This is a genomic window from Flavobacterium undicola (assembly GCF_009909155.2).
Classification (GTDB): Bacteria; Bacteroidota; Bacteroidia; order Flavobacteriales; family Flavobacteriaceae; genus Flavobacterium; species Flavobacterium undicola.
The window spans coordinates 1-57,671 of record NZ_JAAAPM020000026.1 but is presented as its reverse complement, the minus strand read 5'-3'; the positions used below and the strand labels follow the sequence as shown (position 1 = coordinate 57,671).

35 protein-coding genes and 1 tRNA gene (1 of these 36 running past the window's edge) are annotated in these 57,671 nt (G+C 33.8%); 32 read left to right on the top strand and 4 right to left on the bottom strand.

Annotated features, from left to right (window positions below; genetic code table 11):
- The 17 genes from GTZ96_RS14260 to GTZ96_RS14180 all read left to right on the top strand — a co-directional run.
- Positions 1–2,234: the 3' portion of a GH92 family glycosyl hydrolase gene (locus GTZ96_RS14260; protein WP_161644587.1), read on the top strand. Its footprint begins 61 nt before the window's first position; only the last 2,234 of its 2,295 coding nucleotides appear in the window; its start codon lies beyond the left edge, outside the window; the stop codon is at positions 2,232–2,234.
- 4 nt (positions 2,235–2,238) lie between these two features.
- Positions 2,239–4,461, top strand: coding sequence for an alpha-N-acetylglucosaminidase (locus GTZ96_RS14255; protein ID WP_161644586.1), 2,223 nt, complete (start codon positions 2,239–2,241; stop codon positions 4,459–4,461).
- A 129-nt stretch (positions 4,462–4,590) separates the two neighbouring features.
- On the top strand, positions 4,591–5,751 hold the full coding sequence (locus GTZ96_RS14250) for a glycoside hydrolase family 27 protein (RefSeq protein WP_181033201.1): 1,161 nt from the start codon (positions 4,591–4,593) through the stop codon (positions 5,749–5,751).
- Between the two features lie 62 nt (positions 5,752–5,813).
- Positions 5,814–6,959 (top strand): acyltransferase family protein, encoded by a 1,146-nt coding sequence (locus tag GTZ96_RS14245; RefSeq protein ID WP_161644584.1) that lies wholly within the window; start codon positions 5,814–5,816, stop codon positions 6,957–6,959.
- 23 nt (positions 6,960–6,982) lie between these two features.
- Entirely contained in the window at positions 6,983–8,077 is a 1,095-nt protein-coding gene (locus GTZ96_RS14240) for a phosphatidylinositol-specific phospholipase C1-like protein (RefSeq protein ID WP_161644583.1), read from the top strand.
- Positions 8,064–11,027: a glycosyl hydrolase 115 family protein gene (locus tag GTZ96_RS14235; RefSeq protein WP_161644582.1), complete on the top strand. Its 2,964-nt coding sequence runs from the start codon at positions 8,064–8,066 to the stop codon at positions 11,025–11,027. The genes GTZ96_RS14240 and GTZ96_RS14235 overlap by 14 nt, the downstream gene beginning before the upstream one ends.
- An 8-nt stretch (positions 11,028–11,035) precedes the next feature.
- Positions 11,036–13,111 carry an alpha-L-fucosidase gene (locus GTZ96_RS14230; protein WP_161644581.1) on the top strand — a complete coding sequence of 692 codons (2,076 nt, stop codon included), beginning with the start codon at positions 11,036–11,038 and terminating at the stop codon, positions 13,109–13,111.
- 7 nt (positions 13,112–13,118) lie between these two features.
- Entirely contained in the window at positions 13,119–14,969 is a 1,851-nt protein-coding gene (locus GTZ96_RS14225; protein ID WP_161644580.1) for a metallophosphoesterase family protein, read from the top strand.
- A 24-nt stretch (positions 14,970–14,993) separates the two neighbouring features.
- A complete protein-coding gene (locus tag GTZ96_RS14220) occupies positions 14,994–19,025 on the top strand; it encodes a hybrid sensor histidine kinase/response regulator transcription factor (RefSeq protein ID WP_161644579.1) in 4,032 nt (1,343 codons plus the stop codon).
- Positions 19,026–19,475: 450 nt separating this feature from the next.
- Positions 19,476–21,011: an MFS transporter gene (locus tag GTZ96_RS14215; RefSeq protein ID WP_161644578.1), complete on the top strand. Its 1,536-nt coding sequence runs from the start codon at positions 19,476–19,478 to the stop codon at positions 21,009–21,011.
- 143 nt (positions 21,012–21,154) lie between these two features.
- Positions 21,155–21,994 carry a 5-dehydro-4-deoxy-D-glucuronate isomerase gene (gene kduI, locus GTZ96_RS14210; RefSeq protein ID WP_161644577.1) on the top strand — a complete coding sequence of 280 codons (840 nt, stop codon included), beginning with the start codon at positions 21,155–21,157 and terminating at the stop codon, positions 21,992–21,994.
- Positions 21,995–21,998: 4 nt separating this feature from the next.
- Complete coding sequence (locus GTZ96_RS14205) at positions 21,999–22,784, top strand: gluconate 5-dehydrogenase (protein WP_161644576.1); 786 nt, start codon at positions 21,999–22,001, stop codon at positions 22,782–22,784.
- Between the two features lie 18 nt (positions 22,785–22,802).
- Positions 22,803–24,215 (top strand): glucuronate isomerase, encoded by a 1,413-nt coding sequence (gene uxaC / locus GTZ96_RS14200; protein ID WP_161644575.1) that lies wholly within the window; start codon positions 22,803–22,805, stop codon positions 24,213–24,215.
- Between the two features lie 36 nt (positions 24,216–24,251).
- Positions 24,252–25,274 carry a sugar kinase gene (locus tag GTZ96_RS14195; RefSeq protein ID WP_161644574.1) on the top strand — a complete coding sequence of 341 codons (1,023 nt, stop codon included), beginning with the start codon at positions 24,252–24,254 and terminating at the stop codon, positions 25,272–25,274.
- 11 nt (positions 25,275–25,285) lie between these two features.
- Positions 25,286–25,957, top strand: a complete 672-nt coding sequence (locus tag GTZ96_RS14190; protein ID WP_161644573.1) for a bifunctional 4-hydroxy-2-oxoglutarate aldolase/2-dehydro-3-deoxy-phosphogluconate aldolase — start codon at positions 25,286–25,288, stop codon at positions 25,955–25,957.
- 30 nt (positions 25,958–25,987) lie between these two features.
- The gene (locus tag GTZ96_RS14185) at positions 25,988–27,430 is read left to right on the top strand and encodes a tagaturonate reductase (RefSeq protein WP_161644572.1); all 1,443 of its coding nucleotides are present in this window, start codon (positions 25,988–25,990) and stop codon (positions 27,428–27,430) included.
- Positions 27,431–27,452: 22 nt separating this feature from the next.
- Positions 27,453–29,069 carry a UxaA family hydrolase gene (locus GTZ96_RS14180; protein WP_161644571.1) on the top strand — a complete coding sequence of 539 codons (1,617 nt, stop codon included), beginning with the start codon at positions 27,453–27,455 and terminating at the stop codon, positions 29,067–29,069.
- 69 nt (positions 29,070–29,138) lie between these two features.
- Here the strand turns inward: GTZ96_RS14180 and GTZ96_RS14175 are convergent, their stop codons facing one another.
- Complete coding sequence (locus GTZ96_RS14175; protein WP_161644570.1) at positions 29,139–30,158, bottom strand: LacI family DNA-binding transcriptional regulator; 1,020 nt, start codon at positions 30,156–30,158, stop codon at positions 29,139–29,141.
- Positions 30,159–30,554: 396 nt separating this feature from the next.
- On the opposite strand from GTZ96_RS14175, the gene GTZ96_RS14170 reads away from it, so the two are divergent.
- From GTZ96_RS14170 to GTZ96_RS14140, 7 genes are all read left to right on the top strand, one after another.
- Complete coding sequence (locus tag GTZ96_RS14170) at positions 30,555–31,994, top strand: glycoside hydrolase family 28 protein (protein ID WP_161644569.1); 1,440 nt, start codon at positions 30,555–30,557, stop codon at positions 31,992–31,994.
- A 72-nt stretch (positions 31,995–32,066) separates the two neighbouring features.
- Entirely contained in the window at positions 32,067–33,299 is a 1,233-nt protein-coding gene (locus tag GTZ96_RS14165; protein ID WP_161644568.1) for a glycoside hydrolase family 88/105 protein, read from the top strand.
- 26 nt (positions 33,300–33,325) lie between these two features.
- Entirely contained in the window at positions 33,326–34,549 is a 1,224-nt protein-coding gene (locus tag GTZ96_RS14160) for a glycoside hydrolase family 88/105 protein (RefSeq protein ID WP_161644567.1), read from the top strand.
- A 45-nt stretch (positions 34,550–34,594) separates the two neighbouring features.
- Positions 34,595–36,220 (top strand): glycoside hydrolase family 43 protein, encoded by a 1,626-nt coding sequence (locus tag GTZ96_RS14155; protein ID WP_161644566.1) that lies wholly within the window; start codon positions 34,595–34,597, stop codon positions 36,218–36,220.
- A 7-nt stretch (positions 36,221–36,227) separates the two neighbouring features.
- Entirely contained in the window at positions 36,228–38,270 is a 2,043-nt protein-coding gene (gene pelA, locus GTZ96_RS14150; protein ID WP_161644565.1) for a pectate lyase, read from the top strand.
- Between the two features lie 2 nt (positions 38,271–38,272).
- Positions 38,273–39,004 (top strand): rhamnogalacturonan acetylesterase, encoded by a 732-nt coding sequence (locus GTZ96_RS14145; RefSeq protein ID WP_161644564.1) that lies wholly within the window; start codon positions 38,273–38,275, stop codon positions 39,002–39,004.
- 8 nt (positions 39,005–39,012) lie between these two features.
- Positions 39,013–40,371 carry a glycoside hydrolase family 28 protein gene (locus GTZ96_RS14140; RefSeq protein WP_161644563.1) on the top strand — a complete coding sequence of 453 codons (1,359 nt, stop codon included), beginning with the start codon at positions 39,013–39,015 and terminating at the stop codon, positions 40,369–40,371.
- 443 nt (positions 40,372–40,814) lie between these two features.
- Here the strand turns inward: GTZ96_RS14140 and GTZ96_RS14135 are convergent, their stop codons facing one another.
- Positions 40,815–41,354, bottom strand: coding sequence for an RNA polymerase sigma factor (locus GTZ96_RS14135; RefSeq protein WP_161644562.1), 540 nt, complete (start codon positions 41,352–41,354; stop codon positions 40,815–40,817).
- Positions 41,355–41,519: 165 nt separating this feature from the next.
- Here GTZ96_RS14135 and GTZ96_RS14130 point away from each other — a divergent pair, with 165 nt between their 5' ends.
- The 8 genes from GTZ96_RS14130 (at position 41,520) to GTZ96_RS14095 (ending at position 55,691) form a co-directional block, all read left to right on the top strand.
- On the top strand, positions 41,520–42,659 hold the full coding sequence (locus GTZ96_RS14130) for a FecR family protein (protein ID WP_161644561.1): 1,140 nt from the start codon (positions 41,520–41,522) through the stop codon (positions 42,657–42,659).
- Between the two features lie 166 nt (positions 42,660–42,825).
- Positions 42,826–46,428 carry a TonB-dependent receptor gene (locus GTZ96_RS14125; RefSeq protein WP_161644560.1) on the top strand — a complete coding sequence of 1,201 codons (3,603 nt, stop codon included), beginning with the start codon at positions 42,826–42,828 and terminating at the stop codon, positions 46,426–46,428.
- 112 nt (positions 46,429–46,540) lie between these two features.
- On the top strand, positions 46,541–48,355 hold the full coding sequence (locus GTZ96_RS14120) for a RagB/SusD family nutrient uptake outer membrane protein (protein WP_161644559.1): 1,815 nt from the start codon (positions 46,541–46,543) through the stop codon (positions 48,353–48,355).
- A gap of 21 nt (positions 48,356–48,376) precedes the next feature.
- A complete protein-coding gene (locus GTZ96_RS14115) occupies positions 48,377–50,029 on the top strand; it encodes a DUF5123 domain-containing protein (protein WP_161644558.1) in 1,653 nt (550 codons plus the stop codon).
- 226 nt (positions 50,030–50,255) lie between these two features.
- The gene (locus GTZ96_RS14110; RefSeq protein ID WP_161644557.1) at positions 50,256–51,722 is read left to right on the top strand and encodes a pectate lyase family protein; all 1,467 of its coding nucleotides are present in this window, start codon (positions 50,256–50,258) and stop codon (positions 51,720–51,722) included.
- A 67-nt stretch (positions 51,723–51,789) separates the two neighbouring features.
- Positions 51,790–53,358, top strand: a complete 1,569-nt coding sequence (gene pelA / locus GTZ96_RS14105; RefSeq protein ID WP_161644556.1) for a pectate lyase — start codon at positions 51,790–51,792, stop codon at positions 53,356–53,358.
- 244 nt (positions 53,359–53,602) lie between these two features.
- Positions 53,603–54,625 (top strand): pectinesterase family protein, encoded by a 1,023-nt coding sequence (locus GTZ96_RS14100; RefSeq protein ID WP_207720190.1) that lies wholly within the window; start codon positions 53,603–53,605, stop codon positions 54,623–54,625.
- A gap of 55 nt (positions 54,626–54,680) precedes the next feature.
- The gene (locus GTZ96_RS14095) at positions 54,681–55,691 is read left to right on the top strand and encodes an alpha/beta hydrolase (protein WP_161644555.1); all 1,011 of its coding nucleotides are present in this window, start codon (positions 54,681–54,683) and stop codon (positions 55,689–55,691) included.
- 411 nt (positions 55,692–56,102) lie between these two features.
- On the opposite strand, the gene GTZ96_RS14090 is transcribed toward GTZ96_RS14095, so the two are convergent.
- Positions 56,103–56,176, bottom strand: a tRNA-Trp gene (locus tag GTZ96_RS14090).
- A 303-nt stretch (positions 56,177–56,479) separates the two neighbouring features.
- On the bottom strand, positions 56,480–57,367 hold the full coding sequence (locus tag GTZ96_RS14085; protein WP_161644554.1) for an alpha/beta hydrolase family protein: 888 nt from the start codon (positions 57,365–57,367) through the stop codon (positions 56,480–56,482).
- Between the last annotated feature and the right edge of the window lie 304 nt (positions 57,368–57,671).

Genomic DNA, 57,671 nt, shown 5'->3' with positions numbered 1-57,671 from the left:
TGAGTGCGCAAAATCATCGTTATGTCAATCCTATGATTGGTTCAGAAGGATTGGGAAATGTTTTTGTAGGTCCTTCATGTCCTTACGGAATGATTAAACCAGGACCCGATAATGACTTAAACGCGAATAGTGGTTTCACGACAGATTTAAACAAACCTATTTATGGTTTTAGCCAGGTTCATGTAAGTGGTACCGGAGGTGGAGCTAAATATGGAAACGTTTCTATCATGCCAATTTCGGGAGATTTTGAAACTATAAAACAGGAATCGCTTCGTGAAAACGAAAAGGTAGCATTAGGATATTATGGCGCCTTATTGAAAAAGTGGAATATTCAAACAGAAATCACGACTTCTGACAGAGCTGCTTTTTACCGATTTATTTTCAATTCGAATACTAAAAATGCAATTAAAGTTGATTTAGGGAGATATTTGGACGAAACCATAATTCCTGACGGACGTGAAAATCAGCAATTTGTAGGCTCTCAAGTAGAAGTAATTTCGGAGACTGAAGTTCGTGGTTATACTAAAATTCGTGGTGGTTGGAATAATGGAAGTACTTATACGGTTTATTTTTCTGCTGTATTCGACCAGCCGTTTACTAATTTCTCTACTTGGAAAGGCGAGAAGTTTTTTCCAAATGAGAAAAATCAGGTAGATAACGGAAAGAAAACAGGAGCGATGTTATTTTTCGAAAGCTTAGCGAATAAGACCGTGAATATGAAAATCGGAATTTCTTTCATTAGTTCATTGAAAGCCAGAGAAAATATAGATAAAGAAATTCCACATTGGGATTTTAATAAAGAATTGGCCGAAACCCAACAAAAATGGGAAGATTTATTAAAAAGAGTGGAGGTTGAAAAAGAAGCTTCGGTAGAAAAGAAAACCATGTTTTACACAGGATTATATCATACTATGTTGATGCCTGTGGATCGTACGGGAGAAAATCCGTTATGGGAAAATGATTCCCCTTATTATGACGATTTTTATGCTATTTGGGATACTTATCGTTCTTCAAGTCCGCTAATTACGTTACTTAATCCTTCAAGAGAAGTGGATATCGTTAATGCGATGTTGCAAATCTACAAACGCGATGGTTATTTGCCGGAAGCCAGGAGCGGAAATACAAATGGACGTACCCAAGGAGGTTCGAATGCTGAGGTGGTTATTGCCGATGCTTTTGTAAAAGGATTGGAAGGCATTAATTACAAATTAGGATTGGATGCAATGATGAAAGACGCCATGTTTCCTCCAGGTGGAAACGAAGAAAAAGAAGGTCGTGGCGGATTAGTAGATTACAATAAATTAGGATATGTATCGACTGATTATGTGCGTTCAGGAAACCGAACTTTAGAATATTCGTATAATGATTATTGCCTGGCAATTGTAGCAAAAGGTACTAAACGCAAAGGAGAATATTGGCGTTTTATCAAACAATCAGACAATTGGCAAAACCTGTGGCGAGATATTGAAGACAATGGTTCTCGTGGTTTTATAATGCCTAAGGATTCGAATAAAAAATGGGTTGATAGCATTCAATGTGGTGCAAATAATGGAAAAGTAAGTTACGTTCCTTATTCGCCGTTAGCGCAGGATTGGCCTAATTGTGTTTGCTGGTGGTGCGGTGTTTTCTACGAAGCCAGTTCTTGGGAATATTCTTTGTCAGTGCCTCATGATGTGGCCATGTTAATCAAAAAAACAGGTGGAAATGAAGCTTTCAAGAAAAGACTGAACACACTTTTTGATAAAGAATTTTATAATGTGGCCAATGAACCTTCGTTTTTGAGTCCGAATTTATACCATTGGATAGGACGTCCTGATTTGAGTAACGATCGTATTCACCAAATTATCGATAAAAATTACAACAGTGGCCGAAATGGAATTCCAGGAAATGACGATTCTGGTGCGATGTCTTCCTGGTTGGCTTTTCACATGATGGGCTTGTATCCTAATGCGGGACAATCCTATTATTTGATTAATTCGCCATATTTCAAACAAACGGTGATTCATCAGGAAAATGGAAAGGATTTTACCATCAAAGCCAAGAATCTTTCGGATAAAAACAAATACATCAAATCGGTTTCATTAAACGGCAAAGTATTCGAAAATGCCTTTATCGAGCATCAGGATATTGTAAACGGTGGGGTATTAGAATTTGAAATGGCTGCAACGCCTTCTAAAACCTGGGGAACAAAACAAGTTCCACCTTCTAAATCAGACGAAATAATTGAAGAATAATAATATGAAAAACACATTTTATTTAATAACGGCATTTTTAATTTCTTTTGCGGGTCAATCAGCTCCAACGATAAACACGAGCAATACCCCAGAAATGGCTGTGATAGCACGCGTTGTGCCTAATCATGCTTCGCAATTTAGTGTCGAAATTGAATCTTCCGTAAGAGAAGATTGGTTCGAAATTGTTTCTAAAGGAGATAAAATTGTTTTAAGGGGAAACAATGGTGTTTCGATTGCATCGGCTTTGTATTATTATCTAAATAATTTTACAAACAGCCAAATAACTTGGAATGGAACCAATTTGAATTTGCCTAAAAAATTACCGGCAGTTCCCAAATTGATTCATAAAAAAACACCTTATGAATACCGTTATTATTTGAACTATTGTACGTTCAATTACAGCATGAGTTGGTGGGACTGGAAGCGTTGGGAAAAAGAAATCGACTGGATGGCTTTGCACGGAATCAACATGCCGCTTGCCATTACAGGCGAAGAATACATTTGGGATGAGGTCTATAAATCTTATGGTTTTAGCGATGAAGATTTGAATTCATTTTTCAGCGGTCCGGCTTATTTTTCCTGGTTTTGGATGGGAAATTTAGATGGTTGGGGCGGACCTTTATCGAAAAACTGGAAAGATACGCACCGAGATTTGCAATTGAAAATTTTAAAAAGAGAACGCGAACTGGGAATGAAAACGGTATTGCCGGCTTTCACCGGACACGTTCCGGCTTCTTTCAAAAAGTTTTTTCCAAATGCAAAATTAAAGCAAACCAACTGGGGGAATGATTTTGAGGATACTTATATTTTAGATTCTGATGATCCTTTGTTTGCCGAAATTGGTAAGAAATTTTTAGAGATGCAATCGAAAATTTACGGAACCGATCACTTGTATTCAGCAGATACTTTTAATGAAAATACGCCACCATCCAATGATCCTGCATATCTTTCTGAATTGAGTAAGAAGATTTTTGAAGGAATGAAATCAGCCGATAAGGATGCGGTTTGGGTAATGCAAGGCTGGCTTTTTTACAGTCACAGAGAATTTTGGGAAGCACCACAAATCAAAGGAATGCTGGATGCAGTTCCAGATGACCGCATGATTATTTTAGATTTGGCTACTGAGATAGAACCGGTTTGGAAACGAACAGAAGCTTTTTATGGTAAACAATGGATTTGGAACATGCTGCACAATTTTGGTGGAAATATTTCGATGTTTGGACGAATTGAAACCGTGGCTAATGAACCCGCTAAAGCATTGGCTGACCCTAAATCAGGGAAATTAAAAGGAATTGGATTGACGATGGAAGCCATCGAACAAAATCCAGTTTTATATGAGTTGATGACTGATAACACTTGGCGAGACACTCCAATAGAATTGAATTCCTGGCTTGCTAAATATACCTTAAATCGCTACGGAAAATCCAATAGTGATATTTCAAAAGCCTGGGATATTTTGGTAAAAACAGTCTATAACGGAAAAGTTATTCGAGACGGAGCGGAGTCTATTATTGTATCGCGTCCTACTTTTGAAGGCTATCGTCGTTGGGCGAGAACCAAATTAAATTACGCGCCAAAAGACTTACTTCCAGCCTGGGATCTTTTTGTAAAAGCCATTCCTGTAGGTCAAAAATCAGATGGTTTTCAATACGATTTGGTTGATGTTACGCGTCAGGTTTTGGCAAACTATGCCTTGCCTTTGCAACAAGAAATAACTAAAGCGTATCAAAATAATGACAAAGTAGCATTCGAAAAATACAGCTCAGAGTTTATTCAATTGATTGATGATATGGATTTGTTATTAGCTACTCGTCACGATTTTCTTTTAGGACCTTGGATTGCCGATGCCAGAAGTTGGGGTGTTGATGAGAAAGAAAAAGCATTATATGAGCAAAATGCTAGAGACCTGATTACGCTTTGGGGTGGCGCTGACAACAGATTGCATGAGTACAGCAACCGCCAATGGAGCGGATTGTTTACTGATTTTTACAAACCACGCTGGCAACAATTTTTTACAGATGTAAAAGCCAATTGGGGACATTTTAATCAGGATGATTTTGACAAAAAAATAAAACAATGGGAATGGAAATGGGTAACGGCAAGAAAGGATTTTCCAGTAAAAGCAAAAGGAAATCCAAATGTGATTGCCAAAGCATTACATAAAAAATACCGATCTCGCATTATTCCCGTAACGGAACGAATGACAACAATTAAGTATGATTATTAATATTCACACATTTTTATTTACATTTAAAATCAATAATTATTCAGTGACAAAATGAATAAATTTAATTCAATAGAATCATTAATTATGAAAAAAAATATTTTTATTTATTTGTCTGCAACGTTAATAACTATGAACCTTTATAGTCAAAAAAGAGAGAATATAGGAATATCTCCTGTACCTCCGATGGGTTGGAGTTCATGGAATACATTTAAAAAAAATCCAACAGAAGAGGTAATCAAAGAAACTGTGGACGCTATGGTGAATACAGGTTTAAAAGATGTTGGTTTTACATACATCAATATAGATGATTTCTGGAGTTCAGGAAGAGATGAAAATGGACAAATAATAATAGATAAAACAAAATTTCCTAATGGGATGAAGGCTGTAGCGGACTATATCCATAGTAAAGGACTTAAGGCTGGAATTTACACAAATATTGGTAATCAAGCTAATTACGCAACCCTTGCAAGTGGTGGCTATTATGAACAGGATATAAAAACTTTTGCAGAGTGGGGGTATGATTATGTTAAAGTAGATGTGAATTTTGCATCGGATCGTTCTGAAGCTGCTTATAAAAAAGAATTTACTGAGGTATATGAGACTATTAAAAAAACAGGGAGACCAATGTTTTTAAATATATGTAATCAGGGAGGTGGTAAATATGAAAATTGGGCACCTTCAATTGGTAATTCATGGAGAGTAGGAGCAGACATTGACCATATGCCAAAAGGTTCAAAAACCCAGTGGGAGGGCGTTTTATATGAGTTAGATCGTTCAGCAGCTTTCCCTGAAATTGCAGGACCTGGACATTGGAATGATGCAGATATGATGTTGATTGGTGTAGGAGATGATGGAGGTAGATTACTTGTTATGTCCCCAGAAGAACAAAAAAGCCATTTCTCTTTATGGTGTATAATTTCATCTCCACTAATTCTTGGAAATGACCTGCGAAATATTTCAAAAGAGACTTTAAAAATTTTAATGAATAAAGAAGCTATAGCAATCAATCAAGATGCTTTAGGTATTCAAGGTCGATTAATGTATGAGCAATCTCCAGGGGTACAAGTATGGGTGAAAAAATTAAAATCAGGAAACAAACAAAAATATGCTGTTGTGCTATTTAATAGAACGGATACTGAAACTGATATTGTTTTAGATTTTAGTAAAGTAGCTTTTAATAAAAAAGTAAAAATAAGAGATATTTGGGAACACAAAGATTTGGGAGAGTTTAAGTGGAGTTATTCTAAAAAAATTCCAAGACATGGTGTTCAAATGCTTGTTGTACAATAGTAGCCAAAATATTATTGTAATTATCATAGAAAAAAGAGTTCTATTAAATAAAACTACTAAAGATGAAAGATATTTCTAACCCAAATTCCAATCGTTTTCTCTCTCTTGATGTGTTCAGGGGATTAACGATTTGTTTAATGATTGTGGTCAATACGCCGGGAACGGGAGCCCATCTCTATGCCTATTTGACCCATGCTGAATGGTTCGGGTTTACCTTAGCCGATTTGGTATTTCCATCCTTCCTTTTTGCAATGGGAAATGCGATGAGCTTTTCGATGGGAAAAATGAAAGAAACTGCTGCTGATGTATTTTGGAAAAAAGTAATCAAACGCACAGTAATCATTTTTCTGTTGGGATTTTTAATGTATTGGTTTCCCTTTGTCCGTCAGGGAATTGATGGTGTTTGGGAATTAAAGCCTTTTGCCGAAACCCGTGTAATGGGAGTTTTGCAACGCATAGCCTTATGCTATTTTGCTACAGCTGTTATTTTTTATTATTTATCAGAGAAGGTTGCTATCATTTTATCAGTGATTTTTCTGTTGGGATATTGGGGGCTATTGTATTTATTCGGTCAATCAGGAGCCGAATTAGAAATGGCAACTAATGCAGGGATTCGTCTGGATTTGTTTGTTTTAGGAAACGGACATATTTATAAACGCGATATGGTGCCTTTTGACCCGGAAGGAATTTTAAGCACCTTGCCATCCATTGTCAATGTAATAGCCGGTTTTATAGCCGGAAAATTTATTCAAAAAATTGGAAAATCATTCGAAGGAATCGCAAAACTGTTGATTGTTGGTTTTCTGTTAATGGCTTTAGCACGTTGGTGGGATTTGGTTTTTCCAATTTGTAAAAAGCTTTGGACTGGCTCTTTTGTGCTTTACACTGTTGGAATTGATTTATCGATAATGGCCATCTTAATTTATTTCATCGAATTGAAGCAAAAGCATTTTGGTGTGGAATTCTGTACCATTTTTGGCAAAAATCCTCTGTTTATTTACCTGTTTTCCGAACTTTTCTTTACTTTTTTGCGCCGTCTTACTCATGTAAATAAGGAAATGGATGTTTTTGAATGGTTTAGCGAATGCATTATTCAAAAAGTATTTCCGGGAAGTTTTGGTTCGTTTGTTACAGCCATTTTATTTATGTTGCTTTGTTGGGCAGTTGGTTGGTGGTTGAACAAAAAACGCATTTATATTAGGATTTAATTTTCAAAACGAATGCTTCTGAGATGATTTCGAAAAATAAAATTTTAGGATTGCTGCTAGTCTCATTATTTTTATTGGTTTCTTTTAATGATGAAAAAGAAAAACCAATAAAATTGAATGAAATTCAGGTGATTGGCAGTCATAATTCATATAAAATTGCTATTGAACAGCCGCTTTGGAATTATCTGTTTCAACGGGATTCGGCAGTGGCAAAATCACTTCAATACGGTCATATTTCTATTGAAAAGCAATTGGATTTAGGACTTCGAAATTTAGAATATGATGTGCTGCATGATCCTAAAGGAGGCTATTATTCGAATCCAAAGGGTTTGGTAATTGTAAAATCATTAGGGAAAGTACCACTGGAATATGACGCAGCAAATAAGTTGGCTCAGCCCGGATTAAAAATGTTTCATGTTCAGGATATCGATTTTAGGAGTCATTATTTACTTTTTAAAGAAGGCCTTGTCGCTTTAAAAAAATGGTCAGATAAAAATCCGAAGCATACACCTATTTTTATTTTGATAAATGCCAAAGATGATAATAATAGAAAATTACGTGAGCCTTTGCCTTTTACAAAATCGGCTTTAGAGAGCATTGATGTCGAAATTCGTTCGGTTTTTGATGATTCGAAATTGATAACTCCTGATTTGGTTCGAGGAAAATTTAATACCTTAGAAGAGGCTATTTTGAAAAAAGGCTGGCCTGATTTGAATGCTGTTAAAGGAAGATTTCTTTTTGTATTGGATGAAAATGAAACTAAAATTAATCGTTATCTTGAGGGACATCCCAGTTTAAAAAATAGGGTGTTGTTTGTAAACAGTAAGGAAGGAAATCCTGAAGCGGCTTTTAGAGTGGTAAACGACCCGATTAAAAATTTTGATTATATCAAAAAATTAGTAGCCAAAGGATATATCGTTCGCACCCGAGCCGATGACGGCACAACCGAAGCCAGAACGAATGATTATGCTAAATTCGAAAAAGCAAAAGCCTCGGGAGCACAGGTCATTTCAACCGATTATTATATGCCGTCGACACTTTTTAAATCCTCTTACCAGGTGAGTTTTGACAATAACCGTTACGAAAGAATTAAAAAAAGAAACCATGTTCAAAAATAAGTTTACTACCATTTTTCTAGTTTTTATTGTTCTTTTTGCCAATACAATAAAGGCGCAAAATAGTGATTTTCCCATTGTTACTGGAAATCAAAAAGCGGGTATTTTAGTCGAAGACAAAGAGCCAAAAGTGGTTCATATTGCTGCTAAAATGTTGGCTGATGATGTGTTTTCTATTAGCAATCAACGATTGGCAGTTGCAAAAAATAGTTCAGGAATAGTAATTATGGCAGGGACTATTGGACAAAGTAAATGGATAGATGCTTTGGTTTCGAAACAAAAAATCACTGTTGCTGATGTAAAAGGAAAATGGGAAACCTATAAGATTCAAGTAGTTGAAAATCCAACAGCAGCCATTAAAAAAGCATTGGTTATTGTAGGTTCTGACAGAAGAGCTACGGCTTATGGTTTGTTAGAAATTTCCAGAATTATTGGAGTTTCTCCTTGGGAATGGTGGGCTGATGTTACGCCAGACAAAAAAGACAATTTGGTTTTGAATGTAGAAACTAAAACCTATGGTTCGCCATCGGTGAAATACAGAGGGATTTTTCTAAACGACGAAGATTGGGGATTACAACCTTGGGCAGCCAAAACTTTCGAGCCAGAAACGGGAGATATTGGGCCGAAAACCTATGCCAAAGTTTTTGAATTGTTGTTGCGTTTGAGAGCCAATACCATTTGGCCAGCGATGCATAAAAGCACCAAAGCTTTTTATTCTTTTCCAAAAAACAAGCAAGTGGCTGACGATTATGCTATTGTTATTGGAACTTCACACGCTGAACCGATGTTGAGTAATATTAATGCGGAGTGGAATCACGATACGATGGGCGAATATCGTTATGATACGAACTCAGGAATGATTAAAGATTTCTTTAAGAAAAGAGCCAAGGAAACCGCTCCTTTTGAGAATATTTACACAGTAGGAATGCGTGGCGAACATGACTCACCGATGATTGTTGGCGAAGACGATTCGGATTCTCAGGTTAAATTATTGGAACAGGTAATTACTGATCAAAGAACAATTTTGAAAAAAGAAACAGGAAAAGAACCTAATACCATTCCGCAAGCATTTATTCCTTACAAAGAAGTATTGGATTATTACCAAAAAGGATTGCAATTGCCGGAAGATGTGCAACTGGTTTGGACGGATGATAATTATGGTTACATCCGCCAATTGAGTAATTTAAAAGAGCAAAAACGTTCTGGTGGTGCAGGAATTTATTACCATACTTCTTATTGGGGGCGCCCGCATGATTATTTGTGGTTGAATTCTACTAATCCGGTTTTAATGTGGGAAGAAATGGCAAAAGCTTATGAATTTCAATCACGCGATTTATGGATTTTGAATTGTGGCGATATCAAACCGCACGAATACAATATCGAACTGTTTCTTGATATGGCTTGGGACATGACTCCTTTTGCTAAAAGCCAAAGTGTAAAAACACACATGCAAAACTGGGCTTCGAGAGAATTTGGAACTCAAAATGCTACTCAAATTACCGATTTATTTTTCGAATATTATCGTCTGGCTTTCCAACGTCGTCCTGAGTTTATGGCCTGGAATCAGGTGGAACCGGAAACCAAATCAAAACCAACGACGCTGACCCAAATACATTATGGAGATGAGGTTTCGAAAAGAATTGACGAATACCAAAATCTAATGAATACTGCTGAGAAATTGAAAAATGTAATTCCGGCGAATCGTCAAAATGCTTTTTACGAATTGGTAACCTATCCTGTTATTGGTGCTGCGAGTTTGAATCATAAATGGTTGTATTCGTATAAAAATAAATTTGTTGCCGAACAGGGAAGAGGGAGTGCGGCTTTTTTTGCTGCAAAATCGGAAGAAGCTTTTAATCGAATTCAGAAAGAGACAAATTATTTCAATAACGAATTGGCTAACGGAAAGTGGAAAAATATTATGAGTATGGCTCCAAGATATTTGCCTGTTTTTGGGCAAACTACAGCAACCACAGCGGTTGCAGGAACAAAACCAGAATTGAAATTGGCTTTAGAAAGTTATGAAATGGAAGTCAATCATAAAACCGAGAATTCCTATGCCGATGTTTTGCCTGTTTTTAACGCTTATACAGACAATCAGTATTATATTGATGTTTTTATGAAAGGTGCTGGTGAAGTTTCCTGGCAAGCAAAACCGAAAGCGGATTGGATTAAAATTTCGCAACAACAAGGCGTTTTGGATAACAATAAAAACAGTCAACAACGCATTTGGGTAAGCATTGATTGGAATAAAGTTCCAAAAGGAGAAAATAAAAAAGAAGCACCATTAGGGCATGATTACCAATTAATTCCACCAAGTTACAAAGTCAATTCGGCGATAGATTTTGTGAGTAAAGACACTTTGATCACTATTGGAATTACTGCTTTTAACCCGAAGTTTGAAGCATTGGAAAACTATAAAGGTTTTATTGAAGACAAAGGATATTTATCGATTAACGCTGCGAATTATTCGAATAAAAAAGAAGGGAAAGAAGCCCAATGGGAAACCTTTGAAGGCATTGGATACGCAGGAAAAGTAAGTGTCGCTTTGCCTAGAACGGCCAATTCTGAAGTGGATTTGAAAGCGATAAAAGCCAATAGTCCGGTTATGGAATATGATTTTTATAGTTTTAATTTTGGTCAGGCCAATGTAAAAGTACAAGCCATTCCAACGCATGCATTTTATCAAGGAAAAGGGGTAAGATGTGCCGTAGCTATTGATGATACTGAGCCTGTGATTTTAGATTTTCAAACTTTTGGGCGAAGTGACGAATGGTTGCAAAATGTGTTAAAAAATGCCACAGTAAAATCGGCAGCACAAATTATCAATAAAGCAGGAAAGCATAAATTGAGAATTTGGATGGTTGATCCGGGAGTAATGATAGATCGCGTTTTAATTGATTTAGGAGGTTGGAAAGATTCGTATTCATTTCCTTCAGAGACAAAAAAATAATATACTTTATGAAAAACCCAATCCTGTTTTATAGAATACTAATTCTTTTATTTTTATCGACAGCCAATCAGTTAAAAGCACAAGAGGCTCTTGGTCCAGTTCCAACAGAGAAACAACTAAGGTGGCAAGAAATGGAATATTATGCCTTTGTTCATTTATCTGTAAATACCTATACCGATATGTCTTGGGGGTTTGGAAATGAAGATCCGAAAATTTTCAATCCTACAGAGTTGGATTGTAGACAGTGGGCTCGTATTGCTAAAGAAGCAGGTATGAAAGGCATTATAATTACCGCAAAACACCACAGTGGATTTTGTCTTTGGCCATCAAAATACACGGAGTATTCTGTGAAAAATTCTCCATGGAAAAATGGAAAAGGAGATATTGTACGTGAAATGGCCGATGCTTGTAAAGAATACGGTTTAAAATTAGGAATCTATTTATCTCCTTGGGATAGAAATCATCCTGATTATGGAAAACCGGAATACATTACCTATTTTAGAAATCAATTAAAAGAGTTATTGACAAATTATGGTGAAATTTTCGAAGTTTGGTTTGATGGGGCAAATGGAGGAGATGGTTATTATGGCGGAGCCAATGAAATTCGTAGAATTGATCGTAAAACTTACTATGATTGGAAAAATACCTATAAAATGGTACGTGAGTTACAGCCCGATATTGTGATATGGAATTCTAACGGAGACAGAGCGGATTTACGTTGGGTAGGTACTGAAGCAGGTTATGTGGGGGAAACTAATTGGAGTTTGTTGAATTCAACAGGAGATGAGACTAGAGATTTACTACATTATGGACTAGAAAATGGTGACTCTTGGGTTCCCGGTGAGGTAAATACTTCTATCAGGCCAGAATGGTTTTATCATAAAAGAGAAGATACAAAGGTGAAAACATTGCCTGAACTTATGACTATTTATTACAATTCAATAGGTCGTAACGGTACTTTATTACTCAATTTTCCGATTATGCCAAACGGATTAATTCATGAAAAGGATGAAAAAGCAGTATTGGAATTTGCGCAGGAAGTAAAGAAAGTATTTGCTGTAAATCTTGCAAAAGGAGCTAAAATAGAAGCTTCAAGTGTAAGAGCTAATAGTTCTGGTTTTGGTGCAGAAAATGTTTTGGATGGGGATAAAAATACTTATTGGGCAACTGATGATCAGCTAAAATCGGGGTCGTTAATTATTTCTTTTGATAAGCCAACCGTTTTTAATCGTTTTTTGGTTCAGGAATATATTAAGTTGGGGCAAAGGGTTAAATCGTTTAAAGTGGAAGCCTACGTTAATCAGGAATGGAAGGAATTAGCAAACGAGACCACTATTGGTTATAAACGTATTCTTTGTTTTCCAACAGTAGAGGCGACAAAAATTCGTTTTACAATTTTAGATGCTAAAAGTTGTCCTCTAATTTCAAATATCGAGATTTATAATGCTCCGCAAATATTAACTGCTCCACTAATTGTTCGTAAACAATCAGGAAATGTACAGATTATTGCTTCTGATTCAGAATCGGAAATTTATTATACTTTAGATGGTAGTAGGCCGACTTTGAAATCTACTAAATATAGTAATGAAGTTAAAACTACAAACGCCAAGGTAGAAGTAAAAGCAATTGCATATAGTCCGGCTACAGCGAAAAGTAGTGCTATTGCCGAAGAAAAATTTGACATAGCTAAGAAGAGTTGGAAGATATTAGGTGTTGAAGACAAGGAAGTGTACCGAATTCTTGATGGCGATGCAAATTCGGTATGGCATCAAAATAAAGTAATGCCAATTAATGTTGTTATAGATTTAGGTAAAATAGAAAGTTTAGTTGGGTTTAGGTATTTACCAGACCAAAGTTTACGTTCAAAGGGAATTGTTAGTAAATACAAATTTTATGTTTCTATTGATAATAAAAAATGGCAATTAGTTAATGAAGGAGAGTTTTCAAATATTAACAATAATCCTTTGTGGCAAAATAAAATCTTTAAATTAGCAAAAGCACGCTATATAAAGTTTACAGCTTTAGAAAATACTAAAGGAGATAATGTAGCTGGTTTTGCAGAAATTGACATTGTTACGAAATGATTTATAAATGAAGTTGAATTTTAGAAAATTACTATCATTAATTCTTGTGTTTTTAGTTGTTGTTTCCTGTACTTCGGTCAGGAAATTTACACCTAAAAAGGAACAAATTGCATTCTTATCCGATGTTCATTTGCTGGATATTTATGGTACGTTTTCAGATTCGGATTATAAAGGAGTGCAGAATCCTTATGATGGCAAATATACTTTGGCACGCACGATGAAATCCCAATTGCAATCCACCCGATTGTTTAACGAAAATTATTTTGCTTTTCTTGCTGCTTTGGACGATGTGGTCAAGCGAAATATAAAAACGGTGGTTCTTCCCGGAGATTTTAGCGATGACGGACAGCCCATAAACATTAGAGGGTTAAAAAAGATTTTGAATGAATATGCTAATAAATATGCTAATAAATATGGAATTCATTTTATAATTACCACAGGAAACCATGATGTGGCAAAGCCTTTTTTGACTGATTCCGGTAAAACTGATTTTCTGGGCGAAGGAGGAAAAAATCAAGTAATCATGAGCAAAGCGGGAATGTATGTTCCTAAAAGTTTTAATGAGCTTCCTGCGGTAATTACAAAAGATATCGGCACGATGGGTTATGCCGAAGTTTTACAAGAACTAGGCGATTTTGGTTTTTTTCCAAAGAAAACCGATTTGTATTGGGAAACTCCATTTACTTCTTATAATCCGGATAATTATACTTTCGAAAATGCATTGGAGCAGTCCATTATCGAAAAACGAACCTATGCCATTCCGCCTTACAATACACAAATTCCTGATTTGAGTTATTTAGTCGAATTAGAAAACAATGTTTGGTTTTTAGCCATTGATGGCAATGTCTATGTGCCAAAAGAAGAAGCAAAAGAGAATCCTAAAAATCCATTAAATTACAATAGTGCTAATATTGGTTACAACCAGGTGTTAACGCATAAAAAACATCTAATTAGCTGGGTGACCAAAGTAGTTCAGGAGGCAAAAAAAAGAGGGAAAACTTTAATTGCATTTAGTCATTATCCGATGGTGGAATTTAATGATGATGCTTCGGATATGATGAAAGCATTATTTGGAGAAGATAAAATGCAGTTGCATCGAGTGCCAAGTGAAGAAGTGGCGCAAATTTTTGCGGAAGCCGGAGTTCAACTTCATTTTGCGGGACACATGCACATCAATGACACGGGAATTAGAAAATATAAAAACGGAAAAGGACTCGTGAATATCCAAATTCCTTCTTTGGCGGCTTATATTCCGGGATATAAAATCCTGACGATTCAAAATAAAAACAAGATGCGAATAAGTACGGTTACTATAGATTCGGTACCGGGATTTAAAACGCTTTTTCCTTTGTACGAACAGGAATATGCTTATTTAAAAAATACTAAAAATCCGGATATTTGGGATAAAGGCATCTTAGAAGCTAAAAATTATCACGAATTCACGAATTGGCATTTAAAGGAATTAGTTCGAACACGATTTCTTAAAAAAGATTGGCCTGAAGATTTTAAAACTTTTATGTTGAAAGCAACGGCTACCGATTTATTGGCTTTCGCGAAAGTATCTCCTTCGAAAATAAAAAAATATAAAGATGAAAATTGGACAGGTTTTGATATGATTTTCGATTTTTATCGCTTGTATTCAGCTGATGAATTGGCCTTAAAAGATATTGGCGAAGACCGAATTAATCAGTATAAAATTATTATAGATTCATATAGTGATTATTATAAAAAAAAGGCGAACCCTACTGCCATTGAAACTTCCTTTTATGAGTTTTGTTCCATTTTTAAAAGTTTTATAAATGGCGCTCCATCCAATAAATTTATCATAAATTTGAGAAGAAATACCATCCATAACTAAATTTTGATCAAAACCAACTTATCTATGAAATCTAAATTGATTATCATTTTCGTTTTTTTTATTTCATTGTCTAATAGCATTGGGCAGAATATAAAATTCGATCATTATAATGAGAACAATGGACTTTCCTATAATTCGGTGAGGCATATTGTTCAAGATAAGAATGGCTTTATGTGGCTAGGAACTTTTTTTGGATTGAATCGTTTTGACGGTTATCAGTTTAAACCCTATATGAGTTCAGAACTAGGAAAGAACAAAATATATAATGATGATATTACTGCATTAGAGCTCGATGAAGATTCTCATACGCTATGGATAGGAACAAGAAAAGGGCTTACTCTCTATAAAATGGATACTAATGTTTTTAGTACTTTTTTTAATAATAAAAATGATCCAAATAGTTTGCCTGAAGATGAAATACGTTCTGTACATGTAGATAAATTTAAAAGAGTTTGGATTGGTACAATGAGTAAAGGACTCTCTGTTTATTACCCTAAAGAACAAAGGTTTTCTAAAATTAATATTAAAGGATTTGAGTATATAAAGCAAATTTTTGAAGATAAAAAAGGGAATATTTGGGTGGGTAGTTTCGGTAAAGGATCGGTGGCGAAAATTATATTAGGATCAAAGGGTGAAATTTTAAAAACAACTGCATATACCTTATCTATTCCTAATTCAAATCAAAAAAATCCATATATAAATTTTATACAGGAAGATTTTAAGTCCGATATTTTTGTTGGTACAAGGGAAGGACTTTATAAGTTAAACAAGTCAACAAATATATTTGAGAATCTTTACATTACAGATGCAATTTTAAGGAATAAATTAGGGCCTTATTTTATTTCAATTGCTCAAGCTCCCGATGGAAAATATTGGCTTGGTACTTTAGGAGGGCTTTTGGTTTGTAATCAGTTAGAAGATATAGCAAAGGGTAATTTTCAGAGGTATTATTCTAAACTTACTGATGAAAATTCATTAGTAGGTAATATAGTTAATTCCTTGTATTTTGATAATTCAGGGGTTTTATGGGTAGGTACTGAGGATGGTTTAGATAAGTACAATCCTTATGGGAATCAATTTAAGATTAATAAAGATATTTCATTATACAATGACAATCAAAAACCTAGTATTAGAGGTTTTGCAAAGACTTATAATGGGAATGTGATTGTAGCAACAAGGTACAATGGACTTTTTATCTCTAAAGAAAAGTCATTTATTCCATTGTATAATAACAAAAATGATATTGCGAGTATCTATTCTAATGACGGTAAGGTGTTTTACTGTGGTTTGTGGGATGGTAAAATATTGGTGTATAATTATTTAACAAATAGTTCAAAACTAGTTGATATTGGAATTAAAAACTCTCCAATAATTTCCTTTTTAATATCGGATGAAAATTCATTAGTTGTGGGGTCTTTTGGTGAAGGTGCTGTAATTTTAGATTCAAAAACATTACAAGTAAAAGTCCCTAAAGGTGTTTTATTGCCTGATTTTCAAATCAGCAAGATAAAGATGGATCGCTTTAAAAATTTATGGTTTGCAACAGAAACAGGTGTTGCCAGGTATAATTTAAAGACCAAGTTGGTTAAGGTTTATTTGAAAGGGAATAATGAAAAATTAGGATTGCCTGCGGATTATGTTAGTGATATTTTGATTGATATAAATGGAGATATTTGGGTAGCGACAGTCAAGGGGATAGGTCTATATGATCTCAAAAAAGACAATTTTGTTCCCATTTTAGAGCCCAAAGAACTCCATGGTAAGTGGATTACTGACTTAGAGATGGATAATGATGGGTATTTATGGCTGAATATCAATAATAATAGTGTTGCGAGGTATAAAAGAAAATCAAAAAAAATAAATATTTATTATGTCGATAGTGGTAATAGGCTAGATGTTTTTAGTTCAAAAGGGTTTTACAGTTTGAATAATTCAACTATTTATTTAGGAGGAAAAAACGGAATCATTTATTTTTCAACAGATAAAATAAAAGAGAATAAAATATCACCACCACCAATTATAACCGAGTTTAAAGTTCAAAATGAAGAAGTATTTCCTGGAGTAGAAATCAATGGACAAATTCCGTTTATCAAAGATATTAATACAAATAAAGAGGTAGAACTCAATTACAATAATCGAAATTTTTCAGTTCAGTTTTCGGCTCCTTCTTATACTAACGAAAGGCTCAATAAATTTCAGTATATGCTCGAAGGATTTGATAAAAACTGGATTACTACTACTAGTGATTCCAGGACTATTCAATATACCAACCTTAATCCTGCTGAGTATGTATTTAAAATCAGAGCTCGAAATAGCGACGGAATTTGGAGTAAAACTACGGCTTATAATATCACTATTTTGTCTCCTTTTTGGACTAATACCAAGATTTTTCTTCTGTTAGTTTTGATTCTTTCAGTGTCTTCTTATTATTTTCGAAAAGAAATTAAATCGCGTCTTAAATTAAGACAAGCACTTTTGTTAGAAAGAGTAAGGAGAGATAGTGATGAACGTTTGTCTAATGAAAAGTTGCAGTTTTTTACCAATATTTCGCATGAGTTAAGAACACCTTTGACATTAATATTAGGTCCTGCCAAACAATTATTGGAACAAAATGAAGCTTCAGATTATGATAAAGCAAAATTGCATTTGATTTATCAAAATGCCAGTAGGTTGTTGCTGTTGGTAAATCAAATTTTAGATTTTAGAAAGGCGCAATCAGGAGAATTAAAATTAAAAGTGTCTAAGACTGAAATTGTATCTAATACCCAAACGGTTTTTGATTCTTTTACTCAGTTGGCACAGGGAAAGGATATTAATTTTCATTTTAATTGTGAAATCGAAAGTATTGAGGGCTGGATAGATGTCGATAAATACCATAAGATATTATATAATTTGCTTTCAAATGCCTTAAAATTTACGAACAATAACGGTACGGTAGATTTGTTTATTGGGATTAAAGAAGAAGGTGGTGTAAAAGTTTTAATTGTTGAGGTGAGCGATGATGGTATTGGTATTCCGCTTGAAAGTCAAGAAAAGATATTCGCCCAGTTTTATCAGGTTAAGAGTAGTAAAAAGAACAATACAGGTTCAGGTATAGGTTTGTCTTTAGTGATTTCATTGGTAGAGGTACATAGAGGTCAGCTGAGATTGAAAAGTGCACCACTACAAGGAAGTGTTTTTACTTTAGAATTGCCAATATCAAAAAATAGTTATAAAAAGAGTGAAGTTTTTGATATTGAATATAAAGAAACTGAAGTTGCTTATTCAGCAATAGATAAAGTAAAAAAAGTAAATCAAAGTACTGAGCTGAAACAGAATATTTTGGTTATTGAAGACAATGCCGAGCTTCGTTCATTTATAGCCGATTATTTGTCTGAGTTTTATAAGGTGTACCAAGCAGAAAATGGAGATGAAGGATTGAATCTTTGTAAAAAAATAAAACCGGCGCTTTGCGTGGTTGATGCTATGATGCCTGTTATGGGTGGATTTCAATTTGTAGAAGCCTTAAAAAGTGACGAGAACATTAGTCATACTGCACTCATTATGTTAACGGCCTTGTCCGAAAACGAAAACAAAATTAAAGGCTATAATTTAGGTGTAGATGAGTATATGGTTAAGCCATTTGATCCTTCTTTATTAAAGACGCGAATTGATAATATTATTAAAACCCGTAGCGAGTTAAAACAGAAATTCTCTGGCGAGGTAGAAACTGATGTTTCGACACTAACCCATTCTCAATTAGACATTGACTTGATCTCTAATATTACTGATTTGATAGAGAAAAACATTAGCGATTCGGAGCTAACAGCTAATTTTTTATGTTCCGAATTAGGGATGAGTTCGTCAAAATTGTATCGAAAAATTAAGCAATTGACTGATTTGTCTCCTAATGAATTTATAAGAACAGTTCGTTTAAAAAAAGCAGCACAGTTGCTGAAATTAAAAACCAATAATGTTTCGGAAGTGGCTGATAAAGTGGGGTTTAATGATCCTTTGTATTTTAGTAGATGCTTTAAAAAACAATTTGGTTATTCTCCAAGTAGATTAATTAAGTAATTGTTTTTTAAGATTTGAAGCTTTGTGTGTACTACTTTTAAATATTTATCTAGCCAAATTAATTTTTAACGAATATTCAATAAAAATGATATTTTGGTATAATTTTGGATTACTGGCTTGGCTAATTTTAGAATTTAATACATATATTAGCAGATGCTAAAATTAAGCGTCTAATTTTTATAAAAACTGTTTAATTTTGTTAGATTTTTAAAATTTATTACAAAATAGTTGTGATTCTATTTTTAAGAATTATATTTGTGTAATCGATTACAATTTTTTTGATTGCATTTCTGTATGTTTTCTTATTAATTATTTGATTAATAGTATGTTGCGCTTTATTTTTGAAATTTAGCGCTAATTTTTTTGCCTTTTTTCTAATGCTGTTATTTGCATTTATGGGCTTAGTGATGAATATTTAACTTTAACTATATTTTATAAACATTATTAATTATGAACCAAACAAACAAAGCTGTTGGAAACTATCGCTGGACAATATGTTCGTTATTGTTTTTTGCAACAACTATAAATTATTTAGATAGACAGGTTCTTTCTTTAACATGGAGTGATTTTATCGCGCCTGAATTTCATTGGACAAATAACGATTATGGAAATATTACCGCTCTATTTTCAATTTTTTATGCAGTTTCTTTGTTGTTTGCAGGTAAGTTTGTTGACTGGATGGATACTAAAAAAGGTTTCCTTTGGGCTATTGGAATTTGGTCTATAGGAGCTTGTTTGCATGCTTTTGCAGGAATTGCAACTTCAGGATTCATAACAGGTAACTGGTTTGTTGGTTTCGAAGGAGCTAAAGAAGCTATTCACGCTGTTAGTGATACAGCATTGGTAATTAATGTAAGTGTGACCTTGTTTATTTTTGCTCGTTTTGTTTTGGCAGTTGGAGAAGCAGGTAACTTTCCTGCGGCTATTAAAACAACAGCTGAATATTTTCCTAAAAAAGACAGAGCTTTCTCTACCAGTATTTTTAATGCAGGGGCAACTGTAGGTGCATTGGCAGCTCCAATTACTATTCCGTTTATTGCAAAATCTTTTGGATGGGAAATGGCCTTTATTATTATTGGTGCTTTAGGTTTTATATGGATGGGGTTTTGGATGTTTATGTATGATAAACCAGAAAGACATTCGAAAGTTAATGCTGCTGAATTAGAATATATTCAGCAAGATATTGTTGCTGATAGTAAATTAGTAGGTTATGTTCCAGAAACAGCTACTAAAGTAACTTTTAAAGATTGTTTTAAATACAAACAAACATGGGCTTTTGCTTTTGGTAAATTCATGACTGATGGTGTTTGGTGGTTTTTCTTATTCTGGACACCTGCTTATTTAAAATCAGTTTATGGTATGGATTCTACTGAAGCTGCTTTCCCGTTATTTATTTTATATATAATTACTTTACTTTCTATCATAGGGGGTTGGTTGCCAACTTATTTTGTGGAGAAAAAAGGAATGAATCCTTATGAAGGAAGAATGAGAGCGATGTTGATTTTTGCATTTTTTCCATTGTTAGCATTAGCTGCACAACCTTTAGGATATGTTAGTTACTGGGTACCTGTAATTATTATTGGTATTGCTGGAGCGGCTCACCAAGCTTGGTCTGCTAATATTTTTACAACAGTAGGAGATATGTTTCCTAAAAAAGCAATCGCTACCATTACAGGTATTGGTGGTTTAGCTGGAGGCTTAGGTTCTACTTTAATTAATAAAGGTTCTGGAGTATTGTTTGATTATACACGAAAAACATTGAGTACTATTAATGGTCAGCCACTTTTGGAAAAATTTCCAAAATTTGCTACCGAGCCAATTCCTGAAACTTTCTTTAAAGATTTAAAAGAAACAGGTGTTGTAGCTTTTGATGGTATAAATACAGGATATATGATTATCTTCTCTATCTGCGCTGTTTGTTACTTGACAGGTTGGATTGTAATGAAATCATTAGTGCCTAAATATGCTCCAATAACTGATTTGTAAAATCAAAAAAACAGCTCTCTTGTATTCAAGAGGGCTTTTTTCTTTTTTTTAACTTTTTGTAGTGAACTTGTTTTTTATAAAAATAGAGATAAAATAAATTAAATTAATACCTTTGTAATCGATTACATTAAAACTAAATAATTATGACAAATTATAGTTCTAGATATGCTTCTAGCCCTAAAGCAGTAAAACAATACGATACTAAACAATTAAGAGATGAATTCTTGATTGATAATTTAATGCAAGAAAATGAAATTACTTTTACTTACTCGCATTATGACAGATACATTACTGGTTCAGCTGTTCCTGTAAGTGGTGATTTAATTCTTGAAACTATTGATCCTCTAAAATCAAGTTATTTTTTAGAGCGCAGAGAAATGGGAATTATCAATGTTGGTGGAAATGGTTCTGTTGTTGTTGAAGGGAAATCATACGAACTAGGTTTTAAAGATGCTTTATACATAGGTAGCGGAAATAAAGAAGTACTATTTAAAAGTGCTGACGCTAAAAACCCGGCTAAATTTTATATTAATTCTGCTCCAGCTCATACTACTTATCCAACAGTTCAGGTAAGTTTAGCAGAAGCAAACAAATTAGAATTAGGAACTATGGAAACGGCTAATCACCGTACTGTAAACCAAATGATTATTGGAAGTGTAGTTACTACTTGTCAATTGCAAATGGGAATGACTGAATTGCGTCCAGGAAGTGTTTGGAATACTATGCCAGCTCACGTTCATGATCGTCGTATGGAAGTTTATTTTTATTTAGACATTCCAGAAAACCAAGCCGTTTGTCATTTTATGGGAGAACCACAAGAAACAAGACATATTTGGATGAACAATCATCAAGCAGTTATTTCTCCACCGTGGTCTATCCACTCTGGATCAGGAACAAGTAATTATACTTTTATCTGGGGTATGGCAGGTGAAAACCTGGATTATGGAGATATGGATGTTTGTAAAATCAATGAATTAAGATAATCACATGAATTTATTTAATTTAAAAGGAAAAAGAGCGCTTATTACTGGAGGAACTCATGGTTTAGGATTAGCTATGGCTGAAGGTTTAGCTCAAGCTGGTGCTGAACTTGTAATTACAGGAACAACACCTTCTAAAATGGAAGATGCGCTTGCTTATTACAAAAGCAAAGGATATACTGCTGCAGGATATTTATTTGATGTAACCGATGAAAAAGCGGCTGCTGAAAATGTGGAATTGATTACTAAGGAATTAGGAGCAATTGACATCTTGATTAATAATGCAGGAATTATTAAAAGAGAATTGGCTATTACAATGCCAGTAAGTGATTTTAGACAAGTAATTGAAGTAGATTTAGTAGGCCCATTTATTATGTCACAATTAGTGGCGAAACAAATGATCGAACGTCAATCAGGAAAAATCATCAATATCTGTTCTATGATGAGTGAATTAGGTAGAACAAATGTTTCTGCTTATGCTGCTGCAAAAGGAGGATTGAAAATGTTGACTCGTAACTTAGCTACTGAATGGGCTAAATACAATGTTCAGGTAAACGGAATTGGCCCTGGTTATTTTGCAACTACACAAACAGAACCGATTCGTGTGAATGGAAATCCATTTAACGAATTCATCATCAGTAGAACACCTGCTGGTCGTTGGGGAGATCCTGAGGATTTGGCTGGAGCAACTGTGTTTTTAGCTTCTGAGGCTAGTAAGTTTGTTAATGGACAAATTATTTATGTTGATGGTGGAATTTTGGCTACCATTGGTAAACCATCAAATGAAAATTAATATTTTAAGTAAATTATAATGAGCACTTTTATAAACGATAACTTTTTATTAGAAAATAAATTCGCAGAAGAATTATATCATAATTATTCTAAAAATCAACCGATTATTGATTACCATAATCACTTGAATCCTCAGTTTATTGCTGAAGATAAAATTTTCAACAACATTACTGATGTTTGGATTAAGGGAGATCACTACAAATGGCGTGCAATGCGTACTTTGGGGATCAATGAACAATTTGTTACTGGTAATGCTTCTGATAAAGATAAGTTTTTGAACTGGGCAAAAACAGTTCCTTACACTATGCGTAATCCATTGTATCACTGGACACACTTAGAGTTAGCTCGTTATTTTGATATTACTGAATTATTAAATGAGAAATCAGCTGAAAGAATTTACGAAGAAACTTCTGCTAAGGTAAATTCAGCTGAATACAGTACAAGAAACTTGTTGCGTAAAGTAAATGCTGAATTAGTTTGTACTACTGAAGATCCAATTGATAGTTTAGATTTTCACGCGCAATTATTAAAAAGCGATTTCAAAACTACAGTGAGTACTGCTTTTAGACCTGACAAAGCGATTTTAATTGCAAACGATGGTTATAACGAATACCTTGATGTTTTAGCACAAAAAGCATCAATTGAGATCAATACTTATGCTGATTTATGTGCTGCTTTGAGAAATAGAATTGAGTATTTCAATGCAAATGGTTGTCAACTTTGTGACCATGGATTAGACCAAATTTATTTTGAAAACTATACTGAAAGCGAAGTAAATGCTATTTTCAAAAAGAAAAGAGAAAACCAAGCGATCAGCAATGAAGAAGCATTAAAATTCCAAAGTGCTATCTTGGTATTCTTATGTGAAACTTACCATGAATTTGGATGGGTACAACAATTTCACTTAGGAGCTTTGAGAAATAATAATGCTCGTATGCACCGTATTTTAGGAGCTGATACAGGATGGGATTCTATTGGAGATTATCCACAGGCTCAAAAATTATCTGCTTTCTTAAATGCTTTGGATAGTAAAGATAAATTGACAAAAACTATTATTTATAACTTGAATCCAGCGGATAACGAAGTTATGGCTACTATGATTGGTAACTTTAACGACGGAAGTGTTAGAGGAAAAGTACAATTTGGTTCAGGATGGTGGTTCTTAGATCAAAAAGACGGAATGACTAAACAATTGAACGCATTGTCAAACATGAGTTTGATTAGTTGTTTTATTGGTATGTTGACGGATTCAAGAAGTTTCTTGTCTTTCCCAAGACACGAATATTTCAGACGTATTCTTTGTAACCTTTTAGGTGATGAAATCAAAAGAGGAGAGTTACCAGCTTCTGAAATGGAATGGATTGGAAAAATGGTTTCAGATATTAGCTATGGTAATGCTAAGGAATATTTTAAATTTCCAGTAAAAGGTTAAAAAAATAATTAAGTATAATTTATAAAAAATTTTCATTTGAAAAAAGTAGTCACTTTTGGAGAAATTCTACTCCGTTTATCTACGGACAGGCATTTGAGATTTGCTCAGGCAGAATCGTATAAAGCAACCTATGGTGGGGGAGAATTTAATGTAGCTGTTTCGCTTGTAAATTACGGCATGAAAGCGGAATTTGTTACTAAAGTACCTAATAATGAATTAGGGAATTGTGCTATTCACGAAATGCGCAAACTAGATGTAAATTGTCAAAATGTAATGAAAGGTGGAGAGCGTTTGGGAATTTATTTTCTTGAAACAGGAACTAGTACTCGTGCAAGTAATGTAATTTATGATAGAGCCAACAGTTCAATGTCTACTTTGAAAAAAGGAGAATTTGACTGGAAAGAAATATTAAAAGACGCTACTTGGTTTCACTGGAGCGGGATTACTCCTGCACTTTCTGAAACTGCTGCAGAAGCTTGTCTTGAAGCAATAAAAGTGGCTCACGAATTAGGCTTGACTATATCTACTGATTTGAATTACCGTTCAAAACTTTGGACCTATGGCAAACAACCTAAAGACGTAATGCCAGAAATGTTGAAATACAGTAACATTTTATTAGGCGATATTGATACGGCTAATTTCATGTTAGGTTTAGACAAAGTAGATCCTGATTATCAAAAAGAAGAAACGTTACCAGCATTGTATGATACTGTATTCAAATTGTGTCCTGAATTAAAATACATGGCAACTACTTTGCGTTATTCAGTAAGTGCTTCTCATCAACGCATTGGAGGAATCCTTTATGATGGAAAAGAAGTATTCAAAGCTGCTGTTCAAGAAGTAACTCCTGTTGTGGATAGAGTAGGTAGTGGTGATGCATTCATGGGAGGTTTAATCTATGGATTGAATGAAGAGCCTTTGGATAAACAAAGAGCATTAAACTTTGCGGTTGCTGCTTGTTGTTTAAAACATACTATTTACGGAGATTATAATTTAATTACTAAAAATGAAATTGAAAAATTACTTGACGGTGATTTTACAGGTAAAGTTTCAAGATAAAAAAAGATAAAATGGCTCAATTTACACGTATAGAAGTTGCTACTGCAATGAAAGAAACAGGGATGATTCCATTGTTTTTTAGTAAAGATCTCGAACTAAGTAAAAATGTTTTGAAAGCTTGTTATGATGGTGGTGCCCGTTTGATGGAGTTTACTGCCAGAGGAGATTTCGCTCACGAAGTTTTTGGCGAATTGACAAAATACGCTATCAAAGAATTACCGGGAATGATAATGGGAGTAGGTTCAGTAACTGATGCTGCAGCTGCTTCACTTTATATGCAAATAGGAGCTAATTTTATTGTAACTCCGGTATTAAGAGAAGATATTGCTTTAGTATGTAATCGTAGAAAAGTATTGTGGTCTCCAGGTTGTGGTACTTTAACTGAAATTGCCAGAGCTGAAGAATTAGGTTGCGAAATTGTAAAATTGTTCCCGGGAGAAATCTACGGACCACAATTTATCAAAGGAATAAAAGGACCATGTCCTTGGACAAGCATTATGCCTACGGGAGGAGTTTCTACTGAAAGAGACAATTTAAAAACTTGGTTTGATGCAGGTGTAACCTGTGTTGGAATTGGATCTCAATTAATCTCAGCAGCAGTTTTAGAAAGCAAAGATTATGCTGGATTAACTCAAAAAGTAAAAGATACTTTAGCAATTATTAGCGATTTACGTAAAAAATAAAAATTAATACAACCAATTATGTCAGAGGTAATGGAAAAATTAAACAGAAAGAATAGGGGATTAGAAAAATTGAATCCAATAAAAGTAGTACAATTTGGTGAAGGTAACTTTTTAAGAGCTTTTGTTGATTACGCTTTTCAAAGATTAAATAATGAAGTTGATTTTAATGCTGGTATTGCAATGGTTCAGCCATTGGCAGGTGGTATGGTAAACATGATTAATGATCAGGACGGTCTTTATACTTTGTTTATGAACGGAATCAAAAAAGGTGAAAAAATTCAAGACATTCAGTTAATTACTAATGTTGTAAAAGGAATCAATCCTTATACTGAATTTGCCGATTATTTAGCGTTAGCCAAAGAAGAAGAACTTCAATTTATTGTTTCAAATACTACTGAAGCTGGAATAGAATTTCTTGAAAGCGATACTCCGGATATGCAGCCACCAGCTTCATTTCCTGCAAAGTTGACTGTTTTATTACATGAGAGATTTAAACATTTTAATGGAGATGCTTCTAAAGGGTTAACTATCATTCCTTGTGAATTGATTGATTATAACTCAGAGACTCTGAAAAAAATTATTTTACAATATTGTGATTTATGGAAATTAGAGGATGCATTTAAAACTTGGGTATCTAATGCTTGTACGTATCACAGTACTTTGGTTGACAGAATTGTTCCTGGATATCCAAGAGCTGAAATTGAAGACTACAATAGCAAATTAGATTATCAAGATAATTTAATTGTTGCTGCTGAACCTTTCTTCCTTTGGGCTATTGAAGGAGGCGAAGATTTAAAACAAAAGTTACCTTTCCATAAAACAGATTTGAATGTGAAAATTGTTGACGATATCCGTCCTTTTAAAATGATAAAAGTTCGTATTCTAAACGGTGCACATACTGCAATGGTTCCTATTTCATTATTACACGGTAACAAATTAGTAATGGAAACGGTTAACGGAGATTTTACTGGACCGTTTGTAAACAACGTTATCAGTGAAATTAGCGAAACGCTTGCTATGGACAAAAATGAAATCACTGCTTATGCTGAAGAGGTAATGGATCGTTTTAAAAATCCATTTATCAAGCATGCATTGGCTGATATTGCTTTAAATTCTATCTCAAAATTCAAAGTAAGAGTTTTACCAAGTTTATTAGGATATTATAATGCAAAAGCAAAACTGCCAATTAATTTGACTTTTTCATTAGCTTGTTTAATCCAATTCTACAAAGGAACTTGGAATAACGAAGCTTTACCTGTAAAAGATTCTCCAGAGATAGTTGAAGCATTTAAAAATGCTTGGCAATTAGGTACTGTAGATTCAGTTGTAAGTTCAATTTTAGCTAACAACGAATTCTGGGGTGAAGATTTAACTAAAGTTGACGGACTTTCTCAAGCTTTAGTGCTTGCTTTAAATGAAATTGATGCCAATGGTGTAGAGCAAGGGTTTATCAATTTTTCTCAAAAAAATTAAAAAAAACAAAAAATCAATTAAGATGCAAAAGAAATTAATAAAGGTAGATCCTTCTGATAATGTAGCTGTAGCTTTAGTAAACCTAGTTGCTGGAGAAACTATTGCATTTGAAGGAGAAGACGTTTTAGTATTATCGGATACTAAAATGAAGCATAAGATTGCGATGAAAGATTTTGAAGCTGGAGACAAAATCTATATGTACGGTGTAATCGTTGGAAAAGCAAGCCAGAAAATTGCTAAAGGTGATGTTATTACTACTGAAAATGTTAAGCACGAGAGTGCTAAGGTTACTGGAAAAACAGAAACTATTGGTTGGGATGTTCCTAATGTTGATAAATGGAAAGATAAAACTTTCATGGGGTATCATAGAGAGGATGGACAAGTTGGAACAGAGAATGTTTGGTTGTTCTTTCCATTAGTATTTTGTGAAAACAGAAATATCGAAATCCTAAAAGGAATTTTTGAAAAAGAATTAAAGAAACCAAAAGAAACTGATTATCAATTGTTATTACGTTCTTTGGTCAATTCTGAAACAGGTGCTGACGATGCAGTTGCAAAATCTACAGAAGTAGATTTGTTCGAAAATATTGAAGTAAAATTTATCCAGCATCAGGGTGGTTGTGGAGGAATTCGTCAGGATTCACACTCTTTGGCTAAACTTTTGGCTGGTTATGTAAATAACCCTAACGTTGCCGGAGCTACTGTTTTGAGTTTAGGTTGTCAAAACTTACAAATCTCAATTTTCCAGGATGCTATGAAGGAAATTAATCCAGACTATAATAAGCCAGTTTTGATTTACGACCAACAACAAATTGGTACAATTGAAGAAATGTTAAGTACTGTAGTAAAAGATTCTTTTGCTGCTATTAAAGAGGCTAATAAAATTGAAAGAAAACCTGCTCCATTATCTAAATTAAGAATTGGTTTAGAGTGTGGTGGTTCTGATGGATTCTCTGGAATTTCTGCAAACCCAACATTAGGAGTGTTGTCTGATAAATTGGTTGCACTTGGAGGAACTACTATTCTTTCTGAATTCCCTGAATTATGTGGTGTGGAACAAGAATTAGTGAATCGTTGTGTAGATGATAAAGACGGACAACGTTTCTTAGACTTAATGAAATGGTATGAGAAAACAGTTGTTGATGCAGGTTCAGGATTTGATATGAATCCTTCTCCGGGTAATATCAAAGACGGTTTAATTACTGATGCTATGAAATCAGCAGGTGCTTCTAAAAAAGGAGGAACTTCACCAATCGTAGGTGTTTATGATTATGGAGAATATATCAACGAACCAGGTTTTACATTGTTATGTACTCCAGGAAATGACGTTGAATGTACTACTGCAATGGTAGGTTCGGGAGCGAATATGGTATTGTTTACAACAGGTTTAGGAACTCCAACAGGAAATCCAATTGCGCCAGTTGTAAAAGTATCTTCTAACACTCAATTGGCTCAAAAAATGTCTGATATTATCGATTTTAATACTGGTGGAATTATTACAGGTGAAAAATCGATTGAAGAAATGGCTGACGAAATGCTGGAATTTATTATTAAAGTAGCTAGTGGTGATGTAAAAACTAAGGCTGCAATTTTAAATCAAAATGACTTCATTCCTTGGAAAAGAGGAGTATCGCTATAAAGATTGTTTTTAGATTTTGTTTTTAGTTAAAAAGGGAGGTGTTTATTTAATGCCTCCCTTTTTTTATCTCTAAGTTATGATTCTGGTTGAAGACTGTCGTATAAGTAATTTGGGTAGTAAAACGACTTTGCTTTCAGATTTCTTATTGTTTATCTTATCTAAAAATACTTGGGCGGCCATTTTTCCCATTTCTAATGGCGACTGATCAATAGTAGAAATAGATAATTCCATGAATTTGGTAAAAGGTTCGTTTCCAAAACCAAAAACACAAAAATCTTCTGGGATTTTAATGCCGCGTTCTTTTAGTTTTTGGATGGCTCCTAAAGCCGCAAAATCACTGGTGGAAAAAATAGCATTTGGAGGATTTTCTAACGTTAATAATTTTTCAACCGCATCTCTTCCTTCTACAACATTACTTTTTATGCTAATTATATAATCTTCGTTTATTGGAATGTTATTGTCTAATAAGGCTTGTTCGTACCCTCTGTATCGGTCTTCGTAGATTTCTAACGAACGATCTCCTGAGAAGTAAGCTATTTTTTCACAGCCTTGTTCAATAAGATGTTGCGTAGTCTGGTAAGATGCCAGATAATCATCAATAGTAACCGAACTTACATTCTTCATTTCTTTTTTTCTGTCAAAAAATATTAAAGGAATGTTTTTTTGAATAACACGTTCTATGTAGTGATTGTTTTCTTTTGGAAGATTAGAGATGGACATAAAGATACCATCAACCTGAGCGTTTAATAGCGTGTTGACATTTTCAACTTCTCTGTCCTCGTCCTCATGAGTTTGGCAAATAATAACCTGGTAGCCTTCGGGATGTAAGCCTTCTTCAATACCTCTGATTACCGAAGCAAAAAAATTAGTGTTTATACGCGGTACAATAACACCAACATTATTACTTTTTCCACTTCTTAATGCCAGTGCTAATTTATTTTGCTTGTAATTCATTTTATTAGCCGTTTCAAGGACTAATTTTCGAGTGCTTTGACTTATTTTAGGGTTGTCGTTTAATGCTCTCGAAACGGTTGCAGCAGTAATATTTAGCGCTTTGGCAATGTCATAAATTGTTGTTTTTCCACTCATTATAATTAGTCTATCTCGGTAAAAATAATATTTTTTTTATAAATAATGCTATTTAGTGTTATCGATTACATTTTGTATTGTAATTCAACTTGTAAAACGCTGTTATTTAGTTATTTATCTTTTTAGTAAAGATTTAGGTATCTTTTTTTTAATAAAAATTAACTTTATAATTGTTTAATATTAAAATAAAATAGCTCTTTTTTATGCATCTCATATTTTTGTTCTATTTTTAATTGTTTAATAGAGAAAAAATATTTAGATTTGTGTAATCGATTACATGATTTTGCTTATGAATATTTTCTAAGGTTTTTAAATTTAGAAAATAGCTCACTTCAAGTTAGTTGTGACGATTGCTTTTTTAGAATTTTCAATAATATTATATAAAATACCAAATACATGAAAAATAAGTTTTATAGTTCGTTTTTGTGTTTTTCTACAGCCTTGTTTTCGGCTTTTTTTGTTAATTGTTCTGCTCAAAAAGAGATTGATGTTTTGACAAACCCTTGGAAAGTAAAACAGCAAATCGAGAAAGCTGTAGTGATTCCTGTTTTTGCAAATAAAACTTATAGTATTGTTGATTATGGAGCAAAGAGCGGTGGGGCAATTAATAATTCAGAGGCTTTCAAAAAAGCAATTGAAGCTTGTTCTAAAAATGGAGGAGGAAAAGTAGTTGTTCCAATGGGTAAGTTTTTAACTGGACCAATTCATTTGGATAATAATGTGAATCTTCATTTAGAAGATGGGGCTGAAATTTTGTTTAGTACTAAATCTTCTGATTATCCATTAGTAAGAACTTCTTTTGAAGGAACAGAGTTGATGAATCATTCGCCACTAATTTATGCTTACAATAAAAAAAATATAGCCATAACAGGTAAGGGAATTTTGAACGGTCAGGCCGATAATGAAAATTGGTGGTACTGGTGTGGTGCTAAACAATATGGTTGGGTAGCAGGGAAAGGTAATCAAAGTGATCCTAAAAACCGTATTCGTTTAGTTGATTCGGCTGAAAAAGCTGTTCCAGTTGAAGAAAGAGTTTATGGAGAAGGTTCTTTTTTAAGACCAAGTTTTGTTGAGTTTTTTGGCTGTACTGATGCGTTAATCAAAGATGTGAAAATTGTAAATGCTCCGTTTTGGGTTATCCATCCAATGAAATCTACTAATGTAACTGTTGATGGTGTCACTGTTGAAAGTCATGGTCCCAATAATGACGGTTGCGATCCTGAATATTCTAAAAACGTAATTATTAAAAATTGTTCTTTTAATACCGGAGATGATTGTATTGCGATAAAAGCTGGAAAAGATGCCGATGGAAGAAGAGTGGCAATGAAGAGCGAAAATATTATTGTTCAGGATTGTAAAATGCTTGATGGCCATGGTGGAGTTGTAATAGGTAGTGAAATGACTGGTGGTGTGAAAAATGTTTTTGTTGAAAATTGTGTGATGGATAGTCCTAATTTAGATAGAGCAATTAGAATAAAATCAAATTCCAGAAGAGGTGGACTAGTTGAAAATGTTTTTGTTAGGAATTTAGAGGTTGGACAAGTAAGGGAATGTGTTTTGATACTGGATATGTTCTATAATGTGTATGGTAATCAAACGGGGTCTTTTATACCACAGGTTAAAAACATATTTCTTGAAAATATAAATGTTAAAAATGCTGGTAAATTCGGAGTTTTAGCTAAAGGTTATAAAGAGTTGCCTATAGAAAATGTGGTGCTTAAAAATGTAAAAATTGACAAAGCAGCTTCGCCGTATTCTGTTGAAAATGTAAAAAATCTACAGTTTATAAATACTTTTATCAACGGGAAAAAAGTAGAAAGTCCTAAAGAATTATAGAAGCCAAAGTAATTTTTGTTCTTTAATTAGGCAGAATTAAAAGAATTGAGTGTTCACGATAAATATAGTATTATGAAAAAACTTTCTTTGTTTGTGTATTCTGGTTTAGGAATATTTTCCATTTGTTTTTTGTTTTTATGTTGCAAACCAATTGAGAAATCAAAGATTTCTAAAGTAAATCAGAAAGAGCAATTAATTTCGGATAAGCTAAAATGGTCAGAAAGAATGGCATTATCCATTATGAAACGACATCCTAAGGCCTGGCAGATTGATAATCATGAAGCTCCTAAATGGGATTATAAAATTGGCATGATTTTGACTGCGTATGAAAAACTATATGTTAAAACCGCTAATCAAAAATATTTCGATTATATAAAAGAATATGCAGATGCATTGATTGATGATTCCGGGGCTTTTCAAAATTTTAATCCTCAGGATCATAATATAGATTTCATCAATGCGGGGAAAATACTTTTTGGTTTGTATGATAAAACGAAGGAGCAGAGGTATTTTACAGCCTTAAAAACATTGAGAAGACAATTTGACGATTATCCAAGAACTCCATCAGGTGGGTTTTGGCATAAAAAAATATATCCTAATCAAATGTGGTTGGACGGTTTGTATATGGGAGAGCCATTTTATGCCCGATACACGGCTGAATTTGAAAAAGGTGATAAATTAAATGATGTAGCCCATCAGTTTGAATTGCTTCATGATCATGCAATGGATAAAAAAACAGGATTGCTTTTCCATGCCTGGGATGAAAGTAAAAAAATGCCTTGGGCAAATAAGGAAACAGGAACCGCTCCTCATATTTGGTTGAGAGCTTTGGGTTGGTACGGAATGGCATTGGTAGATGCGTTGGATTATTTTCCTAAAGATCACCCTAAACGAAAAGAATTAGTTGGCTATTTGAATGAATTAGCTGTAGGAGTCAGTAAATATCAGGATGCTTCGGGCTTATGGTATCAGGTGCCAAATTTACAAACTGGAAAAGGGAATTATTTGGAGGCATCAGGCTCATCCATGTTAGTATATGCTATTGCAAAAGGAGTACATAAAGGCTATTTGCCTGCTAATTTTAAAAAAGTGGCCACTAAAGGTTTTGACGGTTTAATAAAGAAACTGATAAAAGTGGATGCAGATGGAGAAATACACATCACTCAAGTTTGTGCCAGTGCCGGACTAGGAGGGAATCCGTATAGAGATGGATCTTATGAATATTATATGAGTGAAAAAATTAAAGTAGATAATTCTCATGGATTAGGAGCTTTTCTTTTAGCAGCTATAGAACTAGATAAATAATAATAATTAATTAAAAATATAACAAGATGAAATTAATGAAAGCAAACCAATTTTTATTTACGTTTATTTTAATAGGCGCATTAGGATTTACAAGTTGTAAATCACAGCCAAGTGCAACTTCGACTAAAAAAGAATTGACTTTTACAAAGTTGAAATGGTCTGAAAGAATGGCTGGGACGTTAATGATGCGTCATCCACAAGCATTCCAAATTGACGATAGAACAACTGCAAAATGGGATTATGTACACGGTTTGGTATTGAGTTCTATCGAAGAATTGTACAAAAAAACTAAAGATCAAAAATATTACAATTATGTAAAAGGCTATGCCGATGCTTTGATTGATGAAAATGGTAAGATCGCAACCTATGAGGAAGATAAATACAATATTGATATGGTTGTAGCAACCAATATCTTATTTGATATTTATGAAAAAACTAAGGAGAAAAAATATTTGGTTGCGATGCAAACCATCAGAAAACAGTTAGATAGCCAGCCAAGAACTCCAAGTGGTGGATTTTGGCATAAAAAAATCTATCCTAACCAAATGTGGTTAGACGGATTGTATATGGGACAACCTTTCTACGCTGAGTATACTGCGAAGTTTGAAAATGGAAAAAAATTAGACGATGTTGCTAAACAATTTGAATTGATTCAGGCGAATGATAAAGACCCTAGAACAGGATTATTGTACCATGCTTGGGACGAAAGTAAAATGATGCCTTGGGCTGATAAAGTAACAGGGAAATCACCTAATTTCTGGTCTCGTGCTTTAGGTTGGTATGCTATGGCTTTAGTTGATGTGTTGGATAATTTTCCAAAAGACCATCCTAAACAAAAAGAATTAGTAGGTTATTTGAATGACTTAGCTGTGGCTTTAGAAAAAGTACAGGATAAAAAAACAGGATTGTGGTATCAGGTAACCGATATGGGAGGTAGAGAAGGAAACTATCTGGAGTCTTCAGGTTCTTCAATGTTTGCTTATGCTTTAGCAAAAGGAGTAAACAAAGGGTATTTACCAGCAAAATTTAAAAAAGTAGCTAATCATGCTTTTGACGGATTAACGACTAAGTTAATAAAAGTAGATGCTGATGGTGGAATTACATTGACTCAAGCTTGTCAAGTGGCAGGTTTAGGTGGAACTCCATACCGTGATGGTTCTTATGAATATTATGTAAATGAAAAAAAGAAAGACAATGATCCTAAAGCAACAGGGCCATTTATCTTAGCTGCTATTGAATTAAACAGATAATAGTTTTTCTATTTACTAATATTAACCAACCATTAACTTACCACTATGAAGTTTATAAATAATGCAGTTGCAATAGGATTAGTTTTATTGTCTAATCAGTTTGTAGTTGCGCAAAAAACAAATGAATATTCTAAAGTTTGGGTTGCCGATAATGGCGACGGAACTTATAAAAATCCAATTTTACATGCCGATTATTCTGATCCGGATGCAATTCGCGTTGGAGATGATTATTACATGACCGCTTCTTCTTTTAATTGTATTCCAGGTTTGCCAATTTTGCATTCTAAGGATATGGTGAATTGGGAGTTAGTGAATTATGCGCTTAAAAAACAGCCTCCTTTTGATGTTTTTGATACGCCACAGCATGGAAATGGGGTTTGGGCTCCGTGTATTCGTTATCATAATGATGAATTTTATATTTATTATCCTGATCCTGATTACGGAATTTATATGATTAAAACCAAGGATCCAAAAGGATTATGGTCTGACCCAATATTGATCAAAGAAGGAAAAGGACTAATTGATCCTACACCTTTATGGGATGATGATGGCAAAGCGTATTTAGGTTTCGCTTTTGCGGGAAGTCGTGCCGGAATAAAAAGTATGTTGGCTGTTTGTACGATGAATCCTGAAGGAACTTTAGCTAATGACGATGCCGTTATGGTTCTTGACGGGCATTTTGATGAAGCTACAGTTGAAGGACCGAAGTTATACAAGCGAAATGGTTATTATTACATTTTTGCACCGGCAGGTGGAGTTCCTACAGGTTGGCAAACCGTTATGCGTTCCAAAAATATTTTTGGTCCATACGAGAAAAGAAAAGTAATGGATCAGGGGAAGTCAGCTATTAATGGGCCTCATCAAGGGGCTTGGGTGGATACTCAAACAGGTGAAGATTGGTTCTTTCATTTTCAGGATAAAGGAGCTTACGGAAGAATTGTGCATTTGCAACCTATGAAATGGGTTAATGACTGGCCGGTTATTGGAGTAGATAAAGACAAGGATGGTAAAGGAGAACCCGTTTTGACTTATAAAAAACCAAATGTTGGAAAAACATATCCAATAATGACTCCGCCAGATTCGGATGAGTTCAATTCACCAAAATTGGGATTACAATGGGAATGGCATGCTAATGCTCAAGTATATTGGGGATTGCCAACAGGCATGGGGTATTACTCTATGTTTTGTCGTCCAATGCCAGAAAAAGCAGTGAATTTATTTGATGTTCCAAATATTCTATTGCAAAAATTTCCAGCTAACGAATTCACTGCCACGGCAAAAATGACATTTAATGCTCGTTTTGATGGCGAAAGTGTTGGCCTGGTAATCATGGGATTGGATTACAGTATGCTAAAAGTAAAACAGCAAAATGGAGAATTATTTATTTCTCAAACAACTTGTAAAAATGCCGATAAAAAAGCTGTTGAGTCTGAAAACAAAGGGGTTAAGTTAGCTGCAAAAACTTTTTACCTTCAGGTGAAGGTAAAAGAAGGAGGAATATGTAGTTTCTTTTATAGCTTAGATGGTAAAAAATTCGAGTCTTTAGGAGAAGATTTCAAATCTCGTGAAGGAAAATGGATTGGAGCTAAATTAGGATTCACCGCACTTCGAGAAGGAAAAATTAATGATGCAGGAAGTATAGATATTGATTGGTTTAGATTTACTAAATAAATAAACGATGAATAATTTTTTTAAAGGTATAATTACTCTTTTCTGTTGCTTTGTAGCGGGAATAAATACGCAGGCTCAAGTTCTTGATAAATCATGGAAGAGCATTACCGAAATGAAAGACGAGAATTGGTTTACTTCAAAAGAAGCTCAGGCTGTTGCCGAAAATGTGTTGTTGTACCAACGCAATATTGGCGGATGGCCAAAGAATATTCAGATACAAAAGCCACTTTCTGATGCTCAAAAGAAAGAATTGTTGGCTCTTAAAACTTCAACAGAAGGTTGTACTACCGATAACAGTGCGACTTGTCAGGAAATGCTTTTTCTTTCTAAAATCTATAAGCAACAACCCGATGAAAGCTATAAAAAAGCCTTTCTTTCAGGATTGGATTATTTGCTGAAAGCGCAATATGACAATGGAGGATGGCCGCAATTTTATCCTTTGAAAAAAGGATATTATACTCATATCACCTACAATGATGATTCTATGGTGAATATCCTGAATATCTTAAAGGAAATTAAAGATAAAACCGATTATTATTCGATAAAACCATCTGAAGAAATTGTAGCAAAAACGAAACTTGCTTTTGATAAAGGAATCGATTGTATTATAAAAAGCCAATACAAGCAAAATGGTGTTTTGACTGCTTGGTGCGCGCAACATGACGAAACAACTCTATTGCCTGCAAAAGCACGTGCTTATGAATTACCGTCATTAAGCGGGAAAGAATCTGCTAAAATCGTATTGTTGTTAATGTCAATTGAAAATCCTTCAAAAGAAATAATTACAGCAGTAAATAGTGCTGTAGATTGGTTTGAAAAAGTAAAAATAGAAGGTTTAAGAGAAGATCGTTCTTTGAATGAAAAGGGTAAGGTGAATGACAAAAAAATGGTCGCTGATGCTAATGCTCCTGCTATATGGGCTCGTTTCATGGAATTGGAAGACAATAAACCTTTTTTCTCAGATAGAGATGGGGTTAAGAAATATTCATTATCAGAAATCGGTGATGAGCGCAGAAATGGATATTCCTGGTATACCAATGAGCCTAAAGAGGTGTTGAAAGGATACGAAAAGTGGAAAAAAAAACTCTCGGCTGAACTGAAAACAACTCAAAAAGAAGAAACTAAAGCACCAAAAAATGATTACAATGTTATTGTAGCTCTTGATGGTAGTGGCGATTATAGCAGTATTCAGGCAGCTATAAATAATTCGCCTTCGTTTCCTTATCAACGGGTATTGATTACGGTTAAAAACGGCATATACCATGAAAAAGTACGAATTCCGGAATGGAATACTAAGATTTCTTTAATTGGCGAAAGCAAAGAAAAAACGATAATCACTTATGATGATTATTATGGTAAAATAAATTTGGGACGAAATAGTACCTTTTTGACTCCAACTTTATTGGTGGAAGGAAATGATTTTAAAGCCGCTAATTTGACTATTCAAAATACTGCTGGTCCAGTTGGGCAAGCAATAGCTTTGTCAGTAGTTGCCGACAGGGTGGTGGTTTCTAATTGCATTATTCTAGGAAATCAGGATACTTTGTATACTTCGGGTGAAGGATTTAAACAGTATTTCAAGGATTGCTTTATCGAAGGAACAGTGGATTTTATTTTTGGTAGTGCAACGACGGTATTTGATAATTGCACTATTCACAGCAAAAGTAATGCTTATGTAACGGCGGCTTCAACGCCTGAAAGTTCTAAATACGGTTTTGTGTTTATGAATTGCAAATTGACTGCAGATGAAAAAGCCACTGAAGTTTATCTTGGGCGACCTTGGCGTATTAACGCTAAAACGGTGTATTTGAATTGCGAAATGGGGAATCATATTAGAAAAGAAGGATGGAACAACTGGTCTAAAGCTGATGCTGAAAAAGCTTCTTTTTATGCCGAATACAATTGTTCTGGCCCAGGATTTCAAGCTGCAAACAGAGTGGCATGGTCACATCAGCTTAAAAAAACAGAAGCACAGGCATATACACTCGAGAATATTCTTGCTGACAATAACAAAAAACTAAATATTAATTGGTATTCAAATTTCAAATAATTATGAGAATTAAATTGTTACTTTTATTATTAATAGCTACTAGTTGTTTTGCTCAAAAAACGACTGTTTACACCATTGGCGATTCGACAATGGCTAATAAATCGAAACCGAATGAAAACCCAGAACATGGCTGGGCGCAGGTTTTACAGCAATTTTTTGACAATAGCGTGGTGGTTGATAATAGAGCACAAAATGGTCGTAGTACCCGTAGTTTTATCAATGAAAAACGTTGGGATTCGATTTTGAAAACCTTAAAGAAAGGCGATTATGTTTTTATCCAATTTGGGCATAATGACCAAAAAGAAAATAAACCAAGTGTTTATACTAATCCACGAACGGCTTATCGCCAAAATTTAATTCGATTCGTATTAGAAACCAGAGCTAAAGGTGCTACTCCAGTTTTGTTTTCCTCAATTGTTAGAAGAAATTTTAATGCGGAAGGTACTTTGGTCGATACCCACGGTCTTTATCCAATGGAAACCCGATTAGTAGCTACAGATTATAAAGTGCCGTTTGTTGATTTACAATATTTAACTGAATTATTAGAAGAGTCTTATGGAGTGGAAGGTTCTAAAAAGTTGCATTTGCATTTTAATGCTGGCGAAAGTGCTTTTTACAAAACCGAAAAACATGACGATACTCATTTGTCATTGTTAGGAGCTACTGAAATAGCTAAATTGGCTATAGCCGAATTGAAAAAGACCGATTTAGACTTGAAAAAACACATTAAATAATAATTACTATGAAAAATAATTCTTTTTATTTTGTCCTGTTGTTGTGTTGCAATGTTTTATGTTCGCAAACTAAAATTGTAGATAAAAAGCTTGAAATAGAAAGAATTGTCAATAGTATTCAATTGCCTGTTGTTCCAAATTATAAGGTTACTGTGACTCAATTTGGAGCCAAAGGTGATTCGGTGACTAATTGTAAATCGGCTTTTGATAAAGCAATGAAAGCCTGTTTAAAAAAGCATGGTGGGACTATTATTGTTCCTAAAGGAATTTATACCATTAACGGACCGATACATTTTGTTAGTAATGTCAAATTGCATTTAGAGACAGGTGCTAAAATACGATTTGGTTCTAATTCTAAAGATTATCCTTTGGTGTTAACCAGTTGGGAAGGAACAATGTTGTATAATTATAGTCCGTTAATTTATGGGAATAATGTAGAAAATGTTGCTATTACCGGAAACGGAATTATTGATGGGGAAGCTAAGGATGCCTGGATAAAATGGAAGCCTCTTGAAGAAAAGGACAAGCTTTTAAGCAGAGAAATGAATCATAATAATGTTCCTTTAAAAGACCGTGTTTTTGGCGAAGGGCATTTTTTAAGACCGCAACTGATTCAGTTTTTTAATTCGAAAAATATTTTGATTGAGGATGTAAAAATTGAAGACTCACCATTTTGGTGTATTCATTTATTAAAATCTAAGAGCATTACCCTTCGCGGATTAAAGTATGACGCTCAAAACAATAACAATGATGGAATAGATCCTGAATATTCGAGTGATATTTTAATAGAGAAAATACAGTTTGATAATGGCGACGATAATGTGGCTATTAAGGCGGGACGTGATAATGAAGGACGTGATAATTCAAATAGTCCTTCTGAAAACATTGTAATTAGAAATTGCGAATTCAAAGGCCTGCATGCTGTGGTTATTGGCAGCGAAATGTCGGCGGGTGTCCGCAATGTGTATGTGGACAATTGTAAAGCCAGAGGTTATTTGAAAAGAGGGATTTATATTAAGACCAATTCAGATAGAGGTGGCTTTGTTAAAGAGCTGCATTTCTCTAATATCACGTTAGGAAAAGTAGAAGATTGCATTTATATGACGGCTAATTATCATGGAGAAGGCAGTGGTTTGTATCCTTCTAAAATTTCAGATATCTCTATTTCAAATATCACTTGTGAGGCTGCTTCAAATACAGCTATTATCATCGAAGGTTTTCCGGAGAAGAAAGTCGAAAATGTAGTTTTGGATAGAATTACGGTAAAGTCAGCTAAAAACGGAATGACATTAATTAATACTCAAAATATTAGTGTAAACGAAATTATTATTGGGGATAAAATAGGAGTTCCAAGCTCTGTGAAATAACTTTTTTTCCTAAAAATATACTATTAAAAACCCGTTGGGTGTAATTATTAAAAATGTATGAGAACCGGTTTTAATGAAGTTGTTCTTGTTCTCGATACAATTTTCTATCGAAAATCACTACCAATGACGTTTTTATTAAAAGTGAAAAAATTAGATTTACCAATTTTCTTTTTTGCTTGATCAAAAAAGAAACAAAAAAATCAAGTCTTGCGCCTCCTCGTCGGTCAAATTAGTTTTCGAATGCTAAAAGAAAAGAACTCGTTATCGCTCAAACAGCTTTTCTTTCTACGCATTTCTTCAAACATTTGACACTCGACTGTGGAAGCTAAGGACAGTTGAGTATCACAAACACAATAACAATTTGATATAAGTATAAAACGTAATTTTATATTACTTTTTTTTAGAAAAAAATTATACCTCGAACTAACAAAATATATCTAGGGTTAATTTCTAAACAGAAAATACAGTATCGTAGTTAGCGTACTGGTGTTTTCGAATTCTCTTAAAAAAGCATAAGCTCTCTTCATCTGTGTTTTTACAGTATTGATGGAAATATTATACATTTCTGCAATTTCGGCATAACTGTGTCCTTCTACAATATGTGATATGAAAATCTCTCTTCTGGCTTGAGGAATCTTGTCAACTAAAGTGAAGATTTTAGGTTTTTTATTTTCCTCCGCTTTTTCAAAAACAACTTGTTCTTCAAATTTAGGAAGGATGATTTTGTTTTGGTCTAAACTGATTGTTTTGTGTTTTTCTAAATGCTGAAGACTTAAATTTTTTACCGCTTTTGCCGCATAAGCCTTAAACGAAATAGTAAAGTTTAGGGCTTCTTCTTTTTCCCATAGATAAATAAAAAAATCCTGTACAACATCTTTCGCTACATCTTTATCCTTAGTTATGTTAAAAGAAACTAAAGATAAAAAGGCAAAATGCTCTTTGTACAAGTCTTCAAATATTTTTAAATCTTTATGAGATGACATTTAGAAATAGGGATTATTCGTTTTGTAATGGATTACATTGCATCAAATATAAAATAAAAAGTTAGTTTTTTTTCATAATGTGTAAAAAAAAATAAAAATAATTAATAATGTTGTCACCCTAAAATATTATTTCTCTAACATAACTTTAACATACAAATAAATATAATGGACTCCAACCCAAAATTGATTAATATCCTAAAGGAAATAGTAAGTAATGGAAGCATTGATGCTTCCAAGATAGAATTGTTGTCTCAAGAAGAGCAAGAATTAATTAAGGAATTGCAAGAAAATAATTTGTTAGAAGAAGCATTATTACATGTGGAATCGATGGATGTTGATGAAAATTGGGAAGAATTAAAAGAGAAGATGAATCTTGATAAAAAGCCCATTGTAATTAATTGGAAAAATATTTTTCAATATGCAGCTGTTTTTGTGGGGTTGTTAAGTTTGGTTTATGTTTTTCAATATAAAACTGATTCACGAACTAAAACTATAATCCCTGCAGATGCTATTCAATTGGTTCTAGAAAATGGAGATGTTCAGATTTTAAGCCCTAATGGAAAGCAACAAATAGTAAAGAAAAACGGTGAAGTAATTGCTTCTCAAAAAGAAAATAAAATTAGTTATCGTTCGGCTACTTCGATGGATAAATTGGTTTATAATGAAATTAAGATTCCTTATGGTAAAACCTTTGTAATTACTTTGTCGGATGGAACAGTAGTCAATATGAATGCAGGTTCTTCTTTAAAATATCCAGTTCAATTTATCAAAGGGCATAATAGAGAAGTTGTTTTAGAAGGAGAAGCTTTTTTTGATGTTACTAAAGATAGAAAACATCCATTTATAGTTAAAACAAGAGGTGTTGATGTTCGAGTTTTAGGAACAAAATTTAATGTGAGTTCGTACAAAGAAGATGTAGATATTAATACTGTATTGGTTGAGGGGTCGGTTAGCATGTCTAATGCGGCTACGCCAAATGAGAAAGCTATGCTTGTACCAGGAGAAAAAGGAACCTGGAATAATCAAAAAAGAGCAATAGCTGTTGAAAAAGTAGATACCCGATTTTATACCGAATGGATGAATGGGGAACTTGTTTTTAGAAAAACAGCTTTTAAAGATATTATAATAAAATTAGAACGATCTTATAATGTTACTATTGAGAATAATAGAAAAGAGCTGCTAGATAAAAAATTTAATGCCAGTTTTAATAAGAATATTGAAAGTATTGAGGTGGTATTAGAAACAATGAGTAAAATTCAAGGCTTCACTTTTAAGAAAGAAGGTAAGCTAATAAAAATAAACTAACTAATTTACTAACTAACCAAAACTAATTCATGAGATGAGAGTGTAATTTTTTTAAAGGAAGAAATACATGAAAAAAAAATCGGGAAATAGTACCAGTATTTCCCGATTTAGTAATGTGTTTCAAACGACGTGTAGAAATTAAATCATTTAAAACCAAACCAAAATTATGAAAAAAATAATTAAAGGGAAATGGCTTAGTCCGTATTTGCCTAAAATTAGCCTAAAGATGAAACTAACCACGCTATTATTGATACTGTCATTGGTGAGAATCCAAGCCAGTACCTATTCGCAAAATACAAAGTTGACATTAAATGTGAACAATACTTCTGTTGAGCAGCTGTTCAATAAAATTGAGTCTGTTTCAGAATATCGATTTTTATTTGAGAGCAACCTGATTGATTTAGACAGAAAAATTTCTGTGAATGTTGAGAAAAAGAAAATTGTTGAAATTTTAGATAAAATATTCAAAGGCACTGATATTTCTTATACTATTAATGATCGTCAGATATTATTAGTTAAGAAAAAAGAACAAGCAGTTCCAATGGTAACGAATACTGTTGTTAAATCAGTCGTTGAGCAAGATGCTATTCAGGTTTCAGGAGTCGTTAAGGATGAGAATAATATGCCAATGCCGGGTTTAAGTGTAGTTGTTAAAGGGAAATCTAATTCAACCAGTACTGATATTGAAGGGCATTTTAAATTGAATTCCGTTGACCCGGATGCTACTTTGGTGTTTTCTTATATTGGCTATAAAGACCAATTAGTTGCAGTGAAGAATAGAACTGTTATTAATGTATCAATGCAAGTGAATGTGAGTGAGTTAAATGAAGTAGTTGTTAATTATGGTTATGGAAAAGTTAGGAAGGCTGATATGACTGGAGCAACATCTAGTATTACTAGTAAAGAACTTTCAAAAATACCAGTGACTAGTGCAGCAGAGGCATTAAAAGGTAGATTGCCAGGTGTGAATGTTACCTCAGCTGATGGTGAGCCAGGAGCAAGTATCAGAATTAGAGTTAGGGGAGGTACTTCAATTTCTCAAAGTAATGATCCTTTGTTTATTGTTGATGGACTTATTGTTGGAAATATAGATAATATTCCAGTAAATGATATTGCCAGTATTGATGTTTTAAAAGATGCTGCAGCTACAGCTATTTATGGAGCGCAGGGGTCAAATGGAGTAATTGTTGTAACGACTAAGAGCCCTGTAGCAGGTAAGGTTAGCGTATCCTATAATAACTATTTTCAATTTAGTGAGTTGCCTAAAGACAGAAAATATGAAGTTTTAAGCCCTTATGAATTTGCTATGGCTAATTATGAATATGCAGCTTTACAGGGTACTACAGCTTTACAAAGTTTTGAAAAATTCTATGGGAAGTATGATGATTTGGAATTGTATAAACAAAAAAAAGGGACTGACTGGCAGGATAAAATTTTTGGAGGGTCAAGACTTTCGCAATATCATAATTTAAGTATTGGTGGAGGTAGTGAGACTACTAAGGCTAATTTAAGTCTTACAAATAATAAAGATGAAGGTTTGTTGAATGGATCCGGGCTTGAAAGAACAGCAATTAACTTTAAGTTGAATCAACAAGTATTTAAAAATCTTAAAGCTGATTTTACGGCAAGAATAACAAACACAGTAACGGACGGTGCAGGTACATCTACAAATGCACAATTAAAAATAAAAGATGCTGTTCAAGCAAGACCTATAAATGGTATTGCAGATGATCTAGATATTGATCTTACTCAGGTAAATAGTGATGATGATTTTACACAATTTATATTAAGTTTAGTAGATCCAAGTGAATTGGTTAAACAGGATTGGAGAAAAAGAACGGTCAATGAATACGTTTTTTCTGCTGGACTAACTTGGTCTATATTAAAAGACTTGGATGTTAAATCAACTATTACTACTTCAAGATCTTATTCGGAACAATTAAGATATTATGGACCGCTTACAGGTGAGTCTTATAATAATGGAGGAAGTTTACCATTAGGGGAAAGAACAATTGCAGAAGGTCAATCTTATCGTTTAGTGAATACCTTGAATTATAGAAAAAAATGGAATGATATTAAATTAGATGTCTTAGTTGGTCAAGAAATTTCTTCATTGACTGGAAAAAGTAATTTTTTAAGAGGTGAAGATTACAGATTATCCATTACTCCTGAAGAACTATTCGCAAATATGCAATTTGGTAGGGTTGATAGAATTGCTGGTGCTGAAGCTACTCCATTTAATAGAAAGTCAGTTTTTGGAAGATTTGATTTTCAGTTAATGGACAAATATATATGGACGCTTACTACAAGAGCAGATGAATCTAGTAAATTTAGAGGAAGTAATAGATTAGGGATTTTTCCAGCACTTGCATTTGCCTGGAAAATAAAAAATGAGAACTTCATGAAGAATGTAGATTTTGTAGATGAACTAAAATTAAGAATAAGTTATGGTCAAACTGGAAATGATGGAATAACTACCGAAGCAACACAATTTCTTTTTAATGGTAGCACATTGAGAGGGCCAGGTTTTGGGAATTTTGATAATCTGTATTACACACCTTCTAGTAGTACACTGTATAATCCTGATTTAAAATGGGAAAGTACTGCTACAAATAATATTGGTTTGGATTTTGGTCTTTTTAACAGAAGATTGAGTGGAAGTTTCGATTACTATAAAAATGAAACAAGAGACTTGCTTTACCAAGTAGATATACCTCTTAATACAGGTTTTGAGAAACAATTTGAGAATATTGGTAATACTTCAAATAGAGGTTTTGAGTTTGCATTGTCAGGAGTGATAGTAGATTCAGATGATTTTAATTTCTCTGTTAATGCTAATATTGGTAAAAACGATTTTAGGATAGATAAATTGGATGGAAAAATGACTGAATTGAACAACATAAGATCCAATTGGGCAAGTACCGATCTTAAAAACATAAATGATTTTTCCTTAAAACTTGGTGGTAAAATTGGAGATTTTTACGGATTTGTAACTGATGGTTTTTATTCGACAGATGATTTTGACCGTTATGATACAGCTACACGTAAATATGTTTTAAAGAGTGGTGTACCAGATAGTGGTGCTCTTGTAGGTAACAGTAATATTAGACCAGGTTTCTTAAAAATAAAAGACTTAAATAATGATGGAGTTATTAATGATAGTGATAGAAAAGTTTTAGGAAATGCAACACCTGACTTTCAAGGAGGTTTTGGTTTTAATGTAAGTTATAAAGGTTTTGACTTATCTACATTTTTTGATTATCAAGTAGGTAACGAGGTTTATAATACAGGAAAAATACAGTATAACCAATTTAGAAGGGTTACTTACGGAAATTTATTATCGTCTATGAGCTCTGATAAGAGATTTACTTATGTGGATGTTGATGGACAATATACAGGAACTCCAGGCGGTATCGTAACAGATTTAGCTCAATTAGCAGAAATGAATCAAGGGAAGACAATATGGTCGCATAATAGTTTTGGTATTGCACAAGCTCTTATTAGTGATTTTGCTATTGAAGATGGTTCATTTCTTAGGTTGAATAATCTAACATTGGGATATAGTTTACCTAAGAAATTAATATCTAAAGTAGGTTTGACACAATTTAGATTGTTTGCTACAGGTAGAAATTTACATATATGGACTAAGTATTCTGGTTATGATCCGGATGTTAATTCGCAGTCAAGTAATCCATTAACTCCAGGTGTAGATTATTCATCTTTTCCTAAAAGCCGTTCTTATACCTTTGGTCTTAATCTAACGTTTTAAAATAAAACAAATATTAGATATGAAATCGTTATTTAAAACAAGTTTATTGTAAACAAACTATGGTAATTAAAGAAGATATCATATTGACCTCTAACAAATAAAAATTACAGATATGAAAACAAATTATATATTAGCTATTTTTGCATTTTTGCTTTTAGCTTCCTGTCAAAAAGACTTTTTAGACCCTGATTCTATTTCAACCTTCGATAATAAATATATTTATTCTAATGTTGATGACGCTAGAAAAGGAGTGAATGCAGTGTATTCTTATTTTCAACAAGATGCTTTTAGATCAAGATTGTCTAACAATATGTGTGGGAATACAGATATTGAAAGACAATCAGGTTGGGGAAGCACTGCAGATAGATACCAAATTTGGGATTTAAACGCGTTGGATACTAATGGAGATTTAAATATAGTATGGACTTATGCTTATAGAGCTATTGGAGCTGCTAACATTTCTATCGAAGGAATAAAAGCAAGTGGGAATTTAGACTCTTCAGATCCCAGTGTAAAAAGAACTTTTAATCAATTATTAGGAGAATGTTACGTACTAAGAGCTTATTGGTACAGTATGTTATCCTTTTATTTTGGTGATGTGCCTTATGTAATAAAAGCTCCTGTAGCGGGTCAAAATTTTAATGTGCCTAAATCAACCAGAAATGAAATTTTAAGTCAGGAAATCCAAAATATTATTGATGTAGAAGAAAAGATGTTATGGGCTGACCAACTTCCATACGGTATTGAGCAAGTGAATCGTGAATATGCTTTAGGTATGATCGCTAGATTATCATTACAACGTGGGGGGTATTATTTAACACCTGAATTAAATATGGTTAGGGATAGTGATTACAAAGATTATTATCAAATTGCAAAGGATTACTCTGCGAAATTAATAAGTTTAAAAGACAGACCATTACCAACTGATTTTAAACAAATCTTCATGAATGAATGTAAGTTTTTAACACCTCTAAATGAAGAAATTTTATGGGAAGTTCCCTTTCCTAAAGGAAGTGGTGATGTGGGCTGGAATATTGGAATTACAGTTATTGGAGGGACAACATCTAAACACGATTACGGTGCAGGAAACAATTATATGGGTATGCCTCCTACTTATTATTTGTCTTTTGATAGTAAAGACAAACGTCGTGATGTAACTTGTGGTTTATATCAAATTAATGCCGATTTTTTACCAGAAATCATCCCAAACTCAAATAATATTGCTCAAGGCAAATGGAGTAGACATTTTTTAGATACTCCTCCAGGAAAACAATCTGCAAAAGGAACGGGAATCAACTGGCCTATGATGCGTTATGCAGATGTTTTATTGATGTATGCTGAAGCAGAAAATGAATTAAATGGGCCAACTGTTGGTGCTCAAAATGCGCTTAAAAGAGTACGTCAAAGAGCATTTGATCAAACAGAATGGATTACTAAAGTTGATGGATATGTAACTCAAGCATCTGCATCTAAAAACGCTTTTTTTAATGCTATAGTTGATGAACGTGCTTGGGAATTTGGTGGCGAAATGATTCGTAAATATGAATTGATTCGTTGGGGTATTTATTCAGAAAAAATGAAAAAAACTGTTGATGGTCTTAAAAAATTAGCTGATGATGCTTTCAATGGAGTGGGTACAGGACCTGATTATCTATATTGGAAGTTAGATGATAAAGGTAAATTTGTTATTTTAAATCCTGACACTAAAATTGCTGCTGCTCCTGATGCTACGTGGAAAAGACAGGCATTCTTAATCCAATTGCATAATAACACTACAATTTACCAAGATTGGATTCTTAAAGATTATGCTAAGTATTATTTAGATGGTCCACAACCAGGTGTTGCAAGATATATATTTCCAATCCCTGCAATTAGCATTGTAACTAGCGAAGGTACCCTCAATAATGATGGTTACAAATTTAAATAACAGAATATAAAATTTATAGAGATGAAAAATATAAGTAATATTTTAAGCATAAAGATGGTTTTGTTTTTATGTTTAAGCGTTATGTTGTTTAACGCTTGTCAGGAAGAGGAACAAAATTTTGAAAAAACACGTTTATTTCGTCCTGTTCTTTCGGATAAATTAACAGCCGAAGGAAATGTTATAACTGTTAATATGGGAAAATTAAAAGAAGCTATTGGCTACACATTGGAAGTGAGTAGGGATACTTTTAAAACCATAGATTATACAATTAAAACGGATAACAATTATGTTAAGATTGATGAAGCTCTTATAGGAGAAGGATTGTATTGGAATACCTTATATCAAATAAGAGCCACTGCTCATGCTCAAGACCCTCAATATGATAGTAAAGTTTCTGATTTAGGAAATGTACAAACGGAACGATTTCCTACGATATTAAATATTCCTACGGCATATGATGTGACAGATATTGCTGCCAGAGTAACTTGGAAACCTCTTGGAGCTGCTGTAACAAGCATGAAAGTTTTTGCTGGTGATGATTTAAAACTTAAAACGCCTTTGTTTCCTGAAACGGTAGTCACATCTGCTGAACAATTAGCTGGAGTGTCAATAGTTTATGGTTTGTCTCCAGAAAAAAAATATCAAATAGCTATTTATAGTGGTACTACCCTTAGAGGTTGGGTAGATTATACTACTAAAGTAAAAGATATAGACCCTAATGGTCCAGGAGTGATTGATATTAGAGCAAATCAAAGCCTTTCTGCTGTTGAAAATGCTTTAGCTACTGCTCCAAATGGTGCTACTATATTGGTGAAAAGAGGTGTTACTTATGATATGCCAACTTTTGCAATAAATAAATCGGTTACTATTAGAGCAGCTTATGGTTTTGGTGAAAAGAAAGCTAGATTATTAAAGGATGGTAATATGAATATTGCATCAGGTGTTACTATTGATTACATTCGTTTTATTGATGTAGAAATTAGAGGAAAAAAATACGATGCAAATTATGCTTTTAATCCTACCAGTGTAAATACAACTATTACTGAGTTATTGTTTGATAATTGTAAAATAGGTACACTACGAGGTATACTTAGATTGAGAAATACGACAAGTATTACTACTTATGAAATTAAAAACTCAGTGGTAGATAGTATTGGTGGATACGGATTGTTAACTTGTGATCAGGCTCCGGCAACACCACAAACTGCAACTGTTAAGAATATTAAATTAACAAACAGTACATTTAATAAAGTTACATGGCTTGTTGTTTCTAAGAATAATTCTCAGTCCATTGCAATTGAAGGTTGCACATTTGCAAATGTTACTAATTATTTCAGTTATTCAGGAGGTACTGCTAATAATAATGTGACCAGTGGTATTTCAATTAAGAATTCTATTTTTGGACATTCTTGGGATGAAACACGTGTAGCTACAACTTTTACAACAACTGGAGTCTCCACTGGTTTAGCTAGTACAAGTTTTGATGTTGGAAACTGTTATACAGTGTCAGATATTACTTGGAGTAAAGAAGTTCCTAATTTAACACCCAAAACGTACTCCAAAAATCAGAATGATTTATGGGTTGATCCACAAAATAATGATTTCAATTTTAAAGATAAAACTTTTATTGGAAGAATAACTGCAGGTGATCCAAGATGGAGATTGAAATTATAATTCTCTAATCATTCATAAAACGTTCACTTTGTTTAAGTGAATGTTTTATGAATTAATATTCCTTAATACTATTGCAACGATCTTAAAAGTTGCGATAATTTATTATTCAAGATTAGGGAAAAACAATAATTAGTTTTTGTTAGTTTTTTATTGAGGCATGCTTAATTTATTTTGCATGCCTCTTTATGTATGCCCCAATTTTAAAAAATATTATACCTAAAAAGATATGAAAATAGTACAACTAATTTTTTTAATGCTATTAACCACAAGCTGTAGTAAAGATTCTGGTTCAGGAACTGAATCGAATCCTGTAGTAGAAGTAGACAAGCCAACACAAATTACTGAAGTAGTTTCTGCTTTTCCCGGAGCACAAGGATTCGGACAAAAAACAACTGGTGGAAGAGGCGGAAAAGTTTTATTTGTAACCAACTTGAATGATTCAGGCACAGGAAGTTTAAGAGCTGCTGTTGACTACAGTGGTGCACGCATCATCCTTTTTAAAGTTTCTGGAAACATAAGTCTTAAATCTACTTTAAAAATTAATAACCCAGATGTTACCATAGCAGGACAATCCACTCCTGGAGACGGAATATGTATTAAAGATTACCCTGTTTCTGTAGCAGCTGATAATGTAATTATTCGTTATATGCGTTTCAGAATGGGAGATGAAGCCCAGCAAGAAGCAGATGCCTTAGGTGGTCGATTTCATAAAAATATAATTGTAGACCATTGCTCAATGAGTTGGTGTACCGATGAATGTGTCTCTTTTTATGCCAATGAAAATACTACAGTACAATGGTGTATTGTTTCGGAAAGTTTAAAAACTTCATTTCACGTAAAAGGAGCTCATGGTTATGGAGGCGTTTGGGGAGGTAAAAATGCTTCTTTTCATCATAACCTCTTAGCACATCACGACAGTAGGAATCCAAGATTAGGCGAAGAAGCCGGAAAAGCATTTGCTTTAACTGATTTGGTTGATTTAAGAAATAATGTGGTTTATAATTGGGGAGGGAATAGCTGTTATGGTGGTGAAGCAATGAATGTGAATATTGTGAATTGCTATTACAAGCCAGGTCCTATGACAGCTAAAACAACTCGTATTTTATCTATCGATAAGAATAAAATCGTAGGAACTGAAGTCTATGATATTTGGGGCAAATTTTACATCAATGGAAATTATGTAGAGGGTAGCCTGGCAACATCAGAAAACAACTGGGATTATGGAGTTTATAATCAGTTTTATTCGGGATATGGAACTGTTTCTGATTCAGATAAAGCGGCGATGAAATTAGCTCAGCCTCTTGATATTAAAAATAATGTGACCACTCATACTGCCCTTGTTGCTTATGATAGAGTGCTTAAATTCGGCGGTGCTAATTTAGTGCGTGATGCCGTTGATACTCGAATTGTTGACAACGTAAAAAATAAAACCTATTCATTTGAAGGTTCGAATGGAGGAACTAAAGGAGCTATTGATTCTCAAACTGATGTAGGAGGATGGCCTGAATTAAAAAGCACGACTCCCCCATTAGACACAGATAATGACGGAATGCCAGACGAATGGGAAGTAAAAATGAAATTGAATCCAAAATTAGCGAATGCCAATGGCAAAGAACTAAGTACCGCTTATGATAATGTAGAAGTATATATTAACAGCATAGTTGATGCAGTAAATACAGGACAATATGATTAATCGATTTTAATAAAAATGGATTTTTTCACGACGTATTTGCATTCATCACATAAAAAAAATAAGAAAAATGAAAAATAGTATAGTTTTAATAGGTTTAGTATTCTTCTCTTTATTCTCATGTTCGAAAGACGATATGGGTAAAGAAGCACAAGTAAAAACAATTGTTATTAATGGTGATAATTCACTAACAAGTACGCCTAAGCAACTAACAGCGGTTGTGCTTCCCAGTGATGCGGCAAATAAAGAGCTTATATGGAGCGTTTCAGATCCTACCATAGCTGTTATTACCGAAACAGGACTTTTAACAGGGATAAAAAACGGAACTGTGAAAGTTATAGCTACGGCAAAAGATGGCTCAGGAATTAAAGCAGATAAAACATATACCGTTACGGGAATAACTTCAACAGCTGTATTTATAGAGAGTATCGCTATTACAGGAGCTAATATCACCAATGGTCAACCACTGCAATTAACGACTCAAATTGCTCCTGCAAATGCAACTAATAAAACACTCAATTGGACTATTTCAAGCCAGGCAATAGCTACTATTAGTGCAGAAGGATTGCTCACTCCCAGACTTAATGGTACGGTTACTGTAACAGCTACATCTACTGATGGAAGTGGAAAAAGTGCCCAACTACAAATAACTATTTCAGGAGTTACAACCGTATATCAAACTACAGTAAGAGGTGAAAGTATCTTACTATGGCAAAGAAATAATGGAGGATGGGGAAAAGCAGTTCCTGATTTAAATCAGTACAATGTGGCACCTACATCTCAAGAAAAAACTATTGCATTGGCTTCAAAAAACAATACAGATACTACAATAGACAATGGGCATGTGGTAACCGAATTGCGATGGCTGCTTGCCGACTACAAAACAACTCAGAATCCGAATTATTTAGCAGCAGCTGAAAAAGCGATTGATTGGCTGTTTTTAGCGCAATATGCTAATGGCGGTTGGCCACAATACTATCCTGATAAAAGTGGTTACAGACATCAAATAACGTATAATGATAATGCCATTGCTAATGTGATGAATTTGATGTGGGATATTATTAAAGCTAAAAACAATTTAGAATTTGTAAATCCAACTTATAAAGACAAAGCAGTAACTTCTTTTAACAAAGGAATTGATATCATATTACAAACACAGATTACTTACAAAGGCAAAAAAACGGTTTGGTGTGCGCAACACGACGAAGTAACTTTGCAACCGGCATTGGCCAGAGCCTATGAATTACCGTCTTTTAGTGGTTCTGAATCCGTGGGGATTGTACGTGTTTTAATGTTAGTGGAACAACCATCAGCTGCGATAAAACAAGCCATAAAAGATGCTGTTGATTGGTTTAATGGAGCTAAACTTTTTGATATTACAACGAAAAAAATTACCGACTCTTCTCAACCTTCTGGTGAGGACGTGATAGTAGTCTCTTCTCCTGGAAATGTAATATGGGCTAGATTTTATGATTTAACTAACAATTTACCAATGTTTTGCGGGCGTGACGGAATTCCAAAAACAACATTAGCAGAAATTGATAATGAGAGAAGAGTAGGCTATTCATGGTATGGTAATTGGCCTTCAACTTTGATCGCAACTGAATATACAGCATGGAAAGCTAAACATGGGTTATAAATAATTAAAATTAGAGCCTGTTTAAATTTATTTTAAAAAAAGAAATTTTCTTTTCCCCGTCCCTAAAGGGCGGAAAATTTCTTGAAAATTCATCAAAATTACACCCTTTAGGGATTGGGGAAGTTAATTTTGATGAATTTTAAACAGACTCTTGTTCTAATTGATTATTGTCTCAATTAATCGTGAGCGAAAATTAGATTTAAGCATTTTTTCAAATTTTAATCACAAATAAAAAAGAGTACTAATGATAAATAAAAATAAACTAATGATTTTAAATTTTTTAATGGCTTCTTTTTTTTTAATAAGCTGTTCTACAACTGATACTCCAAAAGAAACGCCTACAGAAGAAACTCCAAAAGAAGAAGTCAAATCTTATGATATTATTGTAGATTCAAAAGGGACAGGAGATTTTACCACGGTTCAGGCAGCACTTAATTCGGTTGTTTTTTTGAAAACTATTGAGACTAAAATTTTTGTCAAAAACGGAACTTACAAAGAAAAGTTAGAGTTGTCTAAAAACAAAAATAATATTAGCTTGATAGGGGAAAGCAAGGGAAATGTCATCCTTACATATGATGATTATGCTTCTAAAAAAAATAGTGCAGGACTGGAAATTGGAACATCCGGGTCAGCTAGTTTTATTATTGCAGGAGATAATTTTAAAGCCAAGAATATTACTTTTGAAAACTCATCAGGGCCAGTTGGTCAGGCAGTAGCTGTTAGAATTGATGGGGATAAAGTAATTTTTGATAATTGTAAATTCCTGGGCTTTCAAGATACATTATATCCACGTGGAAGCAGCAGCAGACAATACTATAAAAATTGTTATATCGAAGGAACAACCGATTTTATTTTTGGTGCTTCAACGGCTATTTTTGATCAATGCGAAATTTTCGGAAAAACAGGAGGGGCATACCTAACAGCTGCCAGTACTCCACAAGCAAATCCGTATGGTTTTGTATTTTTAAATTGTAAATTGACTACTAATTCAGGGAATAGTACTTATTATTTAGGAAGACCTTGGGGAAATTATGCCCGTACTGTATTTGTTAAATGCGAAATGGCAGCACATATAAAAGCAGAAGGCTGGTATAACTGGAGTAAACCGGAAGCAGAAGCTACCACTTTTTATGGGGAATATTTATCTACTGGTGCAGGAGGAAACACTGCTTCACGTGTAAGTTGGTCTCATTTATTAACACTAGAACAATTTACAACTCAGTATACCCTAAGTGCTATTCTTAAAGATTGGACTCCCGTTTTGTAACTTTGAAAAATAGGGATGTAATTAGGATAAGGGGAAATGAATTTAAAAATAACAAATGAACAAAGTAGTGAGACATTATAGAAAAAAAAGCTTAAAAAGGATATTGTTTTTGCTTTTTGTTGTTTTCTTTCAAAATATAAATGCTCAGTATCTAAAAGGTTTAACTCAGGTAAGAGATACTTCTTTTGCGACAGCGAGTGCTTTTAAAAAGACATTGAAATACCATCCGAATACCACGATGGTTGCCGAAATGAATTTCGATTTTGTAAAACAAAAAAACAATGTCGTTTATTGTAGCTACGGAAAACGCAAAATGAAATTAGATGTTTTTTTTGATAAGAACAGCAAGAAAAAACAAACGGCAATCATCATCATTCACGGTGGTGGTTGGCGTTCAGGAAGCAGAGAACAACATCATCCGATGGCGCAAAAATTAGCGAGTTTGGGTTATGTGTGTTTCACTCCCGAATACCGACTTTCTACCGAAGCACTTTTTCCAGCGGCTATTTATGATGTGAAAGCGGCTATTCGTTGGGTTCGAAAAAATGCCAATCAATACAATATCGATCCAAATCAAATTGTGGCGCTGGGATTTTCAGCAGGTGGAGAAATGGCAGCATTTATGGGAACAACGGCAAATATGCCACTCTTTGAAGGCGTGGTGACCAATTCTAATTCGCAATCTCAGCTAAATGCAGTTGTTGATATTGACGGAACTTTGTCTTTTGTACATCCTGAAGGGGGTGAAGGCGATGACAGCAAGAATATTTCTGCGGGAACCTATTGGTTTGGTTATTCGAAAAAAGACAATCCAAAACTTTGGGAAGCAGCTTCGCCTTTGAGTTATGTAAGTGCGAGTACACCGCCAACATTATTTATTAATAGTTCGGTAGCCCGAATGCACGCCGGCCGCGATGATTACAGAAAGGTTTTAGATAAAAACGGAATTTACTCGGAAGTGTATGAATTCGAAAACTCACCACATACTTTTTGTCTTTTTAATCCTTGGTTTGATCCAACGATTCAATATATAGATGGTTTTTTGAAAAAAGTTTTTAAGAGATAAAAAGTAGTTTTAAGCTGTGTCCTTAGCTTCCGCAGTCGAGTGTCAAATGTTTGAAGAATACGCAAAAAGAAAATCTGTTTGATCCGCCGCGGCGGAGAGTTATTTTCTTTTAGCATTCGAAAACTAATTTGACCGACGAGAAAGCGTAAGACTTGAAATCGAAGATTCATGAATACCGAAAAAAACAATAAGAATGCGTGAATATTTTTTTGTTTCTTTTTTGATCAAGACAAATCGAAGATTCAGCGAATACCAAATAAAATAAAAGTCAAATGAGCTAAAAAAGAAAATTGATAATATAATTTTTTCACTTAGTGAAAATATCATTGGTAGTGTTTTTACATAATAAAATGAGACAAAAAAAGCCGCAGGAATTTCTTCTTGCGGCTTTCTTTTTTTGAGTTTTTGTATTGGCACGGGCGGAGGGATTCGAACCCCCATCAACGGTTTTGGAGACCGCTATTCTACCCTTGAACTACGCCCGTAGAAAACAAGAGCTAATTGCCTTGAGGGCGCAAATATACTTTTATTTAGAGAAAAAACGAACAGCAGCAGCAAGTATAAATAATAAATTTTGTTGCTGTTTTCTAATGAAATGGTTAGGAGATACTTGCGTGGAAATCTTTTTTTATTTCTGGATGAATTTTTCTTTATTAAATTTTTCGGCTTGGCGAATTGGCGGAAATCGGAGATTGTAATCTCTGCCAAACGCGAACGAAGTTAAGAAATTAGGCAAATTTTTTATCTGAAATCAGCACTGGCTATTACAGGCGGTTGTAGGCAGTGCTTTATTTTGATGATTTAAACTTCTTAATATTCAAAGCTTTCTGTTTTATCCATTGAATTGAAATATCAACAGTTTCTGTAATATCGCCGGAAGAAGTATTGTGACCTAATGTTGAAAACAAGGTATATTCGAAAGGTTTACCTTGAACTTTGAATGTATTTAGTTGCTCTATACATAACTTTACTGGAATTTGGATATCTTTCTCGCCAAAAAGCCAAAGCCCTGGAATTGAAAGTGTATTCAAATAATTTTTTGGATCAGTTGCTGTAAACTGATACCTGTCAGAATCATTTTTGATATGTTCACGAGCTTCTGCTTCCGTATGATTTTCCCAAAAATTATTGTTTCCATTAGTATAAAATTGAAATCGAAGTTGTTCTAAAGTTGTCATTGTAGGGCAGCTAAATAAAACCATAAATTCTATTTGTTGATTTTTACTTGCAGCAATTGGGATTATCCATCCTGCTTGACTGAAGCCAACTAACCCAATAGGTGTTTTTTTATCTTTTAAATAGCTTCGAAATGTATTTACTGCTGCATTTGCATCGTGAGATAATAAATTAAGATTAGTAGTGTCAATATTATTCGTGCCAACAGATGGTCCTACATATACACCACCTGATTCTCCAACCCCACGTTTATCATATGTCAATACAGCAATACCTTCTTTGGCAAGACGTTTAGCGAACTCCATTTCTCTTTTTACAGGATCAGACCCATGAACAATTACAACTGCTGCAAATGTTTTTTTAGGCGTTAAAATCGAGCCTGCAAGAGTGACGCCTTGACTTTTAAACTTTACATCTTGAATGGTAAAATCGGCCGATTGAGAAAATACCATTTCTGGTATAGTTAATAATAATAACCAAAGAAATAAGTTAATGTTCATTTTGGTTTAATTTAAAAATTGTTTTGAATTGTCTTGGTCTTCGTTAGTATTGCCTACAGCGTTCTGGGGCTTTGCGATGGTGGGGCAATCGAAGCACAAATCTTCAATTTTGCACAAAAGTTCAATCGAAGAACTACCGTTGAATTTAGCAGTTTCGCTCCACTATTGCAAAGCCCTTGTTGAACTAAACCTTCGGTAGCACTTACCGTAGTTTTAGTACCTTACGAATATAATTAAATTTCGTAAGTTATGGCTACAAAAAAAAGCATCCAGAAGATTTAAGAGAAAATAAAATTCTCAATCA

What these genes read in the sequence shown, in the direction of transcription:
- GTZ96_RS14160 (WP_161644567.1), top strand. Translation starts at nt 33,326, where the DNA reads ATGAAATTAATGAAAGCAAACCAATTTTTATTTACGTTTATTTTAATA.
- GTZ96_RS14255 (WP_161644586.1), top strand. Translation starts at nt 2,239, where the DNA reads ATGAAAAACACATTTTATTTAATAACGGCATTTTTAATTTCTTTTGCG.
- GTZ96_RS14130 (WP_161644561.1), top strand. Translation starts at nt 41,520, where the DNA reads ATGGACTCCAACCCAAAATTGATTAATATCCTAAAGGAAATAGTAAGT.
- GTZ96_RS14120 (WP_161644559.1), top strand. Translation starts at nt 46,541, where the DNA reads ATGAAAACAAATTATATATTAGCTATTTTTGCATTTTTGCTTTTAGCT.
- GTZ96_RS14095 (WP_161644555.1), top strand. Translation starts at nt 54,681, where the DNA reads ATGAACAAAGTAGTGAGACATTATAGAAAAAAAAGCTTAAAAAGGATA.
- GTZ96_RS14125 (WP_161644560.1), top strand. Translation starts at nt 42,826, where the DNA reads ATGAAAAAAATAATTAAAGGGAAATGGCTTAGTCCGTATTTGCCTAAA.
- GTZ96_RS14145 (WP_161644564.1), top strand. Translation starts at nt 38,273, where the DNA reads ATGAGAATTAAATTGTTACTTTTATTATTAATAGCTACTAGTTGTTTT.
- GTZ96_RS14215 (WP_161644578.1), top strand. Translation starts at nt 19,476, where the DNA reads ATGAACCAAACAAACAAAGCTGTTGGAAACTATCGCTGGACAATATGT.
- GTZ96_RS14180 (WP_161644571.1), top strand. Translation starts at nt 27,453, where the DNA reads ATGCAAAAGAAATTAATAAAGGTAGATCCTTCTGATAATGTAGCTGTA.
- GTZ96_RS14225 (WP_161644580.1), top strand. Translation starts at nt 13,119, where the DNA reads ATGAAGTTGAATTTTAGAAAATTACTATCATTAATTCTTGTGTTTTTA.
- GTZ96_RS14185 (WP_161644572.1), top strand. Translation starts at nt 25,988, where the DNA reads ATGGAAAAATTAAACAGAAAGAATAGGGGATTAGAAAAATTGAATCCA.
- GTZ96_RS14190 (WP_161644573.1), top strand. Translation starts at nt 25,286, where the DNA reads ATGGCTCAATTTACACGTATAGAAGTTGCTACTGCAATGAAAGAAACA.
- GTZ96_RS14170 (WP_161644569.1), top strand. Translation starts at nt 30,555, where the DNA reads ATGAAAAATAAGTTTTATAGTTCGTTTTTGTGTTTTTCTACAGCCTTG.
- GTZ96_RS14235 (WP_161644582.1), top strand. Translation starts at nt 8,064, where the DNA reads ATGTTCAAAAATAAGTTTACTACCATTTTTCTAGTTTTTATTGTTCTT.
- pelA (WP_161644556.1), top strand. Translation starts at nt 51,790, where the DNA reads ATGAAAAATAGTATAGTTTTAATAGGTTTAGTATTCTTCTCTTTATTC.
- GTZ96_RS14115 (WP_161644558.1), top strand. Translation starts at nt 48,377, where the DNA reads ATGAAAAATATAAGTAATATTTTAAGCATAAAGATGGTTTTGTTTTTA.
- GTZ96_RS14155 (WP_161644566.1), top strand. Translation starts at nt 34,595, where the DNA reads ATGAAGTTTATAAATAATGCAGTTGCAATAGGATTAGTTTTATTGTCT.
- GTZ96_RS14085 (WP_161644554.1), bottom strand. Translation starts at nt 57,367, where the DNA reads ATGAACATTAACTTATTTCTTTGGTTATTATTATTAACTATACCAGAA.
- GTZ96_RS14205 (WP_161644576.1), top strand. Translation starts at nt 21,999, where the DNA reads ATGAATTTATTTAATTTAAAAGGAAAAAGAGCGCTTATTACTGGAGGA.
- pelA (WP_161644565.1), top strand. Translation starts at nt 36,228, where the DNA reads ATGAATAATTTTTTTAAAGGTATAATTACTCTTTTCTGTTGCTTTGTA.
- GTZ96_RS14165 (WP_161644568.1), top strand. Translation starts at nt 32,067, where the DNA reads ATGAAAAAACTTTCTTTGTTTGTGTATTCTGGTTTAGGAATATTTTCC.
- GTZ96_RS14230 (WP_161644581.1), top strand. Translation starts at nt 11,036, where the DNA reads ATGAAAAACCCAATCCTGTTTTATAGAATACTAATTCTTTTATTTTTA.
- GTZ96_RS14245 (WP_161644584.1), top strand. Translation starts at nt 5,814, where the DNA reads ATGAAAGATATTTCTAACCCAAATTCCAATCGTTTTCTCTCTCTTGAT.
- GTZ96_RS14175 (WP_161644570.1), bottom strand. Translation starts at nt 30,158, where the DNA reads ATGAGTGGAAAAACAACAATTTATGACATTGCCAAAGCGCTAAATATT.
- GTZ96_RS14100 (WP_207720190.1), top strand. Translation starts at nt 53,603, where the DNA reads ATGATAAATAAAAATAAACTAATGATTTTAAATTTTTTAATGGCTTCT.
- GTZ96_RS14110 (WP_161644557.1), top strand. Translation starts at nt 50,256, where the DNA reads ATGAAAATAGTACAACTAATTTTTTTAATGCTATTAACCACAAGCTGT.
- GTZ96_RS14250 (WP_181033201.1), top strand. Translation starts at nt 4,591, where the DNA reads ATGAACCTTTATAGTCAAAAAAGAGAGAATATAGGAATATCTCCTGTA.
- kduI (WP_161644577.1), top strand. Translation starts at nt 21,155, where the DNA reads ATGACAAATTATAGTTCTAGATATGCTTCTAGCCCTAAAGCAGTAAAA.
- GTZ96_RS14220 (WP_161644579.1), top strand. Translation starts at nt 14,994, where the DNA reads ATGAAATCTAAATTGATTATCATTTTCGTTTTTTTTATTTCATTGTCT.
- uxaC (WP_161644575.1), top strand. Translation starts at nt 22,803, where the DNA reads ATGAGCACTTTTATAAACGATAACTTTTTATTAGAAAATAAATTCGCA.
- GTZ96_RS14135 (WP_161644562.1), bottom strand. Translation starts at nt 41,354, where the DNA reads ATGTCATCTCATAAAGATTTAAAAATATTTGAAGACTTGTACAAAGAG.
- GTZ96_RS14240 (WP_161644583.1), top strand. Translation starts at nt 6,983, where the DNA reads ATGATTTCGAAAAATAAAATTTTAGGATTGCTGCTAGTCTCATTATTT.
- GTZ96_RS14140 (WP_161644563.1), top strand. Translation starts at nt 39,013, where the DNA reads ATGAAAAATAATTCTTTTTATTTTGTCCTGTTGTTGTGTTGCAATGTT.